The organism is Psychrobacillus sp. NPDC093200 (assembly GCF_050280345.1).
Lineage (GTDB): Bacteria > Bacillota > Bacilli > Bacillales_A > Planococcaceae > Psychrobacillus > Psychrobacillus faecigallinarum.
On record NZ_JBNNVC010000006.1, the window covers coordinates 57,672 to 115,342 of the forward strand.

Below are 57,671 nucleotides of genomic sequence, written 5' to 3' on the forward strand. Positions count from 1 at the left end.
ATAAGAAAAGCTATCCCATAGGATAGCTTTTCTATGTATTATTTTTTTATTAATTCTAAATCTACAGGGATAGAAGCTTCTACTTCTTCACCGTTTAATGCTTTAATAGCTGCTTCCATTGCTTTTTCACCAATTTGTTCTGGTTTTTGAGCGATTGTACCAGCTAGCTTACCATTTTCTACAGATTTTACAGCATCATCTGTAGCGTCAAAGCCAATTACAATAATATCTTTGCCAGCTGCTTCGATTGCCTCTAAAGCGCCTAATGCCATTTCATCGTTGTGGGCAAATACACCCTTGATGTCTGGATTAGATTGAAGAATGTTTTCCATAACGGTTAAACCTTCTGCACGATTAAAGTTTGCTGTTTGTTTAGCTACAACATCTAATTTACCATCAGCCACATTATTGAAACCTTGGCCTCGGTCACGAGCTGCAGAAGATCCCGCGATACCCTCTAATTCAACTACTGCAGCGCCTTCTCCTGCTAATTCTAGTAAATATTCACCTGCAAGCTCTCCACCAGCAACATTATCTGATGCGATATGGGCTACTACTTCTCCACCTTCTGAACTGCGGTCAACTGTTACTACCGGAATATTTGCTGCATTTGCTGATTCTACAGATGAAACTACTGCTTGTGAGTCTACTGGATTGATGATAATAAGGTCAACGCCTTGTTGGATTAAATCCTCTACATCACTTGCTTGTTTTGAAGCATTATCTTGTGCGTCAACAACTGTAACTGTTGCTCCTAATTCATCTGCTTTTGCTTCTGCTCCATCACTTAATGTTACGAAAAACGGATTGTTTAAAGTGGAAACAGATAAACCAATTTTATAGTCACCCTTAGATCCTGTGGATTCTTTTTTAGAATCGGATTTCTCAGAGCCTGGTGCATCCATTGAACATGCTGCTAGGAACAATGCTACGATTAACAGTAAAGCAAAATAAAGTTTTTTCATGCTGTTTTTTCTCCTTTATACTGTTTTTTTGCGATCTATTAAAACCGCTAATAATATAACTGCACCCTTCACCACTTGCTGGAAGAAGGAGGATACACCAATTAGATTTAGACCATTATTCAAGACACCTATTATAAGAGCCCCGATTAAAGTACCAACAATCCAACCACGACCACCTGTTAAGCTTGTACCACCAAGAACTACCGCTGCAATTGCATCTAGTTCAAACATGTTACCCGCGGTAGGCTGAGCTGAATTTAAACGAGATGTTAAAATAAGCGAAGCCAGGGCTGCTAGAGCTCCAGTTAATGCGTAAACATAAATTTTAATTCGGCCAACCTTAATACCAGAAAGACGAGAAGCTTCCTCGTTACCTCCGACTGCATAAACTCTACGTCCAAATGTCGTCTTTTTCAAAATAAAGTAAAGTACTGCAAATGCAACAACCATTGTTACAACTGGCACAGGTATACCCAAGAAGTATCCTTTCCCAATCATTTGAAATGATAGTGAATCTCCTAATCCTGAAATTGGTCTACCTTCTGTGTAAACTAAGGTTAGTCCTCGATAAATAGTCATTGTTGCTAGAGTAGCGATAAATGGAGCAACATTCCCTTTAGAAATAATAATTCCGTTAATTGCCCCTAAAATTGCCCCTAAAACAAGACCTATTAGCATTGCTAAAATTGGATCCATTCCACCAGCAAGTAACCCTGCTGTGACAGCTCCCGTAAGAGCTAAAATCGATCCTACTGATAAGTCAATCCCTCCAGTTAAGATAACAAAGGTCATCCCAAATGCGATAAGAGCATTGATAGAAACCTGTCTTAGAACATTCATTAAGTTATTTACAGTTAAAAAGTTTGGACTCATAATAGTGATGATTACCACTAGTAAAATTAGTCCTAGCAATGGCCCTAATTTTTGTAGCACTGATTGTGAACTAGATTTTAGCAACTTTGTCCCCTCCGGTAGCGTAATGCATTATTTTTTCTTGTGACATTTCTTCTTTGGTTATTTCACCAGTTATCTTTCCTTCATGCATCACGAGCACTCGATCGACCATTCCAATGATTTCAGGAAGCTCGGAGGATATCATGATAATAGATACTCCGTTTTCAGCAAGTGTGTTCACAATGGAGTAAATTTCTTTTTTCGCTCCTACGTCTACTCCTCGTGTCGGTTCATCCAATATTAAAATATCAGGCTCAATGCCTAACCATTTGGCTATTACAATCTTCTGTTGGTTCCCACCGCTAAGTGACTTAACTGTTTGATCAGGACCAGAAGTACGTACGCCTAATCGTTTCACCATAGAATCATATAAGCTTTTTTCTTTTTGGTTATTCACAACACCGTTTTTTGATATTTTGTTGAAATTTGTAATGCCTAAATTTTCTTTAACAGAGAAATCTAATATTAGCCCTTCCGATTTTCTGTCCTCGGTTACAAAGCCAAAGCCGAGCTTAATAGCGTCTAGTGGCGTATTTATCTTTACTTGTTTACCATCTAGAATTAGTTCGCCACTGTCCAGCTTTTTGTAGCCAAATAATGATTGAACTACCTCTGTACGCCCTGCACCCATAAGTCCTGCTACACCAAGTATTTCTCCTTTTCGTAACTCAAAAGAAACATCCTCGAAAAAGCCTTTTCTTGTTAAGTTCTTGGCTACAAGCTTCACATCACCGATTTTAGAAGTTCTGTCGGGGAAGCGCCCACCTAGTTCTCGTCCAACCATCATTTGGACAATTTCATCGAAGGTCGTTTCTTTGACATTTCTAACTCCCACATAGCTTCCATCACGTAAAATAGTGATACGGTCACATATTGCAAAAATTTCTTCCATTCGGTGAGAGATATAAACAAAGGACACTCCCTTAGCCTGTAATGCTCTAATAGTTTCAAATAATGTCTCTATTTCTCTATCTGTTAAAGCAGCAGTAGGTTCATCCATAATGATTACATCTGCATTGGAAGAAATGGCCTTTGCTATCTCAACAATTTGCTGCTTACCAACGGATAGATTTCTTGCTGTTGTTTTTACATCTACATCCAAGCCAAGGTTTAACAATACCTCTTTAGCGGCTTTATTCATTTCCTTTGTTTTTAAAATTCCTGATTTGCCAAACGTCTTTTCATTTCCAAGAAATAAATTTTCTGCAACCGTCAAATCCGGTAGAATATTAAGTTCTTGGTGAATTACTGCTATCCCAGCCTGTTCTGCTTCCTTGGGATTTTTAAATTCAACAGGATTTCCTTTGATCTTAATTTCACCTGAATCTCTAGTGTAAATTCCGGTTAAGATTTTCATTAAGGTAGACTTACCTGCACCATTCTCACCCATTAGTGCATGAATTTCTCCTGGAGCTATTTCAAATTCAACATTATTCAACACTGTATTTCCGTTAAAGGCCTTTGAAATACCAGTCATCTCAATCATTGCTTCCACCACCTTTAAAATATGACACCAGCTTGCAAGATTACATTTGCATAAGGAGTAGCTTCCCCAGTACGTATAATGACTTTAGAATGACTAGTCATTGTTTTAAATTCTTCATGTGATACTTCCGTAATTTGTTCAATTGATTTTCTGACTACATAATTCATTTCAGCATTGGCTGTTTTCATTTCAGCAGCAATATAAGCTCTTTCAACTACTAAATCTTCTAAAACAACTTCTAATATTTCATCGAATGATGGTTTGCCGACAATGTATGATAAATCAATGCATTTAACTCCATCAGGAATAGGCAAGCCACAATCACCTATTGTAATTTGATCTGTGTGACCTAGCTTGGCAAAAATGCCAGCCAGCTCTCGATTTAAAATGCCTTGTTTTTTCATTTACAAGCTCCTTCTAATCTATTGACTACTTCCTCGTGACTTGGCATGCCGCCCTGAGCTCCAAATTTTTCTACTGACAAGGAGGCAGATGCATTTGCATAACGAACCGCTTGCTCTAAACTTAGCCCTTGCCCAAGTGCATGAACGAGTGCCCCGTTAAACGTGTCTCCTGCACCTGTAGTGTCTATCGCATTTGTTTTAAATCCAGGAACGACAATATGCTTATTTCCGTCAAAATATCTAGCACCATCACTTCCGAGTGTAACAATTAGCTTGTTTGGATATTTTTCCAAAGTTGCTTCCATATTTTCACCAAAAATTAACTCGCATTCTGTTTCATTTGGTGTCAGGTAAGCAATATAATCCATAAATTCCAGCTGAAAACCGCTTGCTGGAGCTGGGTTTAGTAATACTGGGACATTTAGCTCTGAGCATAACTCCAATGTGTACTTTACAACTGGAATCGGAATCTCTAGCTGCATGATAACAAACGTACTTTGTTGAATAGTTTCTTTCATATTTTTTATACTTTCCACGGTTAATGAATAGTTTGCACCTGGAACGACAATAATTCTATTGTCACCTTCCGACAGTAAGATGTTCGCGATTCCAGTTGCAGCCTCCTCTGTTTGTATGACAGAATCAGTTTTCACTCCATTTGCTTTAAGGTCAGCCAATAATTCGTTCCCAAAGCTATCAATCCCAACACTGGCAAGCATTTGTACTTTGCTGCCTAAACGAGCTGCTGCTACTGCTTGGTTAGACCCTTTTCCACCTGGCACAGTAGTAAATAGCTGACCTAAAACTGTTTCTCCTTGGACAGGGAAGTTGTCTGTTTGCACAACTATATCCATATTCATACTACCTATAACTGTAATCATCGATGTACACTCCTCGTCGTTCCCCGTTCCACTAGCTCAACGGGTACTTGAATAACTCTTTCGTCTATTTCAATTTCTTCAATAATTTTAATGAGTATACGGGTTGCCAAAGCACCCATTTTATAAATGTCTTGGGCTACAGTGGTCAGTCCTGGAGTCAACATTCCTCCTAGTGAAATACCATCGAACCCCATAATTTGTAGCTGGTCAGGAACACTAATACCCAATGAATGTGCAGCCTTCAAGGCCCCAGCGGCCGATACATCCGTACTTGCAAATATACCGTCTACACCTTCAATTTCTGTTAAAAATTTCTTTGCGATCATCTCAGATTCTCCAAAATGGAATGGACTCTCAACAATATGTGTTTGTACATTCTTTCCTTCGACAGCCTTTAAAAATCCAGCCAGCCGATCATCAGCTGGTCCCAACCCTTTAGGTCCTCTCATAAACACAATCTTTTCACAGCCTGAATCCAACAAATGATTTGTTCCCATGCATGCTCCATCTACGTTATTGGAGGAAACTGTTGGAATGGATTCATGAATCATCCGGTCTAACGCCACCAGTGGTACATTTAAATCTTCATAATGACTTGCACGTAACTGATTCGTCGTTACTATAAATCCTGCTACATATTTTTGCTTTAAAGTATCAATATAATGTATCTCTTTTTCAGATTTTTCATCGGAATTACATAAAACTACTGTATATCCATAAGATAATGCGATATCTTCAACTGCTCGAGCAAGCTCCGGAAAAAATGGGTTAGTAATATCAGGAACAATCAACCCTATGAAGTTCGTCTGCTTTGTTGTTAAGGATCTCGCTACTTGATTTGGTATATATTCTAACTTATCTATCGCTTTTCTTATTTTGAGCTTTGTATCTTCGCTGATATACCCTTTTTTGTTTAGATATCGGGATACAGAAGCAACCGAAACACCAGCTTCTTTTGCTACATCTCTTATGTTTGCCATCTGTTTTCCCCTTTCCCTTATACGTGTGTAACCGGTTACACAAAATATAACAAGTACTTTTAAAACTGTCAATATAAATCTGTTATATCATTTCCTAGAACAATATTTTTGTTTTATAACAGTAGTTATATAGCCACTTATGGAACTTAAAGAAAATATATTCGTAATATTCATTAAAGAGAAATTATTAAAAAAGGATGAAATCAATGAAACATAGAATTTGGAAGATATTCAAAAATATTATTATAGGGATAGTAGGTCTTGTATGTATTTGGTTTGCTATTCATCAGTTAATGACTGTGTATGAAAAGAACAAGTACGAAGCAATTGGCAAATTAGTAGAGGTTAATGGTAAAGAAATGCATGTTTATGAAAAAGGGGATGGCGACAACACGGTTGTTTTATGGAGTGGTTTAGGAACAAGTGCCCCTGCCCTTGACTTTGAACCATTAGTGAATGAGCTATCCAAGGACAATAGAGTAGTTGTAGTAGAACCATTTGGCTATGGCTGGAGTGATCGAACAGATAGTGAACGCACCGTAGAAAATATCGTAGAGGAAACAAGGGCTGCTCTATTGAAGTTAAACATTGAACAACCATACATATTAATGCCACATTCCATTTCAGGAGTATACAGCATGTATTATGCCAACTTGTATCCAGAAGAAATAAAAGCAATAATCGGTATTGATCCAACCTTGCCTCAGGCACTTGAATATTTTGATGAAGCTGCCCCAACGATGCCAAAAGCTTTAAGCATTATTGCTCCTAGTGGAATTGCTCGATTGGCAATGTATATTGCCCCAGAGGATTTTTTGCCTATAGCAGAGGATGGAACGTATTCTAAAGAAAACTTGAAAATGACCAAACTATTATCATCATGGAATGGCTACAACCAAAATGTAATCAATGAAACTAACTATATTCAAAGGAACATGGAATTCACAAAGGAGCTTAACTTCCCTACTGATTTACCTGTCATGATATTTACGACAAATGATAACCAAGCAAACAAGGAAGGGAAATCCAATATTACCTTTTATGAAGAGCAATTAGAGAAAAGCAATGTAAGCAAGCTAATTCCTTTAGAAGGTCATCATTATTTACATTGGTCTCAGTCTGAAAAAATGAGCGAGGAAGTGAAGGATTTTGTAAAGGAGATGGATTAACTTTTCCATAGAGTTGTGTCCTTTCCAAAATGTATTCATAAAAAACACTTGATAACTAATTTATAGTTATCAAGTGTTTTGCTTGTTACGGAGTATATTTTTCAGAGACCTTTACTACTTGCCCATCTTCTATGGTTAAATCATATGGTCCTTTTCCAACTGCTAAATAAGATATGAATTCCTTTTCTTCTACTTGCTTAGGCTTGGCGATATCCTCATGGTTAACCAAAAAGAACTCAGCGTTTTCAGCTAGCTTAATGCTTTCGGCCTTCTGAGTTTCATCATAAATCATAAATCCCGTAGGCAAATCCTTTTCAACATCTAGCCCCAGTTCCTTGATGCGTTCTTTATCCGCTTCCTCAATCCATTCTACTTCATCAATGATTAAACTTTTAGTGGAAAGTTCGAAATCTACTATGTAAGCTAGCTTATCTGAAGTAGCCTCTTTTGTTTCCTCATCTTTATTCTCTTCATTACAGGCACTTAAAAGTACTAAGACCCCTATAAGAGCAATTAGGAGCATAGACATCTTATTTAATAGAATTTTTTTCACCGTTAAAAACGTCCTTTCTTATATGCAATTAGGTAGGTAAAAATTTTGCCCATCTAATATTTTCACCTGGATGAAAATTTCATCATTACAAGATATAAGTTTAATTTACTTTTTCTTAAAAAGAAACCATAAAAATATGAATATTAAAAATGCAACAATCTCTAATGATAGAATGTACCAAGGATATGGTCCTAAAAAGTCTAACAAGCTTCCACCAGAAGGCTTTCTTTGTAAAAACATATAATTCCCTTCAAAAAGGTAGTTGATCCAAAAGATAAAAGGCAGCAAAATATTTAAAGCAAGCAATGTTGTGAGAACACCTTTAAACGTTGGTCGGTATCCTTTCACCCAAGTAAAATATAATGCAGTTAATATAATCCCTGCATGTGTATAAAAAAAATGAAAGTATCTAAAGTGTGGAAAATCCATATCCAAAACTGGAGTTAGCATGGCCTGTAGAGCACCACCTATACCTGCATAAAAAACAAACTGATAAACCAGACGATTACCAGTCCATAACAAAACAATCGTCAATAGAAGGCTAATACTGCATAATTCCAATGGCAATGAATTACTTAACTCCCACCTGTCCGATTGAACAAGCCATACATGATATAAAATATCAATCACTAATAAAGACAAGCCAAATAAACGCTCCATGCTCAGAATATTCTTTTCTGATTCGGTCCAGCGTGTCCTCGTAATGAATAGAAGAAGTATGAAGGTAATAAGTACAGCTATTGCACCCCAATGTGCCAATGAAAACATCACAAATCGATTATCCAACAGATTCACCGCCCGTTTTACTACTATTAGTATTCGAGTTAGCCGTTGGATTTTCCTCTTATTTAGTGATTTAAATACGGGAGCCTACCGATTATCCGGGATAACTGACCGATTATTGCTAACAAATGTTTTAAAAACTTTCTTGAATTAGTTTCATAATTCCTATAATTATAAAGAAACACGAACTATCGAGAAGAGAATAAAGTATAAAACATAAAAAGAGCATTGCTAGCTCGCAATGCTCTCCTCTTTGTACTATACTTCTAGTTCCCAACGTTCTTTTTCGTCTTTTTTAATTTTCTCTTCAATCTCTTTCGGCCACGCAGTACGGTATTTATGATTGTCTGCCGGGATGACTTCAATCATTTTTTCAATCATGTCTTGTGAGTCATATTGATTCTTCAAGGATTCCTCTTGCTCTTTCATATCTTCCTTTTTCGTGAAATGCTTTTCTTCATTAAACCATTTCCATTTTTCTTCAGCACTTCGATCATTAAACCCTGTATTATATGGTCCAGGATTGATCGTTGCTACCTGTACGCCAAACTGTTCGAGTTCCTTCTGCATCGTTTTTGCAATTGCTTCAACTGTATGCTTAGTAGCTGTATAAGGCCCTACATAAGGAGTTGCTGAAAGTCCTGCTACCGAGCTAAGGAATACAATTTTACCATTTCCTTTTTTCACAAGCTTGCGTGCTGCAATCTGTGCTGTTTCTAAGGTTGCAAAAACGTTTACTTCAAATAATGCACGGAATCGATCCATTGGCACCTCGGCAAGAGGTCCACCCTCATTAATAGCGGCATTAGCTACAAATATATCAAAGTCGTACTCTTCCATTTGAGCACGATCTCTTGCATTGGTTATATCTAACTTGAAAATTTCCATATCTAAATCTAGATCTCTTGCTTCTCGCAATAAATCTGTCTTTTGAGAAGTTGTTTCGGTAGTTGCAATCAAGCGATGTCCCTTTTTTGCTAGTCCTATGGCTGTACCTCTTCCAAGGCCACTTCCAGCTCCAGTAATAAAAATTGTTTTACTCAATTGTATTCCTCCTAACAAATTGTCATCTACTTCTTTTCTTCCCTTTGAGATCTAACTGAAACATAAGAAGGGTAAGGGTAAGACAGCTCTCCCCCACCCATTTTTCCAATTGACCTTAGGAAAAGACACTTAAGCTAGACAATAGTTAGAAGAAATAGTTAAAAGTAAAATCGATAAATTTCGTTAACTCCATCGATTCACCATTACTCGATCATACTGATAACGTCTAATGATAATGCTTAACTTTTGAAACCATTGGTTACAGGCTCCCATCGCCTCTTCGTATTGTTCAGATTCCTTATAATCCTCTTTATAATCTTCCAAATAGGTAAAAGAATGGATAGGCTCTGTTAAATCATCGGAAACGATTTTAAAGCAAAGACTAAATTCAAACTCTTCCTCGTCATCTTCTTCATCTTCTTCATCTTCTTCCTCATCTGTTTCCTTTTCATCACCGGATTTTATGCGGCTGCTAAGTATACCCTCTTTAGGAAACATCGAGACAGTTTCTCCATCCTCTAATAAAGCAGCTTCTAATATTTTATTGAAAGGAATATCTTTTATCTCAAAGTCACTTCCCAGCTCTTCCCGACGAGCGATATAAAGAATATTAGTAACTTCATTGATCAGTAAAGCATTTAAATTATTGGGAGATAGTAACATTTGAGTATGTGGAATCTCTTCTAAAACCTCTTCTGTGTTTCTTCTATTCTCTGCTATAATTTCTTCACTTCGCCGCTTCCATTCCCAAGTTCCCCAAAAGAACAATGCCACAGAAACGATTAAGTAAAAACCAATGGAGCGAATATGATCCATTGAAAATGACAGGAAGAAATATATAGCACTTAATAGATAGATTATGAATATTTTCATGTTCACTACCCCTTGTCTGTTATCTCTTTATAGAGACTTTATTCGAGAGATTATGAATTTATTCTTGAATCTATCATTAAATAAAATTATAAAGGAAATAACTTTCGCTTAAAGTAGGAGGATTGTTTAACAAGGTTATTGAATCTATATGGAAGTCAATCGATACAAAGGAGAAGAATTATGAAGAAATCAATAAAACTTATTATGCCAAAGACGAAGTTTATTCTGTTACTTTCAATAATACAGAGACCGACACTACTGGAAGCCTTGTAATTATTATAGATATGGACTTGATTTCCGCTCTAGGCGGACGCGTTCCGCGGGGTGAGCGATAAGCCATCACCGTCGCTTACGCGCCGTTGTGTTGTCTTATCTGTCTCACTCATCCCGCCGGAGTCGCCGCCTGCCACTACAATCAACAAATAAAAAATTTTCGTGGTTAATACGTAAAGTGCTATTTATGCAATACCTTTTTATAATTCCTATTCCCTTCATTGATTCCTATGAAGTTCCTGACACTAAAGTTCCCTATTTTTCATTAATATGTCGAGAAAATACCGGCTTGTTGTCTTATAAAGTGATCAATTAGGGGATATGTCTCTAAAAAAGAAGGAGGAAGTTTTTATGCTATTTATGATGATTGTTAAAGCTTCGAAGAATTCGGAAGCTGGAGAGCTGCCGAGCAATGATCTTATGGAAGCCATGACGAATTACAATGAAGAATTAGTTAAGGCAGGCATACGAGTTTATTCTAAAGGACTACATCCAAGTTCAAATGGGATTCGCATTTCGTATCCGAAACCAGGCGAAAAACCGGTAGTTTCCAATGGTCCATTTACTGAATCGAATGACTTGATTGCCGGGTTCATACTCATTGATGTGAAGTCAAGAGAAGAAGCCATGGAGTGGGCGCTGCGGATGCCGGACCCGCAAGGTCACGGAGAAGGTCAGATTGAATTGCGTCAAGTATTTTAGGCGCCGGTACTGACCAAATAAATATAAAATATCGCACTTAATACCTTTAGTTTAAAAATTTAAAAAGGTTCTATGAAAGTTCTTCTCACTATCTTTTCATATACTAAATTGTTTTGATACTCTTTAACATTGAACTAAGGTACACAAATCACCTAATAAAGCTTTAAACAAAATAAGTAGAAAAACTTAAAAAGCCAACTTCATTAGAGGTTGGCTTTCGTATGAGTTGTCTTTACTCACTATCTTTGATCCGCAATTGTTGCGTTATTGTTTGTTGCACTTAAGAGCGCTAAATTATCATATGGAGGACCTGTTGTTGTACCAGCTAGCAGTACAATATCAAATTCATTAGCAGGGTTTCCCCATGAGTTTCCAAGGAATGTGGTGAATGCTCGGTCTACTAAAAAACCGCCTTTTGTGTTATACACAACATTATTATTAATTGCCCCAGTCACATTGGGATTAATATAAATTCCCGTTCGCAATGAATAGAATATATTACCTTCAACCGTGAAATTAATACCTCCTTGTGGTACTACTGCCCGGTTTACTATCCAGTTTGCCATGGGCAAAGCTTGCGGTGGACCAAATATCGTATTATTTAAAATGCTCGTATTTGTACCACCTACTTGGATAAATTCTTTTGCATACGGGACATCACTAGTTATATTTAAGCCATTGATCGTCGTATTTTCTGCAGTTACTAATATTGCAATAATATCAGCTTGTAGTTGTAAAAGTGTTCCTGGTTCTCCTAATAAAGTGATCCCTGTTTTGTCCACTAAAATTTGAGACGAAATTGGATATGTCCCACTCAATATATGAACAATTCCTCCAGGGTTAACTGCTGCAATTCCCTCAGATATTGTACCAAAGGGATTTGCCAAGCTACCATCTCCCCCAACGACACCTGCTCGGACATAGATATTGTTGGGATCAACGATTTGGTTAATTGCCAAATCAAGTGCTGCTTGGACACTTGATATGCTTAGATAGCCTCCAACTGGTCTGGCATTAATTAATTCTGTCGCCACTTGATCTTTCTGTTCTTCTGTTAGTGCATTGTAAGCTGTTAAATTTAAACCTAGACCAGAGTCTTCAATAGCCGCTCTCATTTCCGCCACGGTTTGAGCATTATTTACCGTCTCTAAAAACACATTACTCCCTGTTAGTACGTAGTCAGTTTGTACCTTAGTAATAGTTATTGTGTCATTTGTATTGAGAAGGTTGTCAAGCTCGCTTGAGTTGATAGTTACAAACTTAACACTACTGAAAAGGTCACCATTAAAAATAGTGAAAAGTATGATCCCATTTAAAAAGGTATTAATATCGTTACCATATGAAATAATCTTTGTTTCACCAGGGTTCAGACTGAAAGAAACAGTTCCGTCTTGATTATACGGTTGTTCACCTTCCCGAACAAAGATAGTAATTTGTAGCGTTGATAACGTATTATTAACAAATGTTTTTTCTGCCACTTTTTCACCTCCTATCATTCACTAGTAGTTAACTAGACATTGTAGAAAGAGGATATCTCTTCTCTTTTCTATACTATGAAGAAAAGTAGAATATGAATGGGTGAACTAATCTACTACTTCTATAAACGTTACTAATAGTTAGACATAGTCTGGTAGAGTCTTCTCAAATGTTCTTGTGGCATGAGTATTGAAGAAGATTATCACTTAAGTAATTTGTTACAACCGTATCTGTTATATTATATTTGCTTGGATATAAGCTAGAATGGGTTAGAAAAAATGAGCTTGGAGAAGCATCTCCAAGCTCATTTTTCTATACAAATCAATCATTAACTTTTTGGCTGCTAACATGGGGGCAAATCTTATTGTTCTCGATTTATAAGGTAGTTTAAAAAATGTTTTAGAAAGGTTGTATCTTTGGACACGTGCTGAAGTGCATCCATTGCTAGACAGTAATTTTCCCACATTTCGATTGTGGCAGCTTCCTGACCCAGGATAGAAACAAATGTAGAGCTATTGTTTTCCGCGTCTTTTCCAAGGTCTTTACCGAGTAGCATTGCATCTCCTTCTACATCGAGTAAGTCGTCCTTAATCTGAAAGGCGATGCCAGCAAAACGAGCAAACCTTTTTAAAGCAATTATTTCCTCTTCCTTTGCGTTGGCAAGGAGAGCTGGCATTACAAGAGCTGCTTCAAATCCTATCCCTGTTTTATAAAAGCATAAGGTGTTTAACTGATCTCGACTAAGTGGTTTTCCTTTAGATTCCAGATCCATAGCTTGCCCTTTACACATATCGGCTATTGTTTGGGAAGAATATTGAATCATCTGAAGTACCGTTTTTGAATCAAATTGATTTAATTTAGTCTGCTCCCAAATTGCTTTTTGAGTGAGAAAAAGACCGGTTAATTCGGATATCGCTACGTTATAAACTTCATGTAGAGTTGGACGTCCACGTCGCATCGCTGCATTATCCTGAGCAGGTAAATCATCAAATAGAAGAGAAGCCGTATGAAGGTATTCTAATGATTTCAAAAGTGGCATTATTGCAGTTTCATCTAACTCGTACACCTTTACACTCATAAACCATGTAACAATCGGTCTCAGCCTTTTGCCATCCCCTTCCAAGCTATAATTTGCTGCCTCGGCTATAGAATCTCTTCCGAAGGAAGAACTCTCCGTGAGAGGAATGGCTAATATTTGGTTTATTTCGTTTCGCACTGTTTTAATCGTATTTGAGAAATCCTCTCTCTCCTTACTTTCATTCTTTAATACGGTAATCATGTGATCACGCAGTAATTTATCAAAAAAGTCCACGTCAGCTGCTTTTCGAACCATTTCTTGTAGAAGTTTATTGAATCTTGGATTTCCGAATCTAAATAGACTCATAATTTCTTTGTATTTGTTTGTACCTACACGCTTTTTCAATCGCTTGAGTCCATTTATGGCTCTGTCCAATATTACTTCTCGTGTTTTCTCGTCAGAACCATAAACATTATGGATTAAGTTGCTAATGACAGTCCAATACAATTCAAAGGGGTTAATCAGGTCTGGTCGAGTCCCGTGATACTTTAAATAATATGTATAGGGAGTTACCGCCCCATCCTTCATATCTTCGAACATATCTGCAAAATCATCTGACAGCTGATTATAAATACCGTAGTAAAAAGTACGGTTATCCATCTCCTTATCGTCAGAGGCACTAAGGACTGAACGGACGATAAGCCTAGATGAGGATGCTTTTAAAATAACGGGTATATATAGTTCTTCATTCGTATAATGAGAGTTCATTAAATTCTTTTCACGATCTACTTCCTGTGAATGGAAAAACACATATGCTTGCTCAAAAAATTTGTTCCTTCTTTCAGGATGCTGATTTTGCTCAATATACTGAAAAGCCTCACCAAGCTCCTGATGTACATAAGTGATCAATTCCTCGTTTTCTCCAAGCCATTCTCCCAATTTTGGTACTTTGCCTGTAGTAAGCGTTGTCCTGATTAAATTTGCATATTGCTTTTCTTCTTCGTCCGACAAAATCTTGGCGTCAAGCAAATCGTCAATAAATGGATAGGTCAATCCATAGGAATATCCCAGTCTGATAGCTTTATCGAGCCTTGCAGCACGCTCATCAGATGATATATCACTGTCCATCTCCTCATTCTCTTGCATAATAACCCCAGCAATTATTTTTATAAGTTTTCGTTGGGCGTGCTCTGCATCCATTCCCTTTGGTATATGATTGGACACTTGCTTTAGCTTGTTTAATAGCCAAATATAAGTTAATTCCACACCATCCTTCTTTGCCATCCGATACAGTCCAACCATACTAAATGCTTCAGCTTCCTCGCCATCTGGCTTAGAATTGGTAAGCTGATCCTTTAATCTACTCACTACACTATGAATTCTGGTCTGCGTATTTGGGGAATCAAGGGACTTTCCTAAATCACGGAGAAAAATATAGGAGATGCTCCTGTTTAAGTAGCTATCTAGCTTCCCTCTATAATTTAAGTACTGTATATAATGGTTAAAGTTCTTAGAATCGTCCTTTCCTTTTCCAAGCGTAAAAAGGGATAACATGGGATGATGAACGTGATCAGATTTCCATGTTTTAATATCGTCCGTTAACACCGGAATATAGCTTTTTTCTGTGGCCTGTACAGTAAGTTTATTAAAATATTGGGCTGCCTTTTGCTCAGCTTCCCTATAGCATTCATCAGGATTTATTATTGGTTTTAAATAGATGTTCATCTGTCACCTTCATTTACTGTTTTTTTATCCGTTCTGGAAATCATCCAGCTGTATAGCATTGCTATTATAACCCACATTTCTTTATTTCTTCACTTGTACCCCTTACTTCTAACTAATTACTTAATATCAATTTATTCTTCAATGTATCCCTAAATGCCTATACTCATTTGGAAGGTGATGAAAAAGATGGCAGCAATTTTGTTAGTTGTGTTCTTAGCTTATCCTTCCATCACATAATTAGTGTAAATTTCATCTTGTTCGTCGTTAATCTCTCCCATAATGGTATAGTTCATTTTTTTATCGAAAAGATCTTTTGTTGCAATAAAAGCATTGAACGGACAAGTAAGTGATTGAAGGTTATCCAGCTCCTGGAGAGCTGAATAATTCTCCACTTCCTCGAATCTAATATCCTGTAGATTCATCATCCCTTTTAGAACGTCCAGATTACTCATTTTAACCCCCGTAATATCAAGCTCACGCAAGCTGAAAATATCTTTAATACCATGAAGATCAGCTGTTTGGATACCTGAAAGATTTAAGTGACTTAACTTTTTACAGGATGCCAAAGGAGACAAATCATCTATTACTAAATTTTCTAGTGACAGCTCTTGAAGTAAAGGCAGCTCTTTCAATACAGATATGTCTCTTACTTTGGTGTTTCCAATAGATAATTGCTTTAAATCTTTAAGTGGCTTTAAAAAATCTAAATGCTGCAAAGATGTTTTGGCCAAATAGAGTTTTTTTAAGTCTTGCATCTCAGCAATTGGTGTGAAGTCTGTGATCTCTAATCCACTTGCGATTAATTCGCGGACGTTTTGAAAGTAAGCAAGTGGTTTTAAGTTAGTTATATTAGATGGAAATAACCTAAGGGTTATTATGTTTTGTAACTCATGAATCTTACTAGGCGTTTTACCTAACATTTGGGTAAGAAAGTTTGTCCAGCTTTCATCCAGCTCCAGAGGTACATCCTCTCCTGCACAAGGAGTCTTTTGAAGTTCAATGAGATTATCAAAAAAGTGACCATAATCTCCCCATATAACGTATGGATTACCGTCTTCCTCCGTAATTAGAGAACAATTTCCGTTCTCAAATTGTTGTATTAGTAGCTCGAGGAGCGCATCAAAGCTTTCACTTATGACAAACATTTGTCTTTCATCCCGACCAAAATTTATAATTTGTCCAGCTTTCCCATTCTCCCCAGGTGCAAAGTCCATCGCAAGATAGTTTCCTCCATAATCGTATGCTATAGGAATCCATCCTGGATGGTAGTATGCCTCTTGGACTTTATTCTTTTCGAATGAAATGACATCGGTAACGGACTCTTCATAATAGTTTTTGTAACCCTTCCATGCCGATAAAATTTCTTCGATGGAATACCAGGTTAATCCAAACATTAATCCTAACTTTTTTTCACCATTATGAACAGAATACGTAGCTTTAAAGGATTCAGGTAATGGGTAGCCCGTTTCCCTCTCTAATTTTAGGAGTTCTTTTTTAGATGCACCTTTATTTAAGTATTTTTTATTTTTCGGTATGTATTTTTCAAGTCTTTTAAAGAATTCTTTCCCCATTGCTAAACCCCTCCCTATTTACTTCTCTATCTTTATTAAACCATATAAACCGAAGAATTTTTTTGTGATTTTGGAAAAATAAATGAATTCATATTAGGAGTTGGTTAAGTCGATAGATAGTATAAAATATCAATAATTTTACAATAAAAAAATCAGGGGTGTTGTTCATTCAACACTCCTGATTTCTAAGTAAGTCTTCACCAAAATATGATGAATTCCTTGTATTCTGTTATGATAAAGATTCTTTTTTAAAGGCTATTTCATTAGAAACTAATTGCTTCTCTACTGCATAGTCTGCATGGTCTTCACGAATGAAACTCATAGCTATTGCGCCAAAGATTGCAGCAATACCAATTGCAAAAAAGTTAAACTGTGGCTGCAGATTAAAAGTTAATAAAATTCCCATATAAGTTGGAGCAACAATCGAACCGATACGTCCAAAAGCCATTGTACTTCCTAGAGCAGCTGCTCGAATATCGACAGAATAATATTGAGCTACATATGCATTAGACATGTTTTGTAAACCGACTGATGCAGCACCTATAATGGCAATTAACCCATAAGCTATATAAATATTTTTTGAGTAGCCAATCAGTATTAATGAGATAGCCCCTACTAAGTAAAGTGGAATAAGGACACGTTTGAAACCAAGTAGTTGAATAATGTTACCGAAAATCATTGTACCAGTTATGGCACCAATTTGAAGTACTGCAACAAAGAACAGACTAGATTTCAGATTATAGCCTGCATTCATCATTAAAGTTGGAAGCCATGTATTTAGTGAATACATGAGGATAAATGTACAGAAGCAAGACAGCCAGAACATCATCGTGCTTAATCCAAGTTTGTTTTTAAAAAGATCACGAACCGATGACTTTTGTTGCTGTTCTTGATGGACATATTTAAATTGAACATCTTTAGAGATCATTGGGTTTATTTTTTGAAGGACTTTGACAAGACGTTTTGTATCCTTTTGTTTAATTAAAGAATTAATAGATTCTGGAATGATACGTATAGCAAAAGGCAACACAAGCAGTGGTAAGCCGGCTATCCAGTATACCGGTTGCCAACCGAATCTTTCGAGCAATACCTGCCCGCTAAACGAGGCTAGAATTGCACCAACGGAGTAACCGCAAAATATGATTGAAATAATTGCAGCACGGTGTTTGGACGGAGCGTATTCTGATATTAAAGCAGCTATGTTTGGCATAACACCACCAAATCCTAAACCTGCAATAATACGAAAAACAATAAATAAAATCGGTGACGTTGCAAATCCAGATAATAATGTAAAAAAGCTGAATAAGAAGGTCGTTAAAATAATAATACGCTTTCTTCCAAAACGATCTGAATACAGACCGAATAAAACAGCTCCAACTGCTGTACCGATTGTCGTATAACTACTTATCGCCCCCGCTACTAAATCAGAGATTCCCCACTCCGCTTTTAACATTGGAATGGTTGCACCATAAATGACCACATCATAGCCGTCGAACATCATGATAAAAAATAAACAAAGAATAAGCACGTAATGAAAGACTTTCAATTTACTCTGATTAACTATTTCAATCGGGTTGACTGTTCTCATGGTACCTCCTATATACACGTAGTTTAAGGTAGATAATTAGCTATCATTTCTATTTGTCTCGCAACAGTTTGATAGAAAATAAAAGGATAGGCTATTAAAAAAGCAAAGCAATGTGTATGTAAGGAAATTTTAGCACTATACAATTGGTAACATGTAACACTTATTAAGTATCTCTAGCTATAGTTTTAAACTATAGCTGAACTTGTTCTTCAGCAATTGTTTCTTTTAAATATTCAATATATATAGTCGCTAAAGGACTGTTTTTTACATTTTTATGTGTAATATATCCAACTGTAATCCGTTCATCTACAAGTAAAGGAACTGAAACGATGTTATTACTATTTAGTTCATGACTTATCACACCAGTTGATATTGTATAACCATTAAGTCCAATCAATAAATTAAAGAGTGTCGCTCGATCACTAACTCGTATATTCTTTGGCCTAGAAAGAGTACTTAAAATCTCCTCAGAAAAATAAAAAGAATTATAATCTCCTTGTTCAAAGGAAAGATAAGGATAAGGAATTAAATCTGATAAAGTTACAAATTCCTGCTTTGCTAGCGGATTTCTAGAGCTAATAAATACGTGAGGCTTTGCTTCAAACAGCTCTTGAAAGATGAGATTACCTTCTCTCAGGAATTTATGAATCACTTTTTTATTAAAATCATTTACATATAAAATACCAATTTCACTATGTAGATTTTTTACATCTTCAATAATTTCATAGGTTTTGGTTTCTCTTAATGTAAATTCGTATTCATCTCGATTGTATTCCTCTAGCAGACGGACAAATGCACTTACCGCAAAAGCATAGTGCTGAGCTGATACAGAAAAGTGTTGCTGGGAAGATTGAATATTGGAATAGCGATTTTCCAGAAGATTTGCTTGTTCAACCACTTGTCGAGCATAACCTAAAAACTCTGCGCCTTCAGGTGTCATAATAATTCCTTTATTAGTTCTTTGGAAAATGATAATCCCTATTTCATTTTCTAACTCCTTTAGTGCATTTGAAAGACTTGGCTGGCTAATGAATAAATTTTGTGCAGCCTTACTAATAGAACGACTTCTTGCAACTTCAATTACATATTTTAACTGTTGAAGTGTCATTATTTTATACCTCTTTCTGATACTAATTTATAGTTTTAAAAGAAAGTGTGTCTCTCGTTCTCTATGTTTTAGTTTTACTTCATTGAGATGTTCACACTAAATTGAACAACCAATACATTCTTCTAAATTTTTATGAGTATTTTAAAACATAACTTAAATTTTGTAATATTACAATAACTTTTAATTTCACAACGGTTCCATTAATTCTTAAAACTTTTATTAAACACAAAAAAAGACAGTTAGCTAACTGTCTTCTTTAAGTAAAAAGTAAATACCTCGCACTATTTTATATATATAATGCTGCTGTTATAGTTTCTTTCATCCAGTTCTGTAACGGAAATTTTTTTACCTGAAGGGCTCCATTTGATTTTCGCATTTCTGACATTTGGAGCAATTTGTATGGATTTACCGGTTGATACATCGTACAGGTATAGTCCACTACTGTCTACATCGTTGATAACAGAATCTAATTGATATGCAACCATTTGCTGATTGGGAGACCAGGAAGCGCCAGTCACATCAGAACCTTCAGTAATAGTACTTTGTATATTTCCATCGATATCAGTAATTATCAGCCTTTTTGTTGACCCGGTTGCTTGAGTAACTAGTATTTGATTTCCATCAGGTGAGAGTGTGATTCCATCCGCATTTTCCAATTGCAGATTCTTTTTTTCTTTGGTCACCAGATTCAGCATAAATACCTGAAAAGTTGGACTGTCTGTAGTTATATAATAGATTTTTTCCTTCATTTTATGAACTGTGAACAATTGTTCCTCCTGAAGCTCGGCAATTTGAGTTAGATTACCTCTCGTGTCAGCCATATATGCCCCTCCTGCATAGGAAGCACCGATTACATTTTGCTCGTCAGTCCACCCAGCTGTATAGGCGCTACCAATAATGTCCTCCGTCATAGAAGATTGCCCCACGTCCTCTAAACTCATCAGATAATAGGCTACATCCCCAATAGAGTATTCATAATACAATAGATGTTTTTTATCTGGAGACAAAATTGCCCCACCAAGGAACATGTCTTTTTGGGCTTTTATCGTTTTAAACTCTTTTGTGTCCAAATTGTACTCATATATACTTCTAGGGTAGAACTCTGCATTCTCTAAGAGACTCATTTTTCCAAGTTCTTGGTTTTCTTTTGCAAGGACAACGGTCTGTTCATCGATCCAGTCGGAAATTTCCATTCCCTCGTATTTTTCAATTTTTTCGATTGTAACAAAGTCTAAATCGTTTTCGTTGCTTTCGTTTTCATTATCGACAATGCTATCATCTGGCTCTTCAATGTCTTTACTATTTTCTTCTTGCATACTGCAAGCAGAAAGAGTCAATACGACTAAGAGGAGGACAGTAATTTTGACAAATCCTAAATTTTTCATTTGAATCATCTCCTTGTCTATTATCATATGTAAAAACATCTAATATCCTAAACTACTAATTAAATAATTTTACTTATACAACAAATAAAATGCTCCTAGTCGTATTCCCCTATTTAAGTAACCTGACACCTTTTCAAGATTCTACTCCCCAATTAATTATACCATAAAATGGTAATTAGATGTTTAGGAAACAGCCAAATAAAAAAACGAAATCCATCATTGGAATTCGTTTTTCTTATCCTAATTTTAACTTAGCGACCACTTCACAATATGTTTAGTGTATATGGTAAATAGGAGATGTTGGTGAGTTTTAAAGAAAGTGCTTGATTTGCTTAGACACACAACGCGACCGGTACTTATAAGTAACTTTATAACTCATTGATGTTTTTTCAGAACTTTTTCTAATTTTCTACCCCTGCAATCCCAAAGCCTCCAGGTCCAGCATGGGTAGAAATCATTGCACCAGCTTGCATCCATGTTACATTTTCGAAGCCTGTTTCCTTTGCGATTTCATCCACTTGCCTCTTAATACTTTCATCAAGTCCGATAGAATAGATCAAATACAGCTGTTTTCTATCAATATCATATTGGTTTAAGTAATCTTGCATGAGCTTTACCGCTACGATGCTCATTTTCCCACGATATTTTCTCGTTGAAACAAGCTTTCCTTCTTTTAGCTCAATGCAGGGCTTTATTTTTAATAATGACCCTCCAATGTAAGCCATGTTACTTACGCGTCCACCCGATCTTAGAAAGTCCAAACTGCCTGGTATGAAAGCCAGCTTTGTTTTAGGAACGATAGATTCTATTTTTTCTATTAGCTGATTATGATCAATGGAAGGTTCTTCCTCCATTAAATTGGCAGCATACAGCACAACTGCAGCTAATCCTCCTGTCACGTTTAGCGTATCAATTAGGAAAAGATTTTCAAAATCCTCCGCTGCAATTAAAGCACTTTGAAAGGAAGCAGATGCTTTTGATGTATATCCAATGTGAATAATGATGCTCTCAGGAAAATTTGTTCTGATTTTCGTAAACAATTCATGATACTCATGTGTATTCGTTGCTGTTGTAGATGGAATTTTTTTTGTGCGACTATGATAATCGAAGACATCTTCTACAGGTAACTCACCATCTAAATAATCCTTCCCATCCATAATGACGTGCATCGGTACCACTTGAATTTGATGTTTTTCAACCAGGTCCTTCGGTAAATCCGCTCCACTCTCTGTTGATAAAATTATCCTTCTCATAGTACATCCCCTTCAAATAACGCATGCAATGCTGCGTACTTATTTATTTTATTTATCCTAAATATACACTAAAAGGGGAAAATATACAGATTAATAAACAGAAGATTTCCGTATGTAGTGGAATATTAACACTAAGTTAAACAGATAAAAGAAGGTATTAAGCTTAGCAATGACGTAAAACCACCTATTCTTTTTCGGTTTAATTTCTACAATACTTACTTATCCCCATTCTTATCTGATTAAAAATAGGATAAATATAAAACAGACGGTTTAGAAATGCATTATCGCACTACTAAACCGTCTGCTTAGTTACTTTAAACTAATTCCAACCATGCCACTGCTTCGCATTATGTGGCAACACTTTGATGCTGGTGGTTTAAGCAATTAGCTAGGACTTGCTATAGTTAAAGGTAGCCTTTTCATATTTATCTTCATACTTCAATGCGTATAATGATTAATGAAGTTATAGATTTTATAACAAATTATATTTGTATTAACTACGAAAATTCACTTTAAATTTCTCTAACAGTCTTCCAAATATCTTCACTAAGACTAATGGCAGAAATAACTGCAACACCATTAGCCCCAGCTTCACGTACGATGCTACTGTTTGTTGGTGAAATACCACCAATTGCTACAATGGGGACATTCGGATAGTCAGTTCTTGCTTTCTTTAAAAATGCAACCCCTGCTGGTGGTTCGGCATCTTTTTTTGATGATGTTTCAAAAATGGGTCCAATCCCAACATAATCTGCACCATTTGCAATCGCCTTTTCCAGTTCCTCCATCGTATGCACAGAAACACCGATGATTTTATTTTCTGCACGCTTACGAAACATTTCAATATTTAAATCATCCTGACCAACATGAATCCCATCAGCATTAAGCTTTAAGGCTAGCTCTACATCGTCATTTATTAGAAATGGCACTTTGTAAGCGTGACATAAACTTTGGCATTTACGTGCAAATTGTACATAGGAATCGCCAGTAAGTGCATTTTCACCCTTTTCTCTTAATTGAAACATCGTAATACCGGCTTGTAATGCTGCTTCTAACACCACTAAAGGATCACGCCTACAATTAATCGTACCCATAATAAAATATTTATCGAGATTTAGTGACATACAACATCACACTTCCCCTCAAGCTGACGATAGGCAAAATGATTCGTTGGACCAAAACCATGCCCAATATTTAATGGATTGCTAATCGCTAAATGGACAAATTTTTTCGCTTCCAAAACGGCTTCTTGCAAAGATTTTCCTTTTGCTATTTCTGCTGTTAATGCTGCTGAAAATGTACAGCCTGTTCCGTGCGTATGTTTAGTTTCAAATCGATTCGTTTCTAAGACAAAAGGAACCTCCCCTTTTATAAACACCGCATCAATCGCTTTGTCACCAGCTAAATGTCCACCTTTCATAACCACACATTGTACCCCAAGGGAGATAATATCTTGAGCAGCTAGAAATAGTTCTTGTTCCGTATGAATGGAGCGACCACTTATGACCTCGGCTTCTGGTATATTTGGTGTGCAAACAGTTGCAATGGGTAGCAGCTTATTTTTAAGAGCTTGTATAGACTCTTGTTGAAGCAAGCTGGCGCCGCCCTTCGCAATCATCACAGGGTCAACGATAAGAGGTAAGCCTCTATTTTTAAGTGTAGCAGCGACACACTCAATAATCTCTGAATTAAATAACATGCCTGTTTTAATCGCTGTCACATTAAAATCTTCAAGGACCGCCTTCAATTGTGCTTCTACAAATTGTACTGTTGTTGGAAAAATGCCATGTACACCTAACGTATTTTGGGCGGTTAAGGCAGTGATAACACTTGTACCAAATACACCAAGCTCTTGAAACGTTTTAATATCTGCCTGAATGCCTGCTCCGCCTCCACTATCTGAACCCGCTATCGTTAATGTAATCATTGGTGTCCCTCCGCTAAATATTCAAGTTGATTTAGAAAATTCATATGGAATGTCCCAATCGTTGAATACGCATTTGAGCTTGCTTGTTTATAATCACGAAGTAGATTCGCAAGATCTTCGAATGCATTTTCACAGCTTGCGAGCTCTGCTGCACAAAGGGCACTTAATAGACAGCCACTTCCTGTCATTTTCGTTACCTTTTCATGACCACCTACGATCCATTCTATTCTGATACCATCTGTAATCACATCTTGCTTACCTGTCACAATCACAAGACAGTTATATTTGTTTGCAACATGCATGGCCGTCTCAGCTACATCAAGTTCACCCACGCCACTATCGACGCCTTTTGCTTGCCAAGTAACACCTGCAATAGCCGCGAGTTCTCCGACATTACACCGAATTAAATTAATTTTAAGTTGTTGTAATAATTCCATCGTTGTTTCTAATCGAAAATTCGTTGCCCCTGCACCGACGGGATCAAAAACTATAGGAATGTTCTTCACATTCGCACTGTTTCCTGCTAGAAGCATTGATTTTATTGTCTGTTCATTTAATGTGCCGATATTTAATAAAAGCGCATTCGATTTTGATGCCATTTCCGCCGCTTCTTTAACCGCATCGGCCATCACAGGTGAAGCTCCTATTGCTAGTAAGCCATTTGCTGTAAAATTGGCCACGACATAGTTGGTGATACAATGCACTAAAGGTTTTTGTAGATTAATTTTTTGTAGGCTCATTCATATACACCCCTTTTGTCCAATTTTGCATCGTCCATGGCATTTCCCAAAACATCCACTCGTAATAACAGCTTTTTTCAAAATGTGCCTTTAAAACCTTTTGTTTCATGGGCTGTTCCTTCGCAAAACGATTTAACATCGACTTTTGCTTATTGATCGATTGAAGCATTTCGTCAGATGCATATAATGCAATCCATTGCGCATACAGCGGTACATTCGGATGAGCATACTTAAGCTGTTGCCCAATTTCTTGATAGAGCCACGGACAAGGTAATATGGCAGCAAATGCTTCTGCTACATCGCCATTATGTACAGCATTGTACATATGACTCACATAATTATAAGCAGCTGGTGCCACCTCAAAATTTTCAATTTCTTCGGCCGTTACATCTAAATCTTGAAAAGTTGTACGGTGAAGCTCAAGCTCTGCTTCATGAATAAATCTCGCACTGTTTAAAAAGTACTGAATGTCCTCGTCATTTGTTGCCTTTGCAGCTGCTAAAGCTAAGACTTTTGTGTAATGCTTTAAATAATACGCATCCTGTAGCATATAAAACTTGAACTTTTCGAGTGGTAAACTACCATCAGCAATACCTTGCACAAACGGATGGTTAAAACTAGCCTCCCAATAAAATTGCGTCTCCTGTCTAACTTTTTCACAAAACTCCATTTTTTTGTCCTCCTTAATTGGTGGACGTAAGTGCAAAAAAGGCGCCTCTAATAGAGACGCCCAAAAAGTGTAGACTACACCCATGATTGCTCCCTACGCCAGTGTTAACTGTCAGGTTCTAAGGGTCAGGTTTTAACCTTCTCAACACAATGTGTCCCCCCGCAATTAAAGTATTTGCAAAAGAAAAGCTCCACGTAAATAATACGCGGAGCTTAAGTAAGTACATATTGATCATCGTGTACTTTGCTCCCTACGTCCGTATTAACAGCCAGGTTCTAAGGGTCAGGTTTTACCTTCTCAACACAAACGTGTCCCCCTGCAAATTCATTTAATTACACTAAGTTTAACTGAAAGCACCACGGCAAACAAGATAATAATCACGACGTGACAGGTATGAGTTTAAAAATGAATCAAAGACCCTAGCAGATGTATTGAATTTATATCATAAGTAGGAGCTTCTTCCAGACTAAATTTAAATAAGCGAAAAATAAAAAAACGAATTCCAAAATCAGAATTCGTTTTTGAAAACTATGCTAACTCCAACCAAGCAACCGCTTCACAATGCAGTGAGTGTTGATGGTGGACTATTTAAATAATAAGAATGTAGTAGAATCACCTTAAATGCCTATTTTAAATATACTATTTATTATTCGTAAAATATAATTCAATAAGAAATCATTAATAAATATGAATCTAAATCTAAATCTAATAGAAATTGTCCTGTAAAGAAATTTAAAGCTTATACTTCAACTTCTACAAGAACATCATCTATTTCAATTTCATTTCTTATCAGGCTATAAATTTGTACATCTCTATTGATAGCTTCAAATCCTACAACTAAATTATATTTTGCAGGTATGTTACCATCCCACCCATTATGACCTCTAACTGCAATACAAAAGCTATCTGTTAACTGATTAGATTTTATAGTAGTCCAATCTTTTTGTAATGTACTATATGAACGAGAAAATTCTTTCGCTTGTCCATGATTACTTTGTTCGCCTATTTCCCACTTAAAATTCCCATCATCTTCTACAGATGAACCTGTTTCAAAAATTCTTTTTTCAAATGCATCAATTTGTTCACCTATTTTGCTACATCGCCAATCTAACCAAGTAGACATATATCTACTTGTTTTTCTACGTGTATTTCTTGGTTTAGCTGAATAAGACAATGTAACATCAATCCTAATATCATATTCTTCACCTATATCTAATATTTCACTAGGAATAGGTATGGTATAAATATGTGCTTCATTCCCGTAAATAATATTATCTTCTTCCGTTAATAATGTAATTCTATATTCATCATTTGTGGTAGCCCTAGTAACGTCTGGAAGACCATAACCAATATGTCTAAGTATAGTTTCATTAGAATTAAAAGTTTCATTTAAAGCTATTGGCCAACTTGCTGAGTGTGCAATTAAGGCTCTATATAATAAACTTGAAGCATTAGGGAATATCTTTTGAATTTCCGCTGCGATATATGCTACTTTAGGAGCCGCAAAAGAAGTTCCTATAGCATCTTTTGAATATGCTGGGCCAGTTGGTGAAGTTCTTATTAATTCTACACATACTTCTGAAGATAAAACTAAATCTACTGAATCTCCTACCTTATTTTTTACCCATGTGCCACCATATTCTACTACATCGGGTTTTATTGAATCCCATATCCCTGCTCCTGAACGCGAAAATGCTGAAGGCTCATTTTTCCCACCTATACTTATTTGATCAAGTGTTTCAAAACTTTCGCTATTAATCGATCCAACCGTCAATGCTTGCATACTTTGAGCTGGATTAGAAATACGTGATTTTTCATCAAATAGATAGGTAGGATAGTTATTTCCTTCATTATAAAAATCCTTAATTGTATGTTCATAGATATTTCCTGTTGCTTGAATAAATAATACATCATTTAAATAAGTTTGAAGATCAATTTCACTCGCCCATGGTGACATATGTTTTATTTCACATGAACTTATTTCTGCAATTGAATGATTATAGATTTTAGTCTTTTTTTCAGCCTTTATAGTAAAATCCTCAACAATAGACCTTATAAATAATGGTGGGAAAATACTAGTCCTAACCGAAAATTCATTATTTTCGTCTAATACACGAGCATTTCTTAAAAAACAAGGTAATTTATATGTACCATTTTTCGGTATTTGATGTGGATAAAGAATAGCTCCAGCTACTCTTGTACCATGACCTCCCCCTGATATTTCATCAGCTACTGTAGTCTTCCCTATAACTAGGCATTTTGAATCCTCTTTTAAAATAGCAGGCTCCAAGTACTTATGTTCTTCTTGAATCCCACTATCTATTACAGTAATAATTGGGGCATCTTCATCAGGAGGAATAATTTCTAAATCCTCGTTTATATCAGCTGCACCTATTTCATAAGATTCTCCTATAGATAAATCTCCTACGTATTCAGCTTGATAAATATAAGAGAAATTATAAACTAAATCTTTTATGCACTTACCTGAGATTCTTACTCTCGCGGAAAAACTATCACATAGTTCAAAAAATTTAGGTTCTCCATCAATAAAAGAACCTATAATTTCTCCACCATAATGCTCTATAAATTCAGTGAATTGTTCTTCGCGTTCATATTTCAAATCATCCCACTTTTGATAAGCCTCAAAATATTTTTTTTGCCAATTTAAATATTTCCTACTTCGTTTATACTCATCTTCATTTACATCATTTTCTTTTTCAGGTGGTTGTTCCAAATTAAAAATATTTCCAGAGCAACTAATACTTACATCAATTTCATATATATCATCATCTAAAATCGCTCCCCAAATACTTAATAAGTTGGCACCACATATTCTTTCTACCCTATCTTTATCATCATGAAATGCATAAATTCGAGCGGGAGTGTTACATCTTTTAGAAACCTCATTAATAAAATCATCTGTCTTTTTTATTAATGTTGCAAATTCTAAATCACCATTTGATACAATAACAAATCCATTACCATGTTCTGAAACTACTTCAAAACCTAAACCCTTTAAAAAACTAATATCACTTGTAGGATCAATTTCTAATAAAATTGGAATTCCAGTTTCTATTTGAGGAAGCTGCTCTCTAACACGTTCTTCTTGCTTTTCTTTCCAAAACCTCGATAATTCTGAAGCCTTAGATTTAATAGATTTGCCATGTTTTATACGATTGTCTTTATTCTCATTAGTTCTCGGGCTTGGATTTCCATTGCCTCTATATTTTGGCTTTCCTACTATTTTTTGCTTTAAAGTAATATGTGAAAAATCATGGTGTATTGACATAACTTCACCTCTTTAATATTTCATAGTGATACCATTAATTACATTCGAAACATGGTCTTTTTTAATAATATTAGAATCTTCTAAAACAGCATTTTTTGCTATTTGTTGAGCTATAGAAACAATATTAGCAGAAGAATGGCCCTCTAACTCTTTAGAAATAATATCAAAATCAATCTCCTTACTTATTTTCATAGCAGATAAGGTTTCTAAAATTAGCCTTTTAATCTCCTTTTTAGATGGCTTAGGTAATTCTATAATGTCATCAAATCTCCTAAATAAAGCTTCGTCTAAAGCGACTTTTAAGTTTGTAGTAGCAATTAATAATCCCGGAGATTCATATTCATCTAATAAAGTTAATAACATATTCACTATCCTAGGAACCTCACCAACATCCTGACCATTTTTTCGAGATTTTGCAATAAAGTCACATTCATCTAATAGTAAAACCACAGCATTATTATTACAGTATTCAAATATAGACCTTAAATTCGAAGCTGATTCTCCAAAATATGAAGATAATAACGTATCGAATCTTACTTTTAATAAAGGAAGCCCTAAATTCCAGGCTAATCTTTCTGCTGCTAATGTTTTACCGCAGCCTGGAGATCCATATAATAAAATTTTTTTCTTTGGAATCAAATTAAATAAAGCTAATCTATGTCTTGCTACATATTCTTTTTCAATACTTTGAAGTTTAGTCTCTATTTCATCATTCAATACCATATGATGTTTTAATTTTTCCCGTGGGATGTAGGTAACTAATTGTGAATTGTCTCTTTTACTTATAGGTAATCCACTCATTTCATTTCCGAAATTTTTATTAACTACATGCTTAGAAAACTGCTTCTCAACTTTTGGTTTTTCAGTCTGTTTAATTTTTTCTAAAGTCTCAGCTAATAATACATGGTTTTTTTTGTATTCATTTGAAATTATAATATCCGCTAATTTTTTTAACGCTGTTACATCTTCAGAATAAATACCTTTAAACAAACGTTTATATAAATCTTTATTCAAAATTCCCCCTCCTTTCTATACAATTTAATGCTGCTTTCTATTATATATATAATAGACGTAAACTACTATTTTAACTAATTGTAGTTAAAGTTCACCCTGATTTATTTTACAAATAAAAAGCGCATTAATACTAAAATAGAAGGGGGATTATAATTTAATAATTAAAGCGAATTTTATGTTCTACAAGTTTTTTCTGAGTAGAAGACATGCAAGGAAGGATTTTTTTCAGCTTCCATTCTTCCATATCATTCAATTGTTGTTTTTCCCGATTTCGAGTAATAATTAATTTAAAATTAGATTTATTATATTCGACTTTAGCTTTGTCTAAACGCCAGATTAGGATAGCAAGTTGATTTGGTGTAAATGCCTTTCTATTTTTAAAATATAGAATAAATGATTCAATATCAAAATTTTCATCTAATGCACTAAGTCTGACTAACGAATTAATCACATGTTTTTCTTTAGCTTCTGTTACTAACTTTCTTCTATCACTATTTACTTTTCTTTTTGCCTCACGATTGCTAAGTACATATCCTTCTTCATTCAATACAGGAATTTCAAATTTAGTAATACATTCTGAACCGATTAACATTGTATTATTGTTATATTTATTCACTATTTCAAATTGGTATCTAATATTTTGATGACCGCAAATTTCACAAACTTCTTCTGCTACTTCTAAATCATACATTTCTCCCTCATAACGCCATTCAGATAATGCTATTCTAATATCAAATTTTTCTTCACTTAATGGAAATATATTATTGCCAACTCTCACAATCCAAGTCATAGAATATCCCTCCAAGAAACTTATTCAAATTATTGTCATTATATACAAATAAGATTTATACATAATTTATTCAACACAACAATATAAATTCCTTTATTTATAAAATATATTTAAGAACACACTTTATGTAGACTTGCATTTTTTCTCATGTATTGTTTTTTTAATCTAAAGAAGAATGTATCCCTTTATTAAGATACATATATTCTACCGCACTTAAATTAAGCTTTATTCACTTTAGTAACCATTAATAGTGACTATTATTAACTATATCAAACCCTTGATATGAAAGCGTTTGTTCGACTTTTAAGGCTATGGATAAATGCATTAGTATCTAACATTTGGAACTATTAGTAGTCACTATTACAAAAAACAATCAAACCTTTCCATTTTCAATACCCAAAAATCAAATTTTAAAGTAATGGTTACTACAATTAGTAACCATTACAAACCCTTGATATCACTGTATTTAGAGGTTTTTTAAAGACTCTAGTTTTTGTAGGAACTAATAATAGTTTCCAATATTAGTTCCTACATTTAAACGGATTTCATTAAGTCGTAAATATTACCGGTCTCTTTTTTAAATATGAGTTTAATAGTACCTGTTGGACCATTCCGGTGTTTTGCGACATCGACTTCAATAATATTTTTATTTTCAGTATTATTTCAGCAATTGCTAAATGTCTTATAATAGATTTGTCCGTTTGAATGAGCTGTAAATAATCAATGACAACTAAATGCTTTACCAGCTTCTTCTGTATTTAACTGTGAGCGGCGGCTATTGATAGAAAGATCTTTAATGGATTGTATACTTGTATCCTCAGAAATTACTAAATCCCAATTAGAAACTTCTCCTTCTGCCCGTATAATCGCTGTAATCTCCTGTTCCTCCAAGAGATTTACTCCTTTACCGAAAAAGCTCATTTTAACTTTTGCTTCAGCACAAATGGCCCTTGTTAATACCTGTTTTTTAGACATTTCAAGTGAGTAAAATAATACTTTGTTCTGCTTCTTACAAGCGTTCTGTTACGAGTAAAAAAAGATTAGCTATTAAACCAGAAGATTGGATTGTAGTTGAAGATACCCATGAACCGATTATCTCCAAAGAGGTTTTAATTTGGTGCAGCATTTAATCAAATCACGTAAGCGTGTACGCTCACAGCAATCAAATCACCTCTTTACTAGGATACTCATATGTGGAAGTTGTGGGGCTGGGCTACATTTTAAAAGAGAATGCTATGTCTGTGGTAAACAGAATAAATTCGGTAAAGCAGCTTGCTCTGAAAACTTCAGACCAATTGAAACTGCATTAATAAAAATCTTTGTTAGATGATATTTTTACGCTAATTTAAGGTATCCAACGCTGAAGCAATATTATCTTGATTACGATTATTAGAAGCTTCATTTTCAAAATTAGTTAACTGCTTCTCAATTAAAGAATCGATTACTTTCCCTGAAATGTTGGAAAAATAAGCATCGTTAGATGAAAGTATCGATAAAGATGATTATGATTTATTAATGAATGAAATCAATCCACAAATCGATCAATTAAAAGCTGGACTTAATGAGCTTGTAGAAAATGACAGTACAACTATTGTAGATCGACAAGAATTAAAAGCTTATATACAATTGCAGTTGAATCCGAAACAACTGTTAACAGAACTTACGCCAGAAATTTTGGCGCGGTTCATATATAAGATAATAGTAAAAGCAGACGGTTTAGAGGTACACTACTGTACCTCTAAACCGTCTGCTTTTTATGTTTCAACAAATATTAAGTTAGATATACCAAAGACTCATCCAAACAAAGCGTACGTTAAAAAACACGCTTAAATATAAGGGTTAGTCAGCTAACTCCAACCAAGCGACCGCTTCGCAATGTGTCGTCTGAGGGAACATGTCCACTGGTTGAATTTCCTGTGTCTTATAGCCGCCATCTTCTAAAATGCGAAGATCACGCGCTAGTGTTGCTGGGTTACATGAGACGTAAACTACACGTTTTGGGCGTTGCTCTATGATTGTCGTCAGAAGTGCTTCGTCGCAGCCTTTTCTCGGGGGATCCACTACTAGAACATCAGCATTTTTTCCTTCCTTGTACCACCGTGGAATGACTTCCTCTGCTGGGCCAGCTTCAAAGTATGTGTTAGTGAAGCCATTTAGCTCAGCATTTCTTTTTGCGTCCTCAATCGCTTGAGGGACAATTTCTACACCCAACACTTGCTTCGCTCTTTGCGCAAGGAACAATGAAATTGTACCAATTCCGCAATAAGCGTCAATTACAGTCTCGTCTCCTGAAAGCTGAGCATAATCGAGTGCCTGTTTATATAATACTTCTGTCTGCTCTGGGTTTACCTGATAAAAGGAACGAGCAGATATTTCAAATCGAACATCTCCGATTAAATCCTCAATCGTTGGTTTCCCCCACAATAGGTTTGTTTCGTCTCCGAAGATGACGTTCGTATTTCTTGAATTAACATTTTGCATAATCGAGGTGACTTTTGGTTCTGCTTCTCTAATTAGTTCAATAATTGCTTCCTTCTTTGAAAGCTTAGGATGCTTTGTTACTAAAACGACCATCACCTCGCCAGTTGCTCTGCCTTTACGGACTACTAAGTGACGCAGCTGACCTTTTTTTGTGTCTTCATTGTAAGGGACTAAGTCTAGCTCTAATGCCTTTTCCTTGAATGCTCTCATCAATCGATCAGCTTCATCCGATTGGATCAAACAAGTTGGAGTGTCTGCAATTCTGTGAGACTTCGCCTGATAAAACCCTGCAATCACCTTTCCATCCGCTAAACCAAATGGAATTTGAGATTTATTACGGTATTCCCAAGGGTTGTCCATTCCTTTTACAGGTAATACTGGCGCATCAATCTTGCCTAATCGTTGCATGACATTTCGAACCATATTTTCTTTCCATTTTAACTGACCTTCATAATTGATATGCTGGAGCTGACAGCCGCCACATTCATAAAATACAGGACATGGAGCTTCTACGCGAAATGGGGAGGGCTCTACAATATTTAATAATTTGGCAAATCCATAGTTCTTTAATGTCTTTAAAACACGTACTTCCGCTTTTTCATCTGGCAGACCACCATGTATGAATAGTGGATAGCCGTCGACCTTAGCAACGCCAGATCCATCATGTGTCAAATCCTCTATATAAACCGCTAACTGATCATTCTTTTTTACTGGTGTGTTCACTTTAAATCTCCGTTCTTGTGTAATGGATATTATTATATCAAATATAGGCGTCCAATAGTATCAGGTAGCTTAAGTGTATTAAATTTCTCACTTTTTTTACCCACAAAAAAAAGTAAGGAAAATTTCCTTACTCGTTTAACTTTAACATTAATGAGTCCTCTATGACAGTCCACTGCTTCTCAGGTAATATACTTTTGTTTAACCGAGCTACAAATTGCTCGGCCTCTTCAAGATTGTAAAATACTTTTATCAGTTGGCTATTTGAATTTTTCAACACTTCTGTAACACCATTCGTGCTACGTGCAATCACAAACATGTTCAACTCCAAGTTATGGCATTAACAATTTATCATTGTTATTACCATAGTATCTCATTAAACAAAAGAAAAGTATACATTTTTTGGAAAATTATAAAATTATATATTAAAAAAAATTATAATTTTTAAAATCTCAAAATACATTAAATTTCTTTTTGATAATAGTCTATACAACCTAAAAAAGCAGCATGGCATCAACGCCATTTTTATTTTTAGAAAGTAATTTTAAGAAAGAAGTATCTGTTCTGCAGTTTTCCCTATAGAAGTGGAATCATAATATTGATATTTCTTCCGCAACTTCAAACAAACTCTTTCGTGAAAGTTATAAAAATTTTAGTCTATTTTGCTGATAGTTCACTTTCTGTTACCCACTTATGATTTGTAACTGCTTCCCCGTCTGTAGTTGAAATGTAATCTACCATATATACGGTCGTAGCTTCTGATGAGTCAATTTCTGCATTAGCACCTTCCATTCCAGCCATATGGTCAGCTTCAATGGTAACTTCTGTTCCTGGTTTTAAAGGTTGATCACCGGCATTTTTTATTTCTTCTTGAATTACCCATTTGTGATTCTCCACCCTTTTGCCACCAGTTGTTGGAGTATAAGAAATGACATATACAGATGTATCATAAGCTCCTACAATAGTTGCTTCTGCACCCTTCATGCCGCTCATATGGTCAGTCTCTAAAATCGCTTGACTGCCAATTTCAAAAGTTGGGTTTTCAGCTACTTTCAATCCGTCAGGAACTTCACCAGACCCAGACATGTCCATATTAGAATGATCCATACCTTCCATACTCTCGCCAGAACTTTCATTCATGTTCATATTATTAGGATTAGGGTTTGTATTGGTTTCCTTCTCATCACTAGCACAAGCAGAAATAATCATTACAACAACCAACAAAATGGTACATATTATTAAATTTCTTTTCATTATAATCCTCCTCAATCTTTATTAATTACACACAACAAAAGAAACTTTGTTGTTGAAGACAATCATACACTGAAATTATGAAAAAACTATGCAGAACTTCCCCATAAATAATTGACCAAAAAGCTTATATTTCCCAGTAAGTGATTGTGTCAAAAAGTCCTATCATAAGAATTATAATGCCTGCTAAATTCTGAATAACTTTTCCCAGCTTCATACTTTTTTTCATTATTAATTGCCTTGCATCAAATAACCAAATTAATATAAACAAAAGAATTAGCGGTAAGGACGTCGCAAATCCAAATACTGCAGGTAAGACAAAACCATAAGAGGTTGATAAAACAGTAGGCATTAACCAAACAAAAAATAAGATAAACATTGTAGGACAAAATGCTAATGAAAAACTAGCTCCTAATAGAAAAGAACCTAACTTCCCTTCTTTTAATACCAATGGGATGCGCATAGTTAATCTATTAATAAAGCCAAACTTAAAAATCCCTAAAAGTACAAGACCTGTAACCATCATAAGTGGCCCAATCGCTTTACGAAATATTGGGAAGAACTCTGTCATTTTTGTCTCAAAGGATTGACCAAATATCCAAGCCAATAATCCAATTAAACTATATACAACGATTTTCCCTACGATAAAAGATATAATCTCTCCCCAATTCCCCTTCATTTGAATTGTTCGATTTCCATAAAAGGTAATAGCACTTAAATTCCCCGTTAATTGACAAGGTGCAGCCGCCCCAATTAAACCAAGTAGAAGTGCGACTACAATCGGAAAATGTTCGAAGGAGTGTAAGAAATCAGTAACTGGGTTACTTATTGTTTGACTTATCTTTGACATCAAACTGTACATCTAAATTCACCTTCTATTTTCTTATATTGATAACTCACCATTTGAAGCGAGTTTATCCCAAGAAAATCCTTCGTCTTTTGTTACATAAATATTATTATTGTTTGTAGCTATTACGATCTCTTTTAGATTCCCTGGGTTTATTGCAATAAAGATAATGGGATCCATTTCTAAATCAGATGGTAGTTCAATTTCTGTTTCCTCACTATTCTCTATCATGAAAGATTTTAGAAATACCTTATCATTATCAAAATTAGAATAATAACCTCCTGTCTCATTAAATGTTACATACGTGATATTATTAGTATCATTCTTCCGTTTAAAATTTTGTCCATAATCATCCGAAATAAATAATCCATCCTTGCTTGCTGCAGCAATAGTTTGCTTATACGTTGGGTGTGCAGACAAATTGGAAATATAATCTGACGTAAATCCATTCATAGCAACCTTCTTCCAAGAAACACCTTCATCTACAGAATAGTGTAAACCTACATCCATCTCTTTAACGGGTGTTTCATTTAATACGTAAATTGTATTTGAATCATAGCCAGCCGCAAGATAATGAAAATCAATCTCTCCATAAAAAGCTAATTGTTCGAAACTTGCTCCTTTATCGTTGCTCTTTATAAGACCTAGAGGATTTTTATATTCACTTCCTTCTTCTGGGTGACCACTTGAGAAAAATCCTTCTCGTACAGCTTGAAAGCCCATATAATCATGTTTTTGACTATTTGCTTCTTTCCATCCTTCTTTGCCATATTCATATAATCCTAAATGTGTTGCAATGGCAAATTCGTTTCCTCCATTTATATATCCCATACCGTGTATATGATCAATTTTATTATTTTTAACTTCGTTAAATAAATATCCTTCCTTTTCATTTGAGTTACATGCAGACAGGAGAAATAATATTACAATTAAACCAATTAAAAATTTATATTTTTTCATTTTAATATAACTCCCTTAGCTCCATTTATATCCGATTCCCCATACCGTCTTAAGAAATTCATCAATAGGGAAACCATTAGCTTTCAATTTTTCTCTCAAATTGCGTATATGTGAGTCTACCGTTCTTGTGTCTGTATATGTGCTAAATTCCCATGCAGCATTCAATAGCTCTTCGCGTGTATATGTTTTTTTGGGGCGAGTAATTAATGCTTCAATAATATAAAATTCTTTCAATGTTAGTTGTACGATTGCTTCATGGTATTGTAATGAATAAGTCTCCCTATTTAGTCTAAAAGCTTCGTAAGTTATAGACACTTCCTCCAATTCATTCACAGATAACCGGCGTAATATTGCATTAACTCTTGCCACCAACTCTTTTTCATCAAAAGGTTTTGTTATATAATCGTCAGCCCCAGTGTTTAATCCTTTTACTAAATCTAACTTTTCAGATCTGGCTGTAAGCATAATTATAGGAACATCAGAAAACTTTCTTATCTTTTTACAAGCTTCCCATCCATCCATTTCTGGCATCATGACATCTAAAAGGACAAGATTAACTTTCTCATTTTGCAGTATCTCTATTGCTTTCTTGCCACTTGTTTCTTTCATACATATGAATCCAAGTGGCTGAAGAAATAATTCAATTAAATCTAACATTCTAGGCTCATCATCCACTAACAAAATTTTCTGCATAAACGCTCAAAACCTCCTATTCAATCCTTACATAATCCTAAATTATTACTGTAAATGTACTTCCTTTTCCCAAAATACTATGAACCTCAATGCTTCCTCCATGTGCTTCCACTAATTCCTTCACAACAGCAAGCCCAATTCCTGATCCACCAAACGAACGTGAACGTGACTTTTCTATACGGTATAGTTTTTCAAATATGAAACTAATTTCATCGTTGGGAATTCCTATTCCACAATCAATAACAGAAATGATTGTCCTCTTCTCTTTTTTACGTACATCCAATGAAACCTTTGTATTTTCTTTAGAGTATTTCAATGCATTATCAAGTAAATTCAATACAATTTGCTCTAATCGCAAAGAATCGGCATGTACTTGAAAATTGTCCTCACATACATAACTTAGTTTGATATTCTTCATCTCAAAAGAAGGTCCAACTAGTTTGATGATGTTGTCAAAAAACGGCTGTGCATCAAAATACTCCTTTGATACAGTAAAAGAATTCTCATCCATTTTTGCTAAATCTAATAAATTTTTTACAAGTTCTTTCATTCTTTCTGACTCTTCTGCAATTATTAAAAGATACTGCTCACGTTCTTCTTTACTAATCTCTTTTCGCATTGCTACATTAGAATATCCAATTAGATATGTAAGAGGAGTTTTCAGTTCATGAGCAACTGAAGCTAAAAATTCATTTCGTTCCGTTTTCATTCTTTCTAGGTCATTTGCTAACTTTTGAATAGAACCTGACAATTTCCCGAGTTCATCCTTACCGATGGAAGGAAGACTCACAGCAAAATCCCCTTTGCTTAAGTTCTCCGTAGCTTCTTTCATACGTATTAAAGGTCTCGTAAGTAGTCTAGATAATGCCGTATAGACGATAAACAAGAGGATAACACTTGTCCCACCGGCAATTCCAAAATGCATGTTTAGCTTATCCACCAATTGCTTAATAGAAGATGTACTTTGAAACATGACAACATAACCAGATTGATCATTACTCACTTTATAGGGATGTGCACTTATAATATAAGGTGATTCATTCCACTCTGAAACTAGTACTTCATCTTTTTTCGAATCCAGATTTTTTATTAGTGGGATATAGTCATCTAAAGGCAAATTTTTTTCAAATGAGCTATTTATGATTTCCCCTTTGTTATTTGTAATAACGACTTCTCTTTCCTTTCCCTTTTCCATCAATACGATATGTCTCATAGTAGTATCAGAGTAGTATTCAAGAAGTACCTCGCGATGATTTGATCCGTTTTTTAATAATAAAGAGAACTCCTCATCAATTCTTGCATGTACAATATTTTGATGGAGATAAAAAATAAGGAATGCTTCCATTATCAGTACAGCGATGAAAAAATAAGCTGTTAACTTTGTCGAAATTCTATTCATCAAACCATTTACACCTTCTCACTAAAGAATCCAAATAACCAAATGAAACTAAATATTATGAAGGCATTATCTGCTCCATATATCGCTTTATGCTTTCCTCACTCATCTCACCAGTGATTATTTTCTCAATTTTACCTTCCGGGTTAACAAGAAAAGTAGTAGGTAAAGGATTAATATTATATGTCTCCATTACACTTTTATTTTTATCTATCAAAACCGGGAAGCTCAAACCTTTGCGATCAATATATTTTTGCACTTTAAAATCGGACTCACCTATGTTTACTGCCAATATTTGAAGACCGTTGTCTTTTACTTTTTTATACTGTTTGTCCATCAGCGGGAATTCTCTCTCACAAGGTTTACACCAAGTTCCCCAAAAGTTTAAAAAGACCCCTTGACCTCTGTAATCAGATAATTTATGGCTCTCTCCATTCATATCAATTAATACAAAATCAGGCGCTGTATCTCCTACTTGTAAAACTTCATTTTTACTTTTACTTAAATTAGTGTATATGGTAAAGACAATTACTCCAACCATTAACGTCAAAAGTGTAAGTCGCATGTAAAATCTTTTTTTCTTTTTGTTTTCCATAGTAAAAAACCTACTCTCTAATAAGTTTTGATTTAATTTAAAACCCTGTAAATCCTCCAAAAAAAGGAGTCAAAAATTCTATAATCTTTGTCAGCATATCAAAATATAGTAAGACTCCCATGACAACCATTAAAGTTCCTCCAAATTTCATAAACATTTCACTTCTTTTGTGTAAAAACTTCATTTTTCCTATAAATAACGACATAATGAGAAATGGAACAGAGAAACCTAGGACATAAAATAACATATATAGGATTCCACGTTCAGGATCAGAAAACCCTAAAGCAATAACACCAGCAAGAATTGGTCCTGTACATGGAGTCCATCCAGCAGCAAATCCCATACCAATCAACACAGACCCTATATGTCCCTTGGGACGCTTTTTAAACTGAACTCTCTTCTCTGAAAGGAGAAAGTCAAAATTAATAATACCTAGTATTACTAAACCAAAAAATATTATAAGAATTGCTCCTATTTGGCGTATTAAGTCTTGGTATTCAATAAAAATTGTTCCTATAAAAGATGTGGAGAAACCTAATGCCATAAAAATGAATGAAAATCCAAGTAAAAAAAGAAGCGTATGTACCAATGCCTTTCTATTTAACATACCTTTATCTTGTGTAAGTTCATTTAGAGATACCCCAGTTACATATGAAAGAAATGCGGGATAAAGGGGTAATGAACAAGGCGATATAAAGGACAAAAATCCCGCCCCAAAAGCCAAGAATAAACTTAATTGGTCAAACAATAAATTCACCTATCCTTTCATTATCCTCACGAATAGTATAGATAATAAATATGAAGAAATTATGCAGAGATTAATATAAAAAACTAAAAGAAGTTATAATATCTTTTTATTGTTTTTTTAATGGAAAAGTTGGATTGTAAGAGGCTAATTCTACAGGGGACGGAGCTTAATACTTAACACTCTTTTACAGCGGATACAATGAGAGGAGCATCTTTATAATCTCAAATAATAAAAAAACAACAACGTTTATTTGTACGTTGTTGTTTTTCGTTCTTTTGTTATAAAACAAATTAGGAGTGCAATTTGCTTTGTAGATTTGTTTATTCTTTTAATAAAATTGTTAATATTGGAATCTCCTAAAGCTTAAATTTCTAACATTTGACCTCGAACTATTTTTTTCATCTCTTTCCAATCTTGTATTTCATATGTAGGTAAAATAGAAGTTCTATTTTCTTTTTGCTGAGGATTGAACCAGCAAGTATCAATACCAAAATTATTCCCACCTTGTATATCAGAGGTAAGTGAATCACCAACCATTAAAACGCTAGACGGGTCTGTTATTCCTAGTTTCTTGAATGCATATTCAAAAATAGCTGACTGCGGTTTTTGATAACCAACCTCTTCTGAAGTGATTATAGCTTCAAATTTCCCATTCAAAGGAGAACCGTTGACTCTTGCATGCTGGGCTATTTGGAAGCCATTCGTTAAAACAGCAAAACGGCAGCCAGATAAATCCGTAAGCATTTCCTCTACACCATCGATTAAGTGAATTTCTCTTCCAAGGTTTTCAATATATTTATCACTTACTTTTTCTACATCTAACTCGAGGCTATGCTCTAAAAACAAACGTTTGAATCGCTCTATTTTTAATAGTTCTAGTGTTGTAATGCCGTTTTCTAATTCATCCCATAATACCTTACTAATTGCCTTATAGCTGCTTAAATAATCCTGAAGTCCATTTGGTAATCCATATTCTACAAATAACTGTTGAAATGCATTTTTCTCAGTCATTCCAAAATCGTATAAGGTATCATCTAAATCGAACATAATTACTTCATATCTCATTTATTTCTCCACCCCTTCTAATTCTATTTTAGCATAATCACTTTTCTTGTTTGTTTAGAAAAGGGATGATTGCCTCAAAGAGGCTTTCATTTCTCCAAATCAGTGTACTTATTTTGAAAAATAAATGACAAAAGGGTTGGAAACCATTTCGATTCCCAACCCTTTTCCAATTAATCTAGGTTAAATCGGCGAAAAAGTCCGTTGCAGCTTATCATTTTGGTTCTTATTACTTCAAGTTGGGGTTTCCATGCCAAACCGGCTTGTTCATTCCTTTAATAGGAAGCACTGGTGATGGGAGCGGCGACTCCAGCGGGAATAGCGCGAGCTGAAGACCCTGGACTGAGCTTAGCGAGGGAAGCGGCTGAAGCCGTGCGCGCGGAAAGCGTCCGCTCGTAGCGGAGATCAACGTTTCTAGCTTTATCTCTTAAAAAAAAACTGTAGGCAAAGCACCAAAATTCATAGTGTTTGTCTACATTCTGAAAGAACCTCTACTAATGAGGTCCTTTTTACTTATTCATCCTTAACTGGGCCATCCTTGGTGGATGCCCAAAATGCAATAATAATGGAGCCGATCAGTACGATGAAGGGTGCATAAAAAATTAGAAATTCAGTCATAGCGTTCGTTCCTCCTAAGCGTGATTATTCTTCTTCCCCTTGACATAATCTTTATTGAAAAGAAAAAGCTTCAATAAAAGATATAAGGACGGGATTAACAAGGCTAAACCTAGTATAAACACAATTATTAAGGATATTGCCATTGCCTCATTTGTGAAGCTATCATAGATTGTTAAATATGGATAAAGCAAATAAGGTTTATGGGAAAAGCCGTAAGCAAAAAAGGCGATTAAGAATTGTCCTGCCAATAATCCAAATGCCAAACCATACTTACTTTTTTTCCATAATAACCAGACGGTACCTAAAAACAATAGGAATGACAATCCAAAGGCCCACGAAATATCGAGCATATTATTGTAATGCTCCACGTTGTGCGAGCGCAATTCTACAATAATTCCACCAGCTGTAATGATCGTTGGAAAAGACCAGATTAATGCATACTTTCTCATCAAATTTGTTGCTTTTACATCTCCAGCCTTGTTGGCATACCATGTTAAAAAAACAGCCGAAATATATAAAACAGAAGTAAGACTTAATGCTACTATTGACCAGGTTAAGGGGCTGATGAACAAGGCGTTGTAATCTAAGCTTGGTGAGCCGTTAATCATTTCGATAAAACCACCCTCAGAAATGGTCAGGACTGTTGATAATGAGGCTGGTAGTAACAATCCGGATAAACCATACATAAAGGAGTACCCTTTATGCCCTCTGGATCCGTATGTTTCGAACGCGTAATAGGAGCCTCTAATCCCGAGCAATATTAAAGCAATACCCGCTGGGACAAGAAGAGTTGTTCCATAATAGAAAGCTGTCTTAGGAAAAAAGCCAATAATTCCTACAAAGAAAAATACGAGAAATACATTTGTTACCTCCCAAACAGGGGATAAATATCGCTGAATAATATTACTCAATATATGTTGCTTCCCAGTTATCAAGCTATAAGCATTAAAGAAACCGGCACCAAAATCAATGGAGCCAACAATTACATAGCCAAATAGAAATGTCCAAAGAACTGTGAGACCTATGATTTCCAGACTCATTGAATATCACCGCCCTTTTCTGAATTTCTATCTTTAATCTCCTGCTCAACCGGATTTTTTCGGAACATACGAGTAAGCACTACAACGCTACCTATTCCAAGTACCACATACAGACCTGCAAACAGGATTAACATAAAATCTACTTGATCACTCGTAGTAGCTGCATCTTCTACTCTCATTATTCCTCTTAATATCCAAGGCTGTCTCCCTACTTCTGCAAGCCACCAGCCAGCTTCAATTGCTATAATAGCTGCTGGGCCTCCTAAAACGAGAAGCCATCTATAAAACTTAGAATCGACAAATGCCCATTTTAATCGTTTACCTAGCCAATATAGCGCTGAAAGAGCAGCTAATCCCATACCGATTGTCACCATAATATCAAAGAGATAATGTATATATAGCGGAGGTGTTTCATCCTCTGGGAACTGGTCCAATCCAATAACCTCTGAAGTTGGGTTGAAGTGTGCAAGTATACTCAATGCATAAGGAATCTTAATAGCGTATTTAACTTTTCCATCGTCTAAGACCCCATATAAAATAAGTGGAGCATTTTCTTCTGTTTCAAAATGCCATTCAGCTGCCGCTAATTTTTCGGGCTGATACTCCGCTAAGTATTTACCGGAAAAATCACCGATAATGGCTGTCGCAATCGAAAAGATTAATCCGAGCTTTACCGTTAAATATAAAGCTTTTTTATGATAAATATGATTAGATCCCTTTAACAAACGAAAGGCTGCTATACTAGCCAACACAAATGCTGATGTCATATAAGCTGTTACAACTACATGTGCTACCTTTGTAGGCATCGCTGGATTGAACATCGCTAGTATGGGGCTAATGTTAACTAGCTCACCATTTACTACATCAAAGCCCTGGGGCGCATTCATAAAAGCATTTACAATGGTGATAAATACCGCTGAAAAGGAAGCACCGATTGCTACAGGAATTAGCAATAATAAATGTTTTTTCTGATTCTCAAAACGATCCCAAGTGTACAAATAAATTCCTAGAAAAATTGCTTCAAAGAAGAATGCGAATGTTTCCATAAACAATGGAAGTGCAATAATATTACCTGCTAGCTCCATAAAATTTGGCCATAAAAGTGATAGCTGCATACCAATTGCTGTACCGGTAACTACTCCTACTGCAACCGTAATTACAAATCCTCTTGCCCAACGTCTTGCCAACAATATGTAATGTTCATCATTCTTTTTAATACCTACCCATTGTGCAATCATAATCATTAAAGGAACACCAACGCCTATCGTCGCATAAATAATATGAAATGATAAGGTCAACTCTGTCAAAACACGACTATAAAATAATGAATCAGCATTTCCCATGCTAAACCCTCCTCATCCTCCAAAAACTCTTCCAGCAATCGATAGTATCATAATTCCCGCAACTACAAAGGCGAGCCACATCAAATACTTCTCTTGTCTCTTATACATACTATTCCACTCCTTCATATTCCTTATCCAGTATTAGTTTTAAATTATTCCCTAAAAAGATGGATTCCTAACATACTATTAGTAAAATTAGAACAAATATGAATAATGAAGGATTGCATAAAAAAAGTTACACTAAAACCCAGCACTTATATTGTGCTGGGTTCAATAATTTTACGGTCTGTCCTGCTCTCGAATTTCATCGATTGGTACAAAAACCTCAATATGTCTGTATAAGTTATGGAATGTTGCTGGAATGGTACCACCATATTCACCATCTAGATTCAGAAGAACCTTATCGTCAGAAGTTACTTTAATATTTGTCGCTTTCTCATAAATGACATGAGGGTCTCCTAAGTGCTCTCCTCGAATAGCGAGTGTTGCCAAGCGAATAAACTCTGCAATATTTACCTTTTTAAGAATTAGTAAGGAGAATTTCCCATCATTAATGCTTGAGTTGGGAGCTAGCTTTTCAAAGCCACCTACAGAGTTTGTAAGCCCCACAAGGAACATCATAGCTTCATCCTCAAATACTTCGCCATCGTATTCAATACGGACTTTAGTTGCGTTTATGGATGGAAGCATCTCAATTCCTTTTAAATAATAGGCCAGCTGTCCAAGCATAGTTTTTAGTTTACTTGGCACTTCATATGTAAGCTCAGTGATACGACCACCACCTGCTATGTTAATGAAATAACGGTCATTGACCTTACCCACGTCAACTGGTATTGTGTCGCCTTTTATAATAATTTCAACCGCTCGATGAATATCTCTTGGTATATGCACAGCTCGTGCAAAGTCATTTGTCGTTCCCATTGGAATAACACCAATTTTCGGGCGATTTTCAAATTCACTTACACCAGCTACTACCTCATTGAGAGTCCCGTCTCCGCCAGCGGCAATTATGATATCAAATTTATTCTCTACTGCTTTCTTGGCTGCGTTAATCGCATCCCCTTCACCTGTGGTCGCATGGCAGGATGTTTCATAGCCTGCTATTTCTAAAGCCTCCAATACTCCTGGTAAGTGTTTCTTAAACAATTCTCTTCCTGAGGTTGGATTGTAGATAATTCGTGCACGCTTCATACAGATTTCCTTTCTACTTTACAATTTCTTAATTATAAAGACTATATTTATTCACAATAAGTTCCTAACGTACGAAAGAGCCGACTATAGCCGACTCCCATAAAAAACAATGCTCGATTATTTATTTTGAAGAATTGGCAGCCAATGACTACGAATATCTTCGTATACGGCTAAATGGAATTCATTGTTAGTCATAAACTCATGAGTCATTTGCTCATAAAACTTCTTTTGCGTTTCTTCAAAAGCAGGATCTTCCTTATCTGGAAATTTCGCTCTACCGTCCATTACAAATTTTTGAACGACCTCTGCACGCGGTCCCCACTTAGAAATTACTTCCCCTTTGTCATTGAGCAATAAATAAACAGGAATAGAACGTCCACCATTCGTTAAATATTGATCCATAAGCTCTAAATTTTCATCGCGGTATACAGCACGGGTTTCTAGACCTGCTGCTTCTGAAACTTTACGAATAATCGCATTATTCATCATAGCATCTCCACACCAGTCTTCAGTTATAGCTAGTATATGCGGTTTTTTTGTTTTTAATATCTCAATAAATTCATCATCTGCTGGGACTTCAAATTGGTCATAAATACTAAAGGATTCCTCTTTTTTCGTTGTCATATCATTCATATATTGCTCCAACGTTTTAGCTTCTTCAAAGTAATGCTGTTCTGTTTTCAATGAAAAATCCCCCTTTTTCTTTAGTATACTTCGTTTAACAACTTGTTTCAAACAAGTTGTTGACAGCCGATCTTAATAGGATTAAAGTAATTATTATTTTATATCCATTAAAAGGAAGTGCCACATGGGAAAGAAGCTCTCTTTTTCACCGCCAGTTCTTATTGCTGGTAGTTTTGCTTGTTTAATATTTATCGGAACAATTATGATAAAGCTGCCTATAGCGACGACAACGTATATCTCATGGGTAGACGCTCTCTTTTTGGTAACTTCTGCTACCACTGTTACAGGTCTTAGCGTTTTTGATCCTGGTAGTACTCTTACGCTTTTCGGGGAAATAGTTTTACTTATTTTGATACAATGTGGAGGTATCGGTTTAATGACATTTGCTGTCGCTATACTTATTCTTCTCCGAAAGAAAATTGGTCTACAGCAAAGAATTTATTTGCAGGAATCCTTTAACCAGCCCTCTATCGGAGGTATCGTCAAGCTAGTTAAACATATTCTCCTGTTTGTTGTTTGTATCGAGTCTGTGGCTATTATTCTTTTAACGATCCATTGGATTCCGAAGTATGGCTTCGTCGATGCAATCTATTATAGCTTTTTTCATGTAATTTCCGCCTTTAATAACGCAGGCTTCTCTTTGTTTTCAGATAACCTAATGGACTTTACAAACGACCCTATAGTAGTGTTACTTATCACGAGCCTTATAATCATTGGAGGTATTGGGTTTGTAGTAGTAATTGATGTATTACGTAAAAATAGCTTTCGAGTATGGTCACTCCATACTAAGCTGATGATTATAGGGACACTATGTATAAATACTTTTGCAACTCTAGTTCTATTAATCTTAGAATTTAATAATAACGATACAATCGGTGAAATGAGTTTACTAGAGAAGATTATGACTTCTTATTTTAATGCAGTAACTCCGAGAACTGCCGGCTTTAATATGGTCGATTATGGCCTAATGGAGGACCCTTCTCTATTATTTACAATGCTTTTGATGTTCATTGGTGCAGGTAGTGCCTCCACTGCTTCCGGCATTAAGCTAACGACCTTTATTGTCATTATAGCTGCAACCATCGCATTTTTCCGTCAACAGGAGGAGCCTGTGCTGTTTAAAAGGTCCATATCCAGAGAGATTATTATCCGTTCTCTTGTTATTTGTACCGTAAGCTTGGCAACAGTATTTATATTTGCTTTTGCATTAACCATAACGGAGCGCTTACCTTTACTTCCATTACTATTCGAAGTTTTCTCAGCTTTTGGAACGGTCGGAATCACAATGGGTGTCACCTCACAGCTATCAAATATAGGAGAAATCCTAATTTGTATATTGATGTTCTTAGGAAGGATTGGACCACTGACTTTATTCTTCATTTTGACTAAACCAAAAAAGGTAAAATATAAATTTCCAAATGATCAGGTATTTACTGGGTGAGGAAAGCTAATGGCCCCTGTCAGATAGCAGGGGTTTTTCTATATTGGTATTTTGGAATCTGTCGGTTTAGGGCAAATAATCTTTTCGCTTTACTGATATGCGACCTAACCAGCACTTTTTTCTTCACACAAAAAAACTGCCCTAGAAGACAGTTTCTCTTAAACAATGCTTTTATTCGAATTCTCAAAGGTAATGATATTATTTACTCTTGTGTCTATGTTTCCATCCTTATAAAAGATAGCACTACCATCTGGAAGAGCATAGATGGTTCTCCCTTTAGATAGAGTCAATAGCTCATTATCTGATTCTGGACGATAATGGACTTCTACACTAAAATCCACTAACCCTAATCCTTGTAATACTATTGTGTCAGGGTAGTCTTCATCCTTTGTCAGTATGCAGTCAGTACAAAAAGCTAATGCACCTGCGCTATAGCCAATCATCAATCCTGGAAAGCTACTAATAGTTCCAGTCAGCTCTTTATCCAAGATAACCTGAAGCAATCTCTCGGGTTGTCCTCCTATAAAATAAAGAACGTCGTACGCTTGAATCATCGCCACCATTTTTTCTTTTGATAACTCTTCATGCAATAAACCAAGTGTCACGTTAGGAATGCGAGCAAAAGCCTGTCTCATGCTTTCCATCCAGCTATCATATCTAGATTCGTCTGTTGCAAATGGTATAATCAAAACTTTTGCATTAGGATTAATTTTACACTCCAATTCTTCCAAAACATCATTAAGTTCACACTTTAAAACATGTCCACCACCAATAAAACAAAGCTCCATCCTCATCACCCTATCCCTCATAATTATCTCTCATCATAGCACCTTTTGTTAGTAAATTAAATGTAAATTAGTTCTCCTCTATCTTTAAGGAATTTGAAAAATGGCTTTCCCTAAATATTATCGTAAATGGATATTTAAGTTAAAATATAAAAGAAAGAATTATTTTGGACAATAGAAATAAAAATTGCTAATCAATATAGGGGGATACTAATGCGTAGTATTATTATCATTTTATTAGGTTTTGGACTAGTGTTAACCGGTTGCTCAAATGAAGAAAGTGTTACAGAAGTCAGAGCTTATATGGCAGAAGATATACCTTTGGAAGATGGATCAGGTAGAGTAACTATTGCCTTTGAGCAAATAATCGATGACAGTTCTATTGAAGACGGAATTATTGATGTAATTGTATTAGCAAAGGGATTAAAACCAACTGCAAACTATGAAATTTCACTTGAAGGAGATAATAGCGAAGGAGTTGTTTTTGGACCTAAAGAAAATGTAGAGTTACGATTTGGAACAATGGTTGGAGGAACTTTATTTCAACCTAATGAGCAAGGAGAACTATATGTTTCCATGAAAAACCCCTTAAGAATTATAAATGGCAAAGAAGTGCGAGTTTATGTCTCAGAAAATGGAAAAGAAGTTTTGAGCTCTCAACTTTTTGTGGTGTCAAAATAGAAATAAGCATTAGTGTGAAAACATTGGGGAATTCTTGTTGAAGTAACGTTTGCTTTATTAATAAAGACAAAAATAAGCTTATAAATAATACTCAACTTTTGATTGTAGCGACAGGTGGCGACTCCTGCGGGAGCAGGGAGACAGATAAGACATCCCATACGACGCGCATGCGGCGGGGATGGCTTAGCGCTCCCCCCGCGGAAAGCGTCCGTCTAAAGCGGAAATCTACTATTTAATTGTTCTAGCTTTATGTAGTTAAATAGTTTTGTCCTATACGACTTCCCATTTATACATAACCGCTGATTGTAGCGGCAGACGGCGACTCCTGCGGGAGCGGGGAGACAGATAAGACATCCCATACGACGCGCATGCGACGGGGATGGCTTAGCGCTCCCCCCGCGGAAAGCGTCCGTCTAAAGCGGAAATCTACTATTTAATTGTTCAAGCTTTATGTAGTTGGGTGAGTGTTGTCTATACGACTTCCCCATTTTTATACATAACCGCTGATTGTAGCGGCAGACGGCGACTCCTGCGGGAGCAGGGAGACAGATAAGACATCCCATACGACGCGCATGCGGCGGGGATGGCTTAGCGCTCCCCCCGCGGAAAGCGTCCGTCTAAAGCGGAAATCAACCATATATTATTGGCGTTTTTTTAACAAATTATATCTATAATTACTTATACTATACACAAAAAAGATGACCCCTTTAAGGAGTCATCTTCTTTTATTATCTTTTCACAATTTCTTCATTTAGGATTTTATTAACAAGAGGCGGGTTAGCTTGGCCTTTTGTTGCTTTCATAATTTGTCCTACTAAGAAACCAATTGCACGGTCTTTCCCGTTTTTAAAGTCTTCAATGGATTGTGGGTTAGCATCTAATGTAGCTGTAACAATTTCACGAAGAGCGCCTTCATCTGAAATTTGTACTAAGCCTTTAGCTTTTACTACTTCAGCAGCGTCTCCGCCATTATCCGCCAGCTCTTTAAATACTTTCTTCGCAATTTTAGATGAAATTGTTCCATCTGAGATTAGCTTAATCATGCCAGCAAGATTAGAAGGAGTAAGCTTGATATCCTTCAATTCTTTTTGGTCGGCATTTAAGTAAGCAGATACCTCACCCATTAACCAGTTAGAAGCTAGCTTTGCATCTGCTCCTAGGGCAATAGTTTCCTCAAAGAAATCAGACATTTCTTTTGTTAAAGTAAGCACCATTGCATCATATGCAGGTAAGCCTAAATCTTCAATGTAACGTGCTTTACGAGCATCTGGAAGCTCAGGAATTTCAGAGCGAACTCTTTCTCTCCAAGCATCATCGATGACAATTTGTACTAAATCTGGCTCTGGGAAGTAACGGTAATCATCCGCGCCTTCTTTGACACGCATTAAAATTGTTTTACCAGTTGATTCGTCATAACGGCGAGTTTCTTGTGGAATAACTCCACCTGATAAAAGAACCTCAGCTTGTCGAACTTGTTCATGCTCAAGACCACGACGTACAAAGTTAAAGGAGTTTAAGTTTTTAAGCTCTGTTTTCGTACCGAATTTTTCTTGACCATATGGACGTAAGGAAATGTTCGCATCACAACGAAGTGATCCTTCTTCCATTTTACAGTCAGAAACTCCAGTGTATTGAATGATGGATTTAATCTTTTCTAGATAAGCATAAGCTTCTTCCGGCGTACGAATATCTGGCTCTGATACGATCTCAATCAAAGGAGTACCTTGTCGGTTAAAGTCTACAAGAGAGTATCCATTGCTTGTATGTGTAAGCTTACCAGCATCCTCTTCTAGGTGAAGACGAGTGATACCGATACGTTTCTTTTCGCCGCCTACTTCAATCTCTACCCAACCATTTTCACCGATCGGCTTGTCAAATTGAGAAATTTGGTAAGCCTTCGGATTATCAGGATAGAAATAGTTTTTACGGTCGAACTTCGTAATAGGTGCAATATCCATATTAAGCGCAAGAGCGGCTCTCATTCCCCACTCTACTGCTGTTTTATTTACTACAGGTAATACCCCTGGATAACCAAGATCAATTACATGTGTGTTTGTATTTGGTTCTGCTCCAAAGTGAGCTGGTGCTGGTGAGAACATTTTAGAATCAGTTTTTAACTCTACATGAATCTCTAGTCCAATAATCGTTTCAAAATTCATTATTTTGCTCCCTCCCATATTTGCGGAGTTTGTTTATGGAAGCTTGTTGCTTGCTCATAAGCATGTGCCACACGATAAATTGTTGCTTCATCGAAGTATTTACCGATAATTTGTAAACCAAGTGGAAGACCGTCTGCAAATCCACATGGGATAGAGATTCCCGGTACACCTGCAAGGTTAACTGGAATTGTTAAAATATCGTTTGCATACATCGTTAATGGATCTTTTACATTTTCACCAATTTTGAAAGCTGGTGTTGGTGTAGTAGGCCCGATGATTACATCATATTTTTCAAACACATTGTCAAAATCTTGCTTGATCAATGTACGTACTTGCTGTGCTTTTCTATAATAAGCATCATAAGAACCAGCACTTAGCGAGTATGTTCCAAGCATAATTCTTCGTTTAACCTCGTCACCAAAGCCTTGTGCACGCGTTTCTTTATATAGTTCCATCAAGTTTTCTACGTTGTCTGCACGGAAGCCATAACGAATGCCATCGAAGCGAGCCAAGTTAGATGAGGCTTCAGATGATGATAATAAGTAATAAGCTGCTAGTGCGTATTTAGAGTGTGGTAAGGATACTTCTTCCCATGTTGCTCCAAGAGATTCTAAAACCTTTAGTGCGTCAAGTACAGACTGTTTGGAAGCTTCTCCAACACCTTGTCCTAAATACTCTTTAGGTACAGCAATACGGAGTCCTTTAATATCACCTGTTAATGATTTAGTAAAGCTTGGTACGTCTACATTTGCAGAAGTAGAATCGTTTGCATCTAAGCCTGAAATAGCCTCTAGTAAGAAGGCATTGTCCGCTACATTACGAGTAACAGGTCCAATTTGGTCTAGAGAAGAAGCAAATGCTACTAATCCAAAACGTGAAACGCGACCATATGTAGGTTTCATCCCAACTACTCCACAGAAAGAAGCAGGCTGACGAATAGAACCACCAGTATCAGAACCTAATGAAAAAGGAACCTCACCAGCTGCAACTGCTGCAGCAGAGCCGCCTGACGAACCACCAGGTACATGATTTAAGTTCCATGGGTTACGTGTGTTTTTATAGGCAGAGTTTTCATTAGAAGAACCCATAGCGAATTCATCCATATTTAGCTTACCAATAGTAATTAGACCTGCATCACGCAATTTATGTACAACAGTTGCATCATAAATAGGGTTAAAGCCTTCTAAAATTTTGCTGGCACATGTTGTTTCAATGCCTTCAGTTACAATATTGTCCTTAACTCCGATTGGCAATCCGAAAAGGGGGCCTCTTTCCTCGAAAGGAACTTGATCCATTTCTTTTGCTTGAGCAGTAGCTTGCTCTTCATTTAATGCTAGAAAAGCTTGAACTTCTCCGTCTACTTTATCAATTCTTTTATAGGATTCAGCAGTTAGCTCTTGAATAGATACTTCTTTCTTTTTGATAAGATCTTGAAGCTCTGCTGCTGAATGTTTGAATAATGTCATCAGATGCCCTCCTTACTTTTTCTTATTCTATAATAGTTGGTACTTTAACTTGTCCTGCTTCTTCTTCTTTTACGTTTTTCATCATTTTTTCACGCTCTAATCCAGGTACAGATTTGTCATCACGAAGAACATTCACTAATGGTAATACGTGAGTAGTTGGAGCGACATCAGTAGTGTCTAACTCATTAAGCTCGTCCGCAAATTTTGTAATTGCAGCTAGTTGATCTGCAAACATTTCTGCCTCTTCTTCTGTAATTGCAAGTCTAGCTAAATGTGCAACATGCTTTACTTCTTCTTTTGAAATATTCGCCAATTTTTACACCTCCGAATTCAATAACCATAACAACAATCATATCATTTTTCGCACTAGTTGAACAGAGTACGATTGGTTTCATTACTGGTTATAAATATGAACAAATGCGTCCTCTTTTCCAGCTTCTTTTACTAATAATGCCTCAGCCCCATCTAGAGAGGTCACTTGAATTTCTACACTCATCTCGGCAGGGAAATGGTTTTTCATTAATACAGCGAGTTGCTGGGTAAAGCCTATTACCTCTGCAGTGCCGTAAAATTGTATAGGTATTTCAATCGTAAGCTTTTGAAGCTGTTGATCTCTAAAGTAGCCTCTTCCGATAACGCTAGTATAGTTTGAGAAGTATATTCCTACATCTTGCTTAAAGTTGCTGAATATTGTGTTTAAGTCACGATATTTTTTTTCGGCATCAGTGGATGGGAACATAATATACTCTTCATCGACTGGCTTCCAATCTGATAAATTAGCTCCTTTTGATGCTACACTATATTGGAAGTAGGAGCCTGGTACTATAGCATTGCGGCTATTTTGTTCAAATAACCCTACAACAATAGGTACTTCCTCTAATCCTTCTATTTGTCTCATACGATTGACAATTTCAGCTGCAATTCTTTCACCGTTTTTCTTAATCTGTTCCTGTGTTAGAGGTTGTTCAAACGTTGCTCCATATTGTTCTTTTTGATAGTAGTATATAGAGTTTAACGAAACTCCTACTGAGACTCCAGCCAGCCTTGCCTTTTTATCAACTACTTCTAGATAGTTTTGCTCCACAATATGAGTCACATAAACGGGAGCCTTTAATGCTTTCTCTTCTCCAGTAAGCCCCTCATCACTTGGATTTAACCCATCCTTTGTTTGACTGTTTCTTGCCAGCCAGGAGGATATTGTTTTTTTATCTAAATATTGTCCCTCTTGGAATAAATACTTGTCTGGAGAAAACTCTGTTTGAGAAATTCTAAAGAGGCCTAATTCGACTTCTTTCATATCATATTTCGTATAAAGATTGGAGACAACCAAGCCCCTGCTAGCGCTCTCCTTATATGGAAAAAGAGTGCGGTAATATGTTTCATCTAGCTGGAGACTTGGAATAATAACAGTCTCACCTTCTTCTTCCTCCGTATTTTGTATAACTTCCGTTTTATCTTTTTGATTAGGAGTACATCCAGTTACGATTAGCAATAAAATCAATATAGACATACCTAAATATTTTTTTGCCATGCTTAGAACTCCTTTTATTCCTCTAAATTATTGAGCAGCTTTTGCTCATCCCATACTTCAATACCTAGGCTAATAGCTTTTTCAAGCTTAGATCCGGCATCTTCACCTGCAATGACTAAATCCGTTTTTTTACTGACACTTCCAGCTACATTGCCACCTAATGATTCAATTTTTTCCTTTGCATCGGGGCGTGTCAGCTGTGTTAGTTTACCAGTTAAAACTACTGTTTTGCCTGCAAAAGGACTGTTTTCCATTGTCGAAGCATCAATAATTTTACCTGTGTACTTCATATCAAGGCCAGATTCTTTTAAGCGACCAATCAGTTGCTGAACCTCTTCTTGCTCAAAATAAGTTACTAGAGAATCAGCCATCTTTTCTCCAATTTCATGTATAGCAGTTATTTCTTCTCTAGATGCCTGCATGAGCGCATCGAAGTTGTGGAATTTCTCTGATAGAATTTTGGCAGCCTTTTCACCAATATGACGGATCCCTAAACCAAATAACACTCTTTCCATAGAATTAGATTTGGAAGCACTTATCGCTTCTACCAAATTCGTAGCAGATTTCAATCCCATTCGCTCTAGCTTGACTAAATCATCTACAGTCAGCTTATATAAATCGGAGATGTCTTGGACAAGTTTCTCTCTGTACAGCTGTTCTACTACCTTCCCACCTAGCCCTTCAATATTCATCGCATTACGAGAGGCAAAATGGTAAATTCCCTCACGAATTTGAGCTGGACATTGCGGATTGACACATCTTAGTGCAACCTCTTCCTCTATTCGTATTAACTCACTTTCACAGACAGGACAATGAGTCGGCATTTCATAAGGAGGTAAGTCTTCTTTTCTTTCTTGTAGGATGACTTCTACGACCTCTGGAATAATGTCACCAGCTTTTCGTATAATAACGCGGTCTCCAATACGAATATCCTTTTCACGGATTAAATCCTCGTTGTGTAAAGAAGCTCTTTGCACGGTAGTACCCGCTACCTGAGCAGGTTCTAATAATGCGGTCGGGGTCACAACACCGGTTCGTCCTACTGTTAGGTCGATACCAATAATAGTTGTCACTACTTCCTCTGCCGGAAATTTATAGGCTATGGCAAAGCGGGGACTCTTTGCTGTAAATCCAAGCTCCTCCTGCTGAGAATAATTGTTCACCTTAATAACTATTCCATCTATTTCATAAGGAATATCATTTCTTTTTGTCGTCCATTCCTCTATAAATGCCATAACCTCTTCTATTGAGCGACATTCTCGAGTTTCGTTATTAGTAGGTAAGCCTACCTCTTTCATAAATTTCAAGGCTTCTGAGTGGGTATCGATATTAAACTCTTCCCCATCTCCCCCCATTCCATAGATGAACATTGAAAGATTCCTACTTGCAGCCATTTTAGGGTCTAGCTGTCGCAAAGATCCAGCTGCAGCATTTCTTGGATTGGCAAATAGTTCCTCGCCTTTCTCAGCTCGTTGTTCATTTAGCTTAAGGAAGGATGACTTAGGCATATACGCCTCTCCCCTAGCCTCTAGGGTTACATTTTCCTTTAGTCGCAAAGGGACTGCACGAATGGTTTTAATATTGCTTGTAATATCCTCACCTGTAGTTCCATCTCCACGAGTTGCACCACGCACTAGTCGGCCATCCTCATATAGAAGCGAAACTGCCAACCCGTCTATTTTCAGTTCGCATACATAGACAGGGGTCTCATCAATAATATTTCGAATACGCTTGTCAAAGTCTCTAATATCCTCTTCATTGAATGCGTTGGACAGACTTAGCATTGGATTAGCATGGGTAACTTTCTTAAACCCTTCACTTACCGTTGAGCCTACTCGTTGAGTAGGAGAATCTGGGAAGATTAAATCAGGATTTTCCTCCTCTAAAGCGATTAACTCATGTAAGAATTGATCGTAAACTGCATCAGGAACGGTGGGCTTATCTAACACATAATAAGCATATCCATATTCATGCAATATTTTGTGCAGCTCTTTCACTCTTTCTAATTTATCCATGAACTTTCCTCCGCTAAGAAAATTATACTTTTTCGATTGGTGCAAATTTAGCCAGTAGTCGTTTTATACCCGTTGGACTAGGGAAAGCGATATCTAACTCTGTATTCTCACCTTCGCCACGAACGCTTACTACCATACCTTCTCCCCATTTTTTATGAGAAGCCTTGTCGCCAACCTGCCAGCCTAAACGCTCACCACCAGTGGACTGGTATGCTGGTCTTGAAACAGCAGCTCTTGGTACTGGTGCAATTACCTTCGTATCTCTGCTTTTGTTTTTACGGATATCTCGAGACCATCCAACAACCTCAATAATCTCATCCGATATTTCCGAGATAAAGCGAGAAGGGCTGTTAAAGCTACCTCGCCCAAATATTGTACGAGATTGTGCACAAGTGATATAAAGTCTTTCCTCTGCTCGGGTAATTCCAACATAAGCTAAACGACGCTCTTCCTCCATCTCATCATCGTCTCCGATTGAGCGAGCATGAGGGAAAATATTCTCTTCCATTCCAATGATGAATACTACCGGGAACTCCAAGCCTTTAGCAGCATGCATCGTCATTAGGATAATGTTCCCCTGTGACATGTCCTCATCTTCGTCCAGTTTGTCGATATCTGAAACTAACGCTAAATCTGTTAAGAATGCAACAAGTGACTTATCGTCACTATTTTCTTCGAATGCTTTCGTAACAGATAAAAACTCTTCGATATTCTCTAATCGACTTTCTGCTTCAATCGTTTTCTCGTTTTTAAGCATAGTTTTATAACCAGTTTTCTCTAACACCTGCTCCACGATTTCAGTTACTGATAGGAACTCCTGCATTTGTGTCAGGTTTTGAATAAGTCCATGGAACTTAACGACCGAGTTTACAGCTCTAGCTGGTAATCCTATAAAATCTACTTCGTTTAACGCATCTAATATAGAGCGATCCTGTTCAATAGCGTATCTCGCAATACGATCAAAGGAAGTAGCTCCTATATTTCTCTTCGGCTCATTAATGATTCGTGCAAGTGACAAGTCATCGTCATTATTGGCGATCAAGCGAAGATAAGCTAATAAGTCTTTAATCTCTTTTCGATCATAGAACTTAGTACCGCCAACTATTGTATAGGCCATATTCGATTTTACAAGCACTTCCTCCATAACACGTGATTGTGCGTTCGTGCGATATAAGATGGCAAAATCGTTTAACGTCCTATTTTCGGTTTCAATCAGCTCTTGAACTTTTTGTACTACATACTGGGCTTCCTGTTGTTCATCATTGGCGCGGAATAGTTCAATTTTTTCGCCCTCAAGATTTTCTGTGCGTAACACTTTAGGGTAACGACTTTGGTTATTACCA

General features: G+C 36.1%; 53 protein-coding genes, 1 pseudogene and 2 riboswitches (1 of these 56 only partly in view). Of the genes and pseudogenes, 7 read left to right on the forward strand and 47 right to left on the reverse strand.

Annotated elements, in window-relative coordinates; all coding sequences use genetic code 11:
- Nucleotides 1–38: 38 nt before the first annotated feature.
- From rbsB to ACQKNZ_RS18155, 6 genes are read right to left on the reverse strand one after another with little or no spacing between them, the layout of a single operon-like run.
- Nucleotides 39–965 carry a ribose ABC transporter substrate-binding protein RbsB gene (gene rbsB / locus ACQKNZ_RS18130; protein ID WP_144541301.1) on the reverse strand — a complete coding sequence of 309 codons (927 nt, stop codon included), beginning with the start codon at nt 963–965 and terminating at the stop codon, nt 39–41.
- 15 nt (nt 966–980) lie between these two features.
- Nucleotides 981–1,922, reverse strand: a complete 942-nt coding sequence (gene rbsC, locus ACQKNZ_RS18135; protein WP_144541302.1) for a ribose ABC transporter permease — start codon at nt 1,920–1,922, stop codon at nt 981–983.
- The gene (locus ACQKNZ_RS18140) at nt 1,909–3,405 is read right to left on the reverse strand and encodes a sugar ABC transporter ATP-binding protein (RefSeq protein ID WP_151112796.1); all 1,497 of its coding nucleotides are present in this window, start codon (nt 3,403–3,405) and stop codon (nt 1,909–1,911) included. Before ACQKNZ_RS18140 ends, rbsC begins: the two co-directional genes overlap by 14 nt.
- Nucleotides 3,406–3,419: 14 nt before the next feature.
- Nucleotides 3,420–3,809, reverse strand: a complete 390-nt coding sequence (gene rbsD / locus ACQKNZ_RS18145) for a D-ribose pyranase (RefSeq protein ID WP_144541305.1) — start codon at nt 3,807–3,809, stop codon at nt 3,420–3,422.
- Complete coding sequence (gene rbsK / locus ACQKNZ_RS18150; protein WP_427661043.1) at nt 3,806–4,690, reverse strand: ribokinase; 885 nt, start codon at nt 4,688–4,690, stop codon at nt 3,806–3,808. Before rbsK ends, rbsD begins: the two co-directional genes overlap by 4 nt.
- Entirely contained in the window at nt 4,687–5,670 is a 984-nt protein-coding gene (locus ACQKNZ_RS18155) for a LacI family DNA-binding transcriptional regulator (protein WP_427661045.1), read from the reverse strand. The genes rbsK and ACQKNZ_RS18155 overlap by 4 nt, the downstream gene beginning before the upstream one ends.
- A gap of 206 nt (nt 5,671–5,876) precedes the next feature.
- Between ACQKNZ_RS18155 and ACQKNZ_RS18160 the strand changes: the two genes are divergently transcribed.
- Nucleotides 5,877–6,839 carry an alpha/beta fold hydrolase gene (locus ACQKNZ_RS18160; protein WP_427661047.1) on the forward strand — a complete coding sequence of 321 codons (963 nt, stop codon included), beginning with the start codon at nt 5,877–5,879 and terminating at the stop codon, nt 6,837–6,839.
- Between the two features lie 85 nt (nt 6,840–6,924).
- Here the strand turns inward: ACQKNZ_RS18160 and ACQKNZ_RS18165 are convergent, their stop codons facing one another.
- The 4 genes from ACQKNZ_RS18165 to ACQKNZ_RS18180 form a co-directional block, all read right to left on the reverse strand.
- Entirely contained in the window at nt 6,925–7,392 is a 468-nt protein-coding gene (locus ACQKNZ_RS18165; protein ID WP_151112790.1) for a hypothetical protein, read from the reverse strand.
- A 105-nt stretch (nt 7,393–7,497) separates the two neighbouring features.
- Nucleotides 7,498–8,178 (reverse strand): TIGR02206 family membrane protein, encoded by a 681-nt coding sequence (locus tag ACQKNZ_RS18170; protein WP_225216154.1) that lies wholly within the window; start codon nt 8,176–8,178, stop codon nt 7,498–7,500.
- A gap of 255 nt (nt 8,179–8,433) precedes the next feature.
- Nucleotides 8,434–9,219: an SDR family oxidoreductase gene (locus ACQKNZ_RS18175; protein ID WP_427661050.1), complete on the reverse strand. Its 786-nt coding sequence runs from the start codon at nt 9,217–9,219 to the stop codon at nt 8,434–8,436.
- Between the two features lie 183 nt (nt 9,220–9,402).
- On the reverse strand, nt 9,403–10,092 hold the full coding sequence (locus ACQKNZ_RS18180; protein WP_427661052.1) for a hypothetical protein: 690 nt from the start codon (nt 10,090–10,092) through the stop codon (nt 9,403–9,405).
- A 122-nt stretch (nt 10,093–10,214) separates the two neighbouring features.
- Here ACQKNZ_RS18180 and ACQKNZ_RS18185 point away from each other — a divergent pair, with 122 nt between their 5' ends.
- Together ACQKNZ_RS18185 and ACQKNZ_RS18190 are read left to right on the forward strand one after the other, a co-directional pair.
- The gene (locus ACQKNZ_RS18185) at nt 10,215–10,427 is read left to right on the forward strand and encodes a hypothetical protein (protein ID WP_340863732.1); all 213 of its coding nucleotides are present in this window, start codon (nt 10,215–10,217) and stop codon (nt 10,425–10,427) included.
- A 289-nt stretch (nt 10,428–10,716) separates the two neighbouring features.
- Nucleotides 10,717–11,067: a YciI family protein gene (locus ACQKNZ_RS18190; RefSeq protein ID WP_427661054.1), complete on the forward strand. Its 351-nt coding sequence runs from the start codon at nt 10,717–10,719 to the stop codon at nt 11,065–11,067.
- Between the two features lie 239 nt (nt 11,068–11,306).
- Here the strand turns inward: ACQKNZ_RS18190 and ACQKNZ_RS18195 are convergent, their stop codons facing one another.
- The 15 genes and pseudogenes from ACQKNZ_RS18195 to ACQKNZ_RS18265 form a co-directional block, all read right to left on the reverse strand.
- Complete coding sequence (locus ACQKNZ_RS18195) at nt 11,307–12,545, reverse strand: hypothetical protein (protein WP_427661056.1); 1,239 nt, start codon at nt 12,543–12,545, stop codon at nt 11,307–11,309.
- Nucleotides 12,546–12,904: 359 nt separating this feature from the next.
- Complete coding sequence (locus ACQKNZ_RS18200; protein ID WP_427661058.1) at nt 12,905–15,286, reverse strand: polyprenyl synthetase family protein; 2,382 nt, start codon at nt 15,284–15,286, stop codon at nt 12,905–12,907.
- Between the two features lie 218 nt (nt 15,287–15,504).
- Nucleotides 15,505–16,857, reverse strand: coding sequence for an SMI1/KNR4 family protein (locus tag ACQKNZ_RS18205; RefSeq protein ID WP_144541322.1), 1,353 nt, complete (start codon nt 16,855–16,857; stop codon nt 15,505–15,507).
- Nucleotides 16,858–17,086: 229 nt separating this feature from the next.
- Nucleotides 17,087–18,445, reverse strand: a complete 1,359-nt coding sequence (locus ACQKNZ_RS18210) for an MFS transporter (RefSeq protein ID WP_144541324.1) — start codon at nt 18,443–18,445, stop codon at nt 17,087–17,089.
- A 190-nt stretch (nt 18,446–18,635) separates the two neighbouring features.
- Nucleotides 18,636–19,553: a LysR family transcriptional regulator gene (locus ACQKNZ_RS18215; protein ID WP_144541326.1), complete on the reverse strand. Its 918-nt coding sequence runs from the start codon at nt 19,551–19,553 to the stop codon at nt 18,636–18,638.
- A gap of 281 nt (nt 19,554–19,834) precedes the next feature.
- On the reverse strand, nt 19,835–20,938 hold the full coding sequence (locus tag ACQKNZ_RS18220) for a hypothetical protein (RefSeq protein WP_144542051.1): 1,104 nt from the start codon (nt 20,936–20,938) through the stop codon (nt 19,835–19,837).
- Nucleotides 20,939–21,339: 401 nt separating this feature from the next.
- The gene (locus tag ACQKNZ_RS18225; RefSeq protein ID WP_144542050.1) at nt 21,340–22,191 is read right to left on the reverse strand and encodes a DegV family protein; all 852 of its coding nucleotides are present in this window, start codon (nt 22,189–22,191) and stop codon (nt 21,340–21,342) included.
- 512 nt (nt 22,192–22,703) lie between these two features.
- The gene (gene thiE / locus ACQKNZ_RS18230; RefSeq protein WP_191697786.1) at nt 22,704–23,315 is read right to left on the reverse strand and encodes a thiamine phosphate synthase; all 612 of its coding nucleotides are present in this window, start codon (nt 23,313–23,315) and stop codon (nt 22,704–22,706) included.
- Nucleotides 23,306–24,118 (reverse strand): bifunctional hydroxymethylpyrimidine kinase/phosphomethylpyrimidine kinase, encoded by an 813-nt coding sequence (gene thiD, locus ACQKNZ_RS18235; protein WP_151112768.1) that lies wholly within the window; start codon nt 24,116–24,118, stop codon nt 23,306–23,308. The genes thiE and thiD overlap by 10 nt, the downstream gene beginning before the upstream one ends.
- The gene (gene thiM, locus ACQKNZ_RS18240) at nt 24,115–24,858 is read right to left on the reverse strand and encodes a hydroxyethylthiazole kinase (RefSeq protein WP_427661063.1); all 744 of its coding nucleotides are present in this window, start codon (nt 24,856–24,858) and stop codon (nt 24,115–24,117) included. The genes thiD and thiM overlap by 4 nt, the downstream gene beginning before the upstream one ends.
- Nucleotides 24,839–25,528 carry a thiaminase II gene (tenA, locus tag ACQKNZ_RS18245; RefSeq protein ID WP_427661065.1) on the reverse strand — a complete coding sequence of 230 codons (690 nt, stop codon included), beginning with the start codon at nt 25,526–25,528 and terminating at the stop codon, nt 24,839–24,841. Before tenA ends, thiM begins: the two co-directional genes overlap by 20 nt.
- A 73-nt stretch (nt 25,529–25,601) precedes the next feature.
- Nucleotides 25,602–25,699, reverse strand: a riboswitch (TPP riboswitch).
- Nucleotides 25,700–25,758: 59 nt separating this feature from the next.
- A riboswitch (TPP riboswitch) is annotated at nt 25,759–25,856 on the reverse strand.
- Nucleotides 25,857–26,267: 411 nt separating this feature from the next.
- Nucleotides 26,268–28,817 (reverse strand): S8 family peptidase, encoded by a 2,550-nt coding sequence (locus ACQKNZ_RS18250; protein WP_427661067.1) that lies wholly within the window; start codon nt 28,815–28,817, stop codon nt 26,268–26,270.
- A gap of 12 nt (nt 28,818–28,829) precedes the next feature.
- Entirely contained in the window at nt 28,830–29,831 is a 1,002-nt protein-coding gene (locus ACQKNZ_RS18255; protein ID WP_427661069.1) for an AAA family ATPase, read from the reverse strand.
- 154 nt (nt 29,832–29,985) lie between these two features.
- Nucleotides 29,986–30,621: a hypothetical protein gene (locus ACQKNZ_RS18260; protein WP_427661071.1), complete on the reverse strand. Its 636-nt coding sequence runs from the start codon at nt 30,619–30,621 to the stop codon at nt 29,986–29,988.
- A gap of 720 nt (nt 30,622–31,341) precedes the next feature.
- Nucleotides 31,342–31,629, reverse strand: a pseudogene (locus ACQKNZ_RS18265) (DnaB-like helicase C-terminal domain-containing protein); the annotation flags it as partial.
- Here ACQKNZ_RS18265 and ACQKNZ_RS18270 point away from each other — a divergent pair.
- Nucleotides 31,602–31,751, forward strand: a complete 150-nt coding sequence (locus ACQKNZ_RS18270) for a recombinase family protein (RefSeq protein WP_427661073.1) — start codon at nt 31,602–31,604, stop codon at nt 31,749–31,751. The pseudogene ACQKNZ_RS18265 and the gene ACQKNZ_RS18270 overlap by 28 nt on opposite strands.
- Before the next feature lie 385 nt (nt 31,752–32,136).
- On the forward strand, nt 32,137–32,451 hold the full coding sequence (locus ACQKNZ_RS18275; RefSeq protein WP_427661075.1) for a hypothetical protein: 315 nt from the start codon (nt 32,137–32,139) through the stop codon (nt 32,449–32,451).
- 9 nt (nt 32,452–32,460) lie between these two features.
- On the opposite strand, the gene rlmD is transcribed toward ACQKNZ_RS18275, so the two are convergent.
- The 15 genes from rlmD to ACQKNZ_RS18350 all read right to left on the reverse strand — a co-directional run bounded on the left by rlmD (nt 32,461) and on the right by ACQKNZ_RS18350 (nt 46,250).
- Nucleotides 32,461–33,825, reverse strand: coding sequence for a 23S rRNA (uracil(1939)-C(5))-methyltransferase RlmD (gene rlmD, locus ACQKNZ_RS18280; RefSeq protein ID WP_427661077.1), 1,365 nt, complete (start codon nt 33,823–33,825; stop codon nt 32,461–32,463).
- A gap of 127 nt (nt 33,826–33,952) precedes the next feature.
- Nucleotides 33,953–34,141 (reverse strand): hypothetical protein, encoded by a 189-nt coding sequence (locus tag ACQKNZ_RS18285; RefSeq protein WP_144542031.1) that lies wholly within the window; start codon nt 34,139–34,141, stop codon nt 33,953–33,955.
- A 338-nt stretch (nt 34,142–34,479) separates the two neighbouring features.
- Entirely contained in the window at nt 34,480–35,076 is a 597-nt protein-coding gene (locus tag ACQKNZ_RS18290; RefSeq protein ID WP_427661079.1) for a YdhK family protein, read from the reverse strand.
- A 124-nt stretch (nt 35,077–35,200) separates the two neighbouring features.
- Nucleotides 35,201–35,935, reverse strand: coding sequence for a sulfite exporter TauE/SafE family protein (locus ACQKNZ_RS18295; RefSeq protein WP_427661081.1), 735 nt, complete (start codon nt 35,933–35,935; stop codon nt 35,201–35,203).
- A gap of 21 nt (nt 35,936–35,956) precedes the next feature.
- Nucleotides 35,957–36,880, reverse strand: coding sequence for a F510_1955 family glycosylhydrolase (locus ACQKNZ_RS18300; protein WP_151112758.1), 924 nt, complete (start codon nt 36,878–36,880; stop codon nt 35,957–35,959).
- Between the two features lie 15 nt (nt 36,881–36,895).
- On the reverse strand, nt 36,896–37,573 hold the full coding sequence (locus tag ACQKNZ_RS18305) for a response regulator transcription factor (protein WP_191697789.1): 678 nt from the start codon (nt 37,571–37,573) through the stop codon (nt 36,896–36,898).
- Nucleotides 37,574–37,610: 37 nt separating this feature from the next.
- On the reverse strand, nt 37,611–38,972 hold the full coding sequence (locus tag ACQKNZ_RS18310; RefSeq protein ID WP_191697812.1) for a sensor histidine kinase: 1,362 nt from the start codon (nt 38,970–38,972) through the stop codon (nt 37,611–37,613).
- 55 nt (nt 38,973–39,027) lie between these two features.
- Nucleotides 39,028–39,564, reverse strand: a complete 537-nt coding sequence (gene resA / locus ACQKNZ_RS18315; protein ID WP_427661084.1) for a thiol-disulfide oxidoreductase ResA — start codon at nt 39,562–39,564, stop codon at nt 39,028–39,030.
- A gap of 37 nt (nt 39,565–39,601) precedes the next feature.
- On the reverse strand, nt 39,602–40,312 hold the full coding sequence (locus ACQKNZ_RS18320; RefSeq protein ID WP_427661086.1) for a cytochrome c biogenesis CcdA family protein: 711 nt from the start codon (nt 40,310–40,312) through the stop codon (nt 39,602–39,604).
- Nucleotides 40,313–40,675: 363 nt separating this feature from the next.
- Nucleotides 40,676–41,377: a YjjG family noncanonical pyrimidine nucleotidase gene (locus ACQKNZ_RS18325; protein WP_151112750.1), complete on the reverse strand. Its 702-nt coding sequence runs from the start codon at nt 41,375–41,377 to the stop codon at nt 40,676–40,678.
- A 510-nt stretch (nt 41,378–41,887) separates the two neighbouring features.
- Nucleotides 41,888–41,992: a cytochrome bd oxidase small subunit CydS gene (gene cydS / locus ACQKNZ_RS18330; protein WP_404814919.1), complete on the reverse strand. Its 105-nt coding sequence runs from the start codon at nt 41,990–41,992 to the stop codon at nt 41,888–41,890.
- A gap of 14 nt (nt 41,993–42,006) precedes the next feature.
- Nucleotides 42,007–43,032 carry a cytochrome d ubiquinol oxidase subunit II gene (locus ACQKNZ_RS18335; protein ID WP_154309970.1) on the reverse strand — a complete coding sequence of 342 codons (1,026 nt, stop codon included), beginning with the start codon at nt 43,030–43,032 and terminating at the stop codon, nt 42,007–42,009.
- Nucleotides 43,029–44,375 (reverse strand): cytochrome ubiquinol oxidase subunit I, encoded by a 1,347-nt coding sequence (locus ACQKNZ_RS18340; protein ID WP_427661089.1) that lies wholly within the window; start codon nt 44,373–44,375, stop codon nt 43,029–43,031. Before ACQKNZ_RS18340 ends, ACQKNZ_RS18335 begins: the two co-directional genes overlap by 4 nt.
- A gap of 279 nt (nt 44,376–44,654) precedes the next feature.
- Nucleotides 44,655–45,566 (reverse strand): diacylglycerol kinase, encoded by a 912-nt coding sequence (locus tag ACQKNZ_RS18345; protein ID WP_427661091.1) that lies wholly within the window; start codon nt 45,564–45,566, stop codon nt 44,655–44,657.
- A 117-nt stretch (nt 45,567–45,683) separates the two neighbouring features.
- Entirely contained in the window at nt 45,684–46,250 is a 567-nt protein-coding gene (locus tag ACQKNZ_RS18350; RefSeq protein ID WP_427661093.1) for a thioredoxin family protein, read from the reverse strand.
- Nucleotides 46,251–46,374: 124 nt separating this feature from the next.
- Here ACQKNZ_RS18350 and ACQKNZ_RS18355 point away from each other — a divergent pair, with 124 nt between their 5' ends.
- Entirely contained in the window at nt 46,375–47,691 is a 1,317-nt protein-coding gene (locus ACQKNZ_RS18355; RefSeq protein WP_427661095.1) for a TrkH family potassium uptake protein, read from the forward strand.
- A 158-nt stretch (nt 47,692–47,849) separates the two neighbouring features.
- Here ACQKNZ_RS18355 and ACQKNZ_RS18360 read toward each other — a convergent pair whose 3' ends face one another.
- Nucleotides 47,850–48,479 (reverse strand): Type 1 glutamine amidotransferase-like domain-containing protein, encoded by a 630-nt coding sequence (locus tag ACQKNZ_RS18360; RefSeq protein ID WP_427661097.1) that lies wholly within the window; start codon nt 48,477–48,479, stop codon nt 47,850–47,852.
- Between the two features lie 210 nt (nt 48,480–48,689).
- Here ACQKNZ_RS18360 and ACQKNZ_RS18365 point away from each other — a divergent pair, with 210 nt between their 5' ends.
- Nucleotides 48,690–49,157, forward strand: a complete 468-nt coding sequence (locus tag ACQKNZ_RS18365; RefSeq protein ID WP_427661099.1) for a hypothetical protein — start codon at nt 48,690–48,692, stop codon at nt 49,155–49,157.
- Nucleotides 49,158–49,885: 728 nt separating this feature from the next.
- On the opposite strand, the gene gatB is transcribed toward ACQKNZ_RS18365, so the two are convergent.
- The 6 genes from gatB to pcrA all read right to left on the reverse strand — a co-directional run.
- The gene (gatB, locus tag ACQKNZ_RS18370; protein ID WP_144541632.1) at nt 49,886–51,316 is read right to left on the reverse strand and encodes an Asp-tRNA(Asn)/Glu-tRNA(Gln) amidotransferase subunit GatB; all 1,431 of its coding nucleotides are present in this window, start codon (nt 51,314–51,316) and stop codon (nt 49,886–49,888) included.
- Nucleotides 51,316–52,782: an Asp-tRNA(Asn)/Glu-tRNA(Gln) amidotransferase subunit GatA gene (gene gatA / locus ACQKNZ_RS18375; RefSeq protein ID WP_144541630.1), complete on the reverse strand. Its 1,467-nt coding sequence runs from the start codon at nt 52,780–52,782 to the stop codon at nt 51,316–51,318. The genes gatB and gatA overlap by 1 nt, the downstream gene beginning before the upstream one ends.
- Before the next feature lie 22 nt (nt 52,783–52,804).
- Nucleotides 52,805–53,095, reverse strand: a complete 291-nt coding sequence (gene gatC, locus ACQKNZ_RS18380) for an Asp-tRNA(Asn)/Glu-tRNA(Gln) amidotransferase subunit GatC (RefSeq protein ID WP_427661102.1) — start codon at nt 53,093–53,095, stop codon at nt 52,805–52,807.
- Between the two features lie 81 nt (nt 53,096–53,176).
- On the reverse strand, nt 53,177–54,313 hold the full coding sequence (locus ACQKNZ_RS18385) for a CamS family sex pheromone protein (RefSeq protein ID WP_144541626.1): 1,137 nt from the start codon (nt 54,311–54,313) through the stop codon (nt 53,177–53,179).
- A gap of 14 nt (nt 54,314–54,327) precedes the next feature.
- The gene (gene ligA / locus ACQKNZ_RS18390) at nt 54,328–56,328 is read right to left on the reverse strand and encodes an NAD-dependent DNA ligase LigA (RefSeq protein WP_151112730.1); all 2,001 of its coding nucleotides are present in this window, start codon (nt 56,326–56,328) and stop codon (nt 54,328–54,330) included.
- 22 nt (nt 56,329–56,350) lie between these two features.
- Nucleotides 56,351–57,671, reverse strand: the 3' portion of a protein-coding gene (gene pcrA, locus ACQKNZ_RS18395) for a DNA helicase PcrA (RefSeq protein WP_151112728.1). It continues 908 nt past the right edge of the window; only the last 1,321 of its 2,229 coding nucleotides appear in the window; the start codon falls outside the window, past its right edge; it ends in the stop codon at nt 56,351–56,353.

What these genes read in the sequence shown, in the direction of transcription:
- rbsB (WP_144541301.1), bottom strand. Translation starts at nt 965, where the DNA reads ATGAAAAAACTTTATTTTGCTTTACTGTTAATCGTAGCATTGTTCCTA.
- ACQKNZ_RS18140 (WP_151112796.1), bottom strand. Translation starts at nt 3,405, where the DNA reads ATGATTGAGATGACTGGTATTTCAAAGGCCTTTAACGGAAATACAGTG.
- rbsD (WP_144541305.1), bottom strand. Translation starts at nt 3,809, where the DNA reads ATGAAAAAACAAGGCATTTTAAATCGAGAGCTGGCTGGCATTTTTGCC.
- rbsK (WP_427661043.1), bottom strand. Translation starts at nt 4,690, where the DNA reads ATGATTACAGTTATAGGTAGTATGAATATGGATATAGTTGTGCAAACA.
- ACQKNZ_RS18155 (WP_427661045.1), bottom strand. Translation starts at nt 5,670, where the DNA reads ATGGCAAACATAAGAGATGTAGCAAAAGAAGCTGGTGTTTCGGTTGCT.
- ACQKNZ_RS18160 (WP_427661047.1), top strand. Translation starts at nt 5,877, where the DNA reads ATGAAACATAGAATTTGGAAGATATTCAAAAATATTATTATAGGGATA.
- ACQKNZ_RS18180 (WP_427661052.1), bottom strand. Translation starts at nt 10,092, where the DNA reads ATGAAAATATTCATAATCTATCTATTAAGTGCTATATATTTCTTCCTG.
- ACQKNZ_RS18190 (WP_427661054.1), top strand. Translation starts at nt 10,717, where the DNA reads ATGCTATTTATGATGATTGTTAAAGCTTCGAAGAATTCGGAAGCTGGA.
- ACQKNZ_RS18200 (WP_427661058.1), bottom strand. Translation starts at nt 15,286, where the DNA reads ATGAACATCTATTTAAAACCAATAATAAATCCTGATGAATGCTATAGG.
- ACQKNZ_RS18205 (WP_144541322.1), bottom strand. Translation starts at nt 16,857, where the DNA reads ATGGGGAAAGAATTCTTTAAAAGACTTGAAAAATACATACCGAAAAAT.
- ACQKNZ_RS18210 (WP_144541324.1), bottom strand. Translation starts at nt 18,445, where the DNA reads ATGAGAACAGTCAACCCGATTGAAATAGTTAATCAGAGTAAATTGAAA.
- ACQKNZ_RS18215 (WP_144541326.1), bottom strand. Translation starts at nt 19,553, where the DNA reads ATGACACTTCAACAGTTAAAATATGTAATTGAAGTTGCAAGAAGTCGT.
- ACQKNZ_RS18220 (WP_144542051.1), bottom strand. Translation starts at nt 20,938, where the DNA reads ATGAAAAATTTAGGATTTGTCAAAATTACTGTCCTCCTCTTAGTCGTA.
- ACQKNZ_RS18225 (WP_144542050.1), bottom strand. Translation starts at nt 22,191, where the DNA reads ATGAGAAGGATAATTTTATCAACAGAGAGTGGAGCGGATTTACCGAAG.
- thiE (WP_191697786.1), bottom strand. Translation starts at nt 23,315, where the DNA reads ATGTCACTAAATCTCGATAAATATTTTATTATGGGTACGATTAATTGT.
- thiD (WP_151112768.1), bottom strand. Translation starts at nt 24,118, where the DNA reads ATGATTACATTAACGATAGCGGGTTCAGATAGTGGAGGCGGAGCAGGC.
- thiM (WP_427661063.1), bottom strand. Translation starts at nt 24,858, where the DNA reads ATGAGCCTACAAAAAATTAATCTACAAAAACCTTTAGTGCATTGTATC.
- tenA (WP_427661065.1), bottom strand. Translation starts at nt 25,528, where the DNA reads ATGGAGTTTTGTGAAAAAGTTAGACAGGAGACGCAATTTTATTGGGAG.
- ACQKNZ_RS18250 (WP_427661067.1), bottom strand. Translation starts at nt 28,817, where the DNA reads ATGTCAATACACCATGATTTTTCACATATTACTTTAAAGCAAAAAATA.
- ACQKNZ_RS18260 (WP_427661071.1), bottom strand. Translation starts at nt 30,621, where the DNA reads ATGACTTGGATTGTGAGAGTTGGCAATAATATATTTCCATTAAGTGAA.
- ACQKNZ_RS18275 (WP_427661075.1), top strand. Translation starts at nt 32,137, where the DNA reads ATGAATGAAATCAATCCACAAATCGATCAATTAAAAGCTGGACTTAAT.
- ACQKNZ_RS18285 (WP_144542031.1), bottom strand. Translation starts at nt 34,141, where the DNA reads ATGTTTGTGATTGCACGTAGCACGAATGGTGTTACAGAAGTGTTGAAA.
- ACQKNZ_RS18290 (WP_427661079.1), bottom strand. Translation starts at nt 35,076, where the DNA reads ATGAAAAGAAATTTAATAATATGTACCATTTTGTTGGTTGTTGTAATG.
- ACQKNZ_RS18295 (WP_427661081.1), bottom strand. Translation starts at nt 35,935, where the DNA reads ATGTACAGTTTGATGTCAAAGATAAGTCAAACAATAAGTAACCCAGTT.
- ACQKNZ_RS18300 (WP_151112758.1), bottom strand. Translation starts at nt 36,880, where the DNA reads ATGAAAAAATATAAATTTTTAATTGGTTTAATTGTAATATTATTTCTC.
- ACQKNZ_RS18305 (WP_191697789.1), bottom strand. Translation starts at nt 37,573, where the DNA reads ATGCAGAAAATTTTGTTAGTGGATGATGAGCCTAGAATGTTAGATTTA.
- ACQKNZ_RS18310 (WP_191697812.1), bottom strand. Translation starts at nt 38,972, where the DNA reads ATGAATAGAATTTCGACAAAGTTAACAGCTTATTTTTTCATCGCTGTA.
- resA (WP_427661084.1), bottom strand. Translation starts at nt 39,564, where the DNA reads ATGGAAAACAAAAAGAAAAAAAGATTTTACATGCGACTTACACTTTTG.
- ACQKNZ_RS18325 (WP_151112750.1), bottom strand. Translation starts at nt 41,377, where the DNA reads ATGAGATATGAAGTAATTATGTTCGATTTAGATGATACCTTATACGAT.
- cydS (WP_404814919.1), bottom strand. Translation starts at nt 41,992, where the DNA reads ATGACTGAATTTCTAATTTTTTATGCACCCTTCATCGTACTGATCGGC.
- ACQKNZ_RS18335 (WP_154309970.1), bottom strand. Translation starts at nt 43,032, where the DNA reads ATGAGTCTGGAAATCATAGGTCTCACAGTTCTTTGGACATTTCTATTT.
- ACQKNZ_RS18340 (WP_427661089.1), bottom strand. Translation starts at nt 44,375, where the DNA reads ATGGGAAATGCTGATTCATTATTTTATAGTCGTGTTTTGACAGAGTTG.
- ACQKNZ_RS18345 (WP_427661091.1), bottom strand. Translation starts at nt 45,566, where the DNA reads ATGAAGCGTGCACGAATTATCTACAATCCAACCTCAGGAAGAGAATTG.
- ACQKNZ_RS18355 (WP_427661095.1), top strand. Translation starts at nt 46,375, where the DNA reads ATGGGAAAGAAGCTCTCTTTTTCACCGCCAGTTCTTATTGCTGGTAGT.
- ACQKNZ_RS18360 (WP_427661097.1), bottom strand. Translation starts at nt 48,479, where the DNA reads ATGGAGCTTTGTTTTATTGGTGGTGGACATGTTTTAAAGTGTGAACTT.
- ACQKNZ_RS18365 (WP_427661099.1), top strand. Translation starts at nt 48,690, where the DNA reads ATGCGTAGTATTATTATCATTTTATTAGGTTTTGGACTAGTGTTAACC.
- gatB (WP_144541632.1), bottom strand. Translation starts at nt 51,316, where the DNA reads ATGAATTTTGAAACGATTATTGGACTAGAGATTCATGTAGAGTTAAAA.
- gatA (WP_144541630.1), bottom strand. Translation starts at nt 52,782, where the DNA reads ATGACATTATTCAAACATTCAGCAGCAGAGCTTCAAGATCTTATCAAA.
- ACQKNZ_RS18385 (WP_144541626.1), bottom strand. Translation starts at nt 54,313, where the DNA reads ATGGCAAAAAAATATTTAGGTATGTCTATATTGATTTTATTGCTAATC.
- ligA (WP_151112730.1), bottom strand. Translation starts at nt 56,328, where the DNA reads ATGGATAAATTAGAAAGAGTGAAAGAGCTGCACAAAATATTGCATGAA.